This window comes from Streptococcus sp. W151, assembly GCF_053010205.1.
Genome location: NZ_JBRKNT010000005.1, coordinates 56,867 through 114,537, shown reverse-complemented (window position 1 = coordinate 114,537; position 57,671 = coordinate 56,867). Strand labels below are relative to the sequence as shown.

Genomic DNA, 57,671 nt, shown 5'->3' with positions numbered 1-57,671 from the left:
AGCCATTGACTTTTCAGTGATAACAGGTTTTTTGATAACATCATACAAATTCATTATGCAAGAACCTCCTCGATTTTAGAGATAGCTGCTTGAGTAACAAGAAGTTTGTCACTATTTGCGATGTCAAGAACACTTGCAGTTGTAGCAGTCGCAACTTTCACGTTTGGAAGGTTACGAGCTGAAAGAGCTGCGAATTCGTTTCCTTCTTCAAGAATAACAAGGACTTTAGAATCGATGCTCAAAGCTGCAAGAACTTTTGCAAATTCAGCAGTTTTTGGAGCTGTAAATTCAAGAGAATCAACGGCTACAAATTTGTTTTCAGCAACTTTTTCTGAGTAAACAGATTTAAGTGCAAGGCGACGAACTTTTTGAGGAAGTTTGTACGCATAGCTACGTGGAGTTGGTCCGAAGACGATTCCACCACCACGCCATTGTGGAGAGCGGATAGAACCTTGACGAGCACGTCCAGTTCCTTTTTGACGCCATGGTTTGCGTCCACCACCTGAAACGGCTGAGCGGTTTTTAACTGCGTGAGTTCCTTGACGAAGGCTAGCACGTTGGCTGATGATCACATCAAATACAACTGCTTGGTTTGGTTCGATACCAAAGATCGCATCGTTAAGAACAACTTCGCCCGCTTGTTTACCAGTTTGGTCGAATAATGTTACATTTGCCATTTTGACTGTATTCCCCTTTCCTTATTATTTACCAGCTTTAACTGCTGACTTGATAGTGATAAGAGATTTCTTAGCACCTGGTACGTTACCTTTGATAAGGATAACGTTCTTTTCTGGAACAACTTGTACAACTTCAAGGTTTTGAATAGTTACACGATCGCCACCCATGCGTCCTGCAAGGTTTTTACCTTTGAATACGCGGTTAGGTGCAACAGGTCCCATAGAACCTGGACGACGGTGGTAACGAGAACCGTGAGCCATAGGTCCACGTGATTGTCCGTGGCGTTTGATAACACCTTGGAAACCTTTACCTTTAGAAGTACCAGTTACATCAACAATGTCTCCAGCTTCGAAAGTGTCAACTGTGATTTCAGCACCAACTTCCAAGCCTTCAACGTTTTTGAATTCACGAATGAAGCGCTTAGGAGCCGTGTTAGCTTTTGCTACATGTCCTTTAGCAGGTTTGTTGCTCAATACTTCGCGTTTGTCATCGAAACCAACTTGGATAGCGTTGTAACCATCTGTTTCAACAGTTTTAACTTGAAGAACAACGTTTGGAGTTGCTTCGATAACTGTTACAGGGATCAATTCGCCAGCTTCAGTGAAGATTTGAGTCATTCCCACTTTTTTCCCTAAGATTCCTTTTGTCATGAGAAAATAGTTCCTTTTCTATAGTTTTTTATTCAAAAAGTTTTTAACGAGCGTTTTTCATGCTCTTGCTCAAGCTTTAGATTAAAGTTTGATTTCTACGTTTACACCACTTGGAAGATCCAATTTCATCAAAGCATCAACTGTTTTTTGAGTTGGGTTGATGATGTCGATCAAACGTTTGTGTGTACGCATTTCGAATTGTTCGCGAGAATCTTTGTATTTGTGAGTCGCACGAATAATTGTGTAGAGGCTACGCTCAGTTGGAAGTGGGATTGGACCCGCAACTTGTGCACCTGTACGAGTAGCTGATTCTACGATTTTTGCAGCCGCTGTGTCGAGTGTACGGTGTTCGTACGCTTTCAAACGGATGCGGATTTTTTTGTTTGCCATCTTTTTCTCCTTTTCGTCTATTTAAGATAATAGGCTAGCTCCACAAGAAAACCGACGCGCGTTGCGTGGCAATGCAACCGAGCGTGTCGCAACCTCTTGCATCAAAGCTAATAGCTGTTTTTCACAGCACCATAGTAGTTTAACACAAACAAAGGCCCAATGCAAGGGATTTGAGAAGTTTTTTTTCGTTTTTTTAATGAAAGTGTTTTCGAAAAATATAGAATGCTAAAATTGTTGCCATTATATAGAAAAAAGTTCTACTTTTCCGTAGAACTTTTTATTCTTTTTCAATACGAAACTGATCTTGTGATGTATTGACCAGGATATCTGCCTCATCTTCCATCGGTTGATAATACTGATGGTATTGTTCTCGTCTGATTTGGTGAGTTCGATAGATGAAGTCCATTTCTCGATTTCGTTGGGCGACGTCTCTGCTTAATCGTCTTTCTAGCTCCGTATGATCATCTGTGTAAAAACAAATGGTTTGATCAAACAAAGACTTGGGTAAAAAAGCCACTGACATCCCTTCTACGATGAGAATAGACTTGTTCCCAGATAATATGTGGCTTGGAGACCATGGCTGATCAATCGTTCGTATATCCATTCCCGCTTGAAGGGCTTGAATATCTCGTTCTAGACTAGCCAATTCGTGGGCACTCGACAGACATGCGGTCACTTTTTGACCTGGGGAGTCTTTTGGCACAACCAATCCTCTTGGTTTTCCAATAATATAGGGATCTGTTTCTAAAAGGTTAACTTTTGTGAGGTCCAATCGTTCACAGAGGGCTTTTGCAAAGATTGTTTTCCCTGACCCTCCATGACCATAGATTCCAAGTGTTCGTAATTCTCCCGATTGTATCTTTTTTACTATGGAGTCTAGTAGTCTTTCACGATCCATCCTAGAAATTCCGTCCTGACTTATTATAGCCATATTTTTCAATGAAATGCTCACGGAATTCCAAGAGATTGTCATCCATGATGGCTTGACGGACCTGCTTCATAAGGTTGATCAAGAAATAGAGGTTGTGGTAGCTTGTCAAGCGAATGCCGAAGGTCTCATCTGCCTTGAGGAGGTGGCGAAGATAAGCTCGGGTGTAATTCTTACAAGTGTAGCAATCACATTCAGGATCCAGCGGTGTAAAATCTTCTGCAAATTGCGCATTTTTCACTACCAGGCGTCCTTGACTAGTCATACAGGTACCGTTTCGAGCAATCCGCGTCGGCAAGACACAGTCAAACATATCCACTCCACGAATAACCCCATCGATCAGACTGTCTGGAGCTCCTACTCCCATGAGATAACGCGGCTTGTTCTCTGGTAAGAGCGGAGTTGTGAAATCAAGTACTGCATTCATCTCTTCATGGCTTTCCCCAACAGCTAACCCACCAATAGAATAACCTGGAAAGTCCATGCTGACCAGATCCTTGGCGGACTGACGGCGCAAGTCTTCAAATCCAGCCCCTTGGACAATCCCGAACAGACCTTGATCATGAGGGCGACGGTGAGCTTTTAGCCCACGTTCTGCCCAACGACTGGTCCGTTCGATTGATTTTTTCACATAATCATAGGGCTGATAGAACTGAGGACATTCATCAAAGGACATCATGATGTCACTGCCTAGATTGTTTTGGATGGAAATAGCCTTTTCTGGAGAAAGGAACATTTTCGAGCCGTTGAGGTGGTTTTTAAAGGTTACCCCTTCTTCAGTAATATTGCGGGTATCCGCTAGTGAATAGACTTGGAAGCCTCCACTATCTGTCAAAATTGGCTGATCCCAGTTCATGAACTGGTGCAGTCCACCTGCTTTTGCGACCAAGTCATCCCCTGGACGAAGCCAGAGATGATAAGTATTAGCCAAAATAATGCCTGAACCCATCTCCTTAAGTTCTTCTGGCGATTGGGTCTTAACGGTTGCCTGAGTTCCTACAGGCATAAACATTGGGGTTGGGAAGGTCCCGTGAGGGGTGATAATTTCTCCCAGACGAGCACCTGTATGCTTCTCTTTTTTGATTAATCGATATTGAATCGGTGAATCTGTCATGGTTACCTCCGTACTGGGAAAGACAGTCCCAGCCTTCTTATTCCTGTCACAGTTTTCCTGTGAGCACCTGTACGATTGTACCAAATTTTACCGGCTCTGTCACGGACTTATGTTATAATAAAAAGTACTACTATGAAGAGAGTGTCATCCATGAACCTTAAATTGATTCGCCTCCGGGCACGTACCATGCAAGTCCAGCAACCGGGCTTAGCTATCCTTTTTGCTCTTCCGGTCCTGTTGACCATTCTTGCTAACTTTCTCTTAAGCGGGCAAGATCTGATCGATCTACTACCGGATATGACCTTGCAGCAAGCAAGTGTCTACATGATCCAGCGGCAGCTCTTTCCTTCTGTTGTCTCCTTTGTCATCTCTATTTTAGTGGTCGGTGCGACTTTTAGCTATTTAGATACGATCAATCCCAAGATCGAACACCGAACACGCGTGTTAGATATCTTTAAACAAGATCGCTTTACCTCTGTATTTGCCACCTTGATCTTGAAGCAAGCCGTCCTCTTTTTATGGGGACTTGTCCTCTATGTAGGGAGTCTCATCAGCACCTACGCCAGCATTCGATTTTTGGCGATCTACGATAAGGTGAGCAATCCTAGCACTTTGAGTGCTTCCAGTCCAGAATTCCAATCTCTCATGCAACAAATGCCTCTGATGACAGCTGGTGTCGTACTGGGCCTTCTCGGCCTCCTCTTTTACCTGCCACAATACTACAGTCTCAGCCTGGTCGAATTGATCCTCTACGAACAACTACGAGACGGCGACTACAAGGGAGCCTTTGGAGTGCTTCGCCAAAGTCGTGAAACCATGAAAGGGTTCCGCAGCAATCGCTTGGTGCTCGATCTAACCTTGATTGGTTGGTACTTCTTGAATTACTTCACGCGCGATGTCATCGGCTTTTATACCATGCCATACTTTATCAACTGCCAAATTGCATTTTATGATCAAATCAAGCAGATCAAACAAGGGCCACGCCATTTTACAGGCCATCCAAGCCATGAAGCTAAATAAGAGTAATAAGAAAACCCCAGTTTCCTGCTGGGGTTTTCTTCTATAATTTTACTGTCAATTTCTTGTCAGTTATACTCCGTATAGGGAGTCCCCGAGGATCAGTCGGGTGTGTTCCCGTTTGATACAGCGGTTCATGACGATATCTTCTCGTCCAGCTCCACGAAGAATCTCTTCTGCTTCTTGATTTTCCAGCTCCAATTGTGCCCAAAAAATCTTCGCATCTGTCTCGATGAAGTCACGCGCCACATCTGGTAAAAATTCACTGCGACGGTATACATCGACGATATCTACTGGGAAAGGAATTTCCTGTAGGCTAGCGTACACCGTTTCTCCAAGGATCTGGCCACCAGCTGCACGAGGGTTAACGGGAATAATCCGATAGCCCCGCTCTTGCATCTCCTTGCTGACACGATGACTGGTCGTGTCTTCACGGTCAGATAATCCAACTACAGCAATGATTTTGCTTGTTTCTAAGTAATGTTTGATAACGCCATCACTAGGATTGCGAAATGAATAAGCCATATGAATCTCCTTTTGTATGCGTTTCCTTTCTTTAAATAGTATAATAATCCGGAGGGCATTGCAAGTGTTTGTCGTTAAAAGCGGTAGGAAACTAAAAAGTCTCCTACCGCTTTCTATTTTGAATAAACTCAATCTTATTTGGCTTCATACCATGTTTTGCCTGCATTCTCATCGGCTTCCAGTGGTACCGCAAGCTCGATAGCGGATTCCATGGTCTCTTTGACGAGTTCTTTGATCGCTGCCAGCTCATCACTTGGTACTTGCAGAACAATTTCATCGTGCACTTGAAGAAGCATCTTGGTCTTGTATGCACCTGCTTCCAAGGCTTGGTCCAAGTGGATCATGGCAATTTTCAAGATATCGGCTGCCGATCCTTGGATCGGTGAGTTGATTGCTGTCCGTTCCGCAAAGCCTCGAACATTGAAGTTGCGAGAATTGATATCTGGAATCTCCCGACGACGCTTGAAGAGAGTTTCTACATAGCCTTTGTCACGCGCTTCCCGTACCACTCTCTCCATATAGTCCTTGATGCCAGGGTAGCGTTCGAAGTAGGTCTCAATGTAGGCTTTGGCTTCTTTTCGACTGATCCCTAGGTTGTTAGACAATCCAAAATCGGAAATTCCATAAACCACGCCGAAGTTTACTGCCTTGGCATTGCGACGGTCATTTGCTGTCACATCTTCTGGTTTTTCAATATTGAAGACGCGCATAGCGGTTGATGTATGGATATCTGCCCCATGCTGAAAGGCATCAATCAAATGCTCATCTCCTGAAATATGGGCCAAGACGCGCAATTCGATTTGTGAATAGTCCGAACTCAGCAAGACACTGTTTTCCTCTTCTGGGACAAAGGCCTTACGAATGAGACGGCCTTGTTCCAAACGGACAGGAATGTTTTGTAGGTTGGGATCCACGCTGGACAAGCGACCTGTCTGCGTCAAATCCTGCACATAGCGGGTATGGATCTTCCCATCTTCCAAAATCCAGTCTTGAAGCCCGATGACATAGGTCGACTGAATCTTAGCAATCTGGCGGTATTCCAAAATCTTAGACACAATCGGTGCAATTGGAGCCAGGCGTTCTAAGACATCAACAGCCGTCGAATAGCCGGTTTTAGTCTTTTTGGTGTATTCAAGAGGGAGTTCCAATTTTTCAAAGAGGATGACCCCCAATTGTTTTGGAGAATTGATGTTGAACTCTTCTCCTGCTAACTCGTAGATTTCTTGGGTCAAGCGTTCCAAAACTGCTTCGTTTTCCACCTGCATGTCTTGGAGGGTCTGGCGCTCTACCTTAATCCCTGCGATTTCCATCTTGGCCAAAACAGCTGCTAGTGGTTGCTCCATATCATAGAGCAGATCTAGTTGGTCGTGAGCTTTTAGTTGCTCCGTCATAGGCACTTCAGTGTCTAGTAAAACAGCGACTTTTCGTGCCAAATGCTCTAATAGGACTGCTTTTTCTGGAATGGCTTTTTTGGCTCCCTTGCCATAAACGACTTCGTCCAGCGGCAGTGCAATCTGACTATAGAGACTCGCAATGGTTGAAATTTCATTGTCCTCTACGGTCGACAAGAGATACTTGGCCAATCGACTGTCAAACGCGGGATTTTGAAGGGTAATATCCAAGTGGCTGAGCAAGACCTTGGCTCGTTTGAAGTCATAGACCTTGAGGGGTGTTTTTTCGAGAAATTCTTTGAAAATCGGTGTTTGTAAAAGACCAGTATCTGTACTCGCGTAGAGCTGACCTTTGGTCCCCCATGCAAAACCGATGATGGGTTCCGTATGGTAATTGTCCCCAAACATCTCAAAATGGAAGAAACTATCTTCCGTGAGCATATCCGAGGTGACTTGCTCGACTTCTGTATAGTCAAGGGCTACAGGAGCCACTTCTTCTCCACTGAGATCCAAGGCTTGGCGGAGTTGCTTGAAGCCCATCTCCTCATAAAACTTGGCGAGATTTTCTAGATGAGGCCCCGTATAGGTGATATCGTCCAGCCCGATCTCAATGGGCGCATTGGTATCAATGGTCGCCAAAGTCTTAGACAGATAGGCCTGTTCCTTATCGTTGATGAGGTTTTCCTTCATCTTAGAAGCCTTCATTTCATCGATATGCTCGTAAATGCCATCGAGAGAGCCGTACTCCAGGAGTAGTTTGATCCCGGTCTTTTCTCCGATCTTAGTAACACCTGGGATATTATCCGACTTATCTCCCATCAAGGCCTTGAGGTCGATAAATTGCTCTGGTGTCAGCCCCATCTTCTCTTTCAGATAGGCTGGAGTGAATTCTTCAAACTCTGCCACTCCTTTTTTTGAGATTTCAACCACCGTATTGTCATCTGTCAGCTGGATCAAATCCTTATCCCCTGAAACAATGGTCACATCAAATGGCACCGAGGTAGTTTCTGCCATCTTATCTAGCGTTCCAATAATATCATCTGCTTCATACTGGGCCAGCTCATAATGGCGGATTCCTAGATGGTCTAATTGCTCGCGAATGAAAGGAAACTGCTCGCGGAACTCATCTGGTGTTTTTGCACGGCCCCCTTTGTAGTCGGCATACATCTCCGTCCGAAAAGTCGTCTTTCCTGCATCAAAAGCAACGAGAACATGGGTTGGTTGGATGCGCTCCAACAGATGGCTCAACATGAGATTAAAGCCATAGACCGCATTGGTATGCAGACCATTGGCATTTTTGAAGCGATCAATTTGATTATAGAGTGCGAAAAAGGCACGAAAAGCGACGGAAGAGCCGTCGATGAGTAACAATTTATTCTTTTTTTCCATAGGCCTATTATACCACGAATCACAAGGTCTCTGGTACATAAAAACTCTACCCTTTCGGGTAGAGCCTTCTTTAGGAGTTTCTTATGAAAAATGAAGAGAAGCGTTTATTCGCCGTAACAAGACCCTTGTTGTGGCAATTTCTTAAAGCGTTTTGGATAATTGACTGAGATTTTCATTTTCTGTACCTCATTTCTTATTGGATGAGTACAGTATACAAGAGAAACCTAAACCATTCCTTATAGAAAGCTTCAAGAAAACTAAAAACGGAGACGCAAAACACGCGGTTGTTTTTGGCTGCAAGCTGGTAATTGAAGATGGAGGCCTGCCTCATCTTGACTCCAAGAAAGGAGCTGGCTTTCTCCAAGGAGCTCTATCTGCCGAATACGCGCATGAAGGATTCTCGGTTGCTTGAGATCATAGGCGAGAGACGGCAAGGTCAGCTCTTCTGTCCGTCCACTTGGTTCTAGCTGGATAGCATAAAGAAGGCCTTCACGCATGGTATAGCGGAAATCTTGGTTGGTATAGAGTGGCACTTGCCCATCTGAGAAGGAACCTTCCTGGGCCTCGGTCGGTCCGTCCGATGACACCCGCCAAGGCCGGCTCTGATAAATGGCTTCTCCGTTTACCGCCAGCCAATCCCCGATCTCTGTAAGGATGTCTTGATCTTGCTCAGGGATGGTGCCATCTGCCTTGGGTCCAATATTGAGCAGAAGATTGCCATTTTTTGCCACAACATCAACTAAATTTTGCAACAATTCCTTGCTGGTCTTGTAGGCTAGATCCTGGGTATAGCACCAAGAATTACGAGCGATCGCGGTATCCATTTGCCACGGAAAGGCTTGCGTCTCCCCGTAGCCTCCCCGCTCCATCTCGACGATTCCTGAACCAAAAGGTAGGGCATCCTGTTTGTAACAAACGGCCACCTTGCGGTCTTCTTGCGCCGCTAGATTGTAATAATAAGCCAAAAAGCGCATCAAGTAAGGACGGAAGCTCTCATGCTGAATCCACCAATCGAAATAAAGGAGCTCTGGCGGATAATCCCGCACCAGTTCACAGGTTCGCAACAGCCAATCTTCCAAGAATTCTTTACTTGGATAAGGCTTAGAAGTGAGATTAAAATGATCCTTCGGTTCTGGCTCTGCTGGCCAATAAAGGCTGTCTCTTGGAACTTCTTGTGGAATATCACTAGGAAACTCCTTGCCATGCGAAAAGAAAAACTGGTGCTCTGCCCGGTGAGAGGACGTACAGAAGTGTAGACCACGTTTTTCTGCTTCCGCTCTCAGTTCTCCTAAGACATCTCGTCTCGGTCCCATTTCTAGGCTATTATAAGGCGAGAGATTAGAGGCATACATCTGAAAACCATCGTGGTGCTCCGCAACTGGGAAAAGATACTGAGCGCCTGCTTTTTGAAAGAGATCCAGCCAAGATGCCGGATCAAATCGATCCGCTGTAAAGAGAGGAATGAGATCCTTGTAACCCAAGCTAGCCTGATCTCCAAAATGCTCTCGATGGTAGTGATAGCAAGGATTCCCTTGGATATACATATTTCGTGAATACCACTCTGATCCAAAGGCAGGTACACTGTAGACGCCCCAGTGGATAAATATTCCAAATTTGGCATCCCGATACCAGTCTGGACAGACTTGATGGCTAAGAGAGCCCCAGCTTGGTTCATAAGGACCTGACTGGACAACTTGATCAATCTCTGCAAGGCTTATCATTCTCTTCTCCTCTTTTCTTGTTACTACCTCTATTGTAACGAGAAACCCTCGTTTGTAAAGATAAACGAGGGGAATGGTTAAAATAGTAGACAAAGAGCTTGATCTAGGAGAATCGAGCCAATTACAAGTAGAATAGACCTGCTAGCCCTTCACTGCTTGAGAAATAAAATGAGCGATGGCATCTGTCTCCCCTTTGTGGAGAGCCTTAACGATTTTGGACCCCACAATAACCCCATCTGATACCTGGTTAAAACGGTGAACATCCTCCATGCTGGAAACTCCAAAACCTGTCAAAACAGGGATCGAAGCTATTTCGTGTAATTGGACCAAGTGCTGGTCCAGATCTTCTCGATAGCTACCAGCTTTCCCCGTCACTCCATTCACCGCTACGGCATAGATAAAGCCTTCCGCATCTTGGATCAATTTCTTCTGACGATCGATTCCTGTCGTTAAACTCACCAGTGGAACCAAAGCGATGTCTGTATCTGCTAATAAAGGTTCTACCAGATCCGCATGCTCATGAGGAAGATCCGGAATAATCACGCCTTTAACAGCCGTTCCGTCTAAATCTCTAAAGAAGTTTTCGAGCCCATATTGGAACAAGGGGTTAAAATAGGTCATGATGACCAAAGGAACAGTTGTCTCTAAGCGCTGGATCGTTTGTACCAGACCTTCTGTCGTCGTCCCATGGGCTAAACTTCGTAACCCTGCCTCTTCAATCACAGGGCCATCTGCCACTGGATCTGAAAAAGGAATGCCAACTTCAATGGCTGAGACACCAAGATCTTCCAAAAATTGGATGGTTTCCTGCAAACCTGCTAAGCCTTTTTCATGATCTCCTGCCATGATATACGGAACAAAGATCCCTCGTTGCTGGTCTTTCAGCTTTTGTAAATGCTCTGTTAAGGTCTTTCCCATCTTACTCCCCTCTCTCTTGTTCTAGGCGGTCTTTGACTTGTACCACATCTTTGTCCCCACGACCTGACAAGCAAACGATCATGGATTTTTCAGGTCCCATCTCCTTGGCCAATTTCACCGCATAGGCGATAGCATGGCTCGATTCCAGGGCTGGAATGATTCCCTCTACTTTTGAAAGCAATTGAAAAGCTTCTAGGGCTTCTTGGTCTGTCACAGGCACATAGGTTGCCCGCTTGATTTCATGGAAATAAGAATGCTCTGGCCCAATTCCTGGGTAATCGAGACCTGCTGAAATCGAGAAGGCTTCTAATATCTGTCCATGGGCATCCTGTAAAACATCCATCAAGGCTCCGTGAAGGACTCCCGGGCGCCCCTTGGTCAAGGTTGCTGCATGCTGGTCTGTATCTACTCCAAGTCCGGCAGCTTCCGCACCATACATGGCAACAGATGTATCCTCTACAAAAGGATAGAAGAGACCAATGGCGTTCGATCCACCTCCTACACAAGCTAGGACGGCATCTGGCAGAGCCCCGTCATTTTGCTCTGCAAATTGGCGTTTAGCTTCCCTGCCAATGACACTCTGAAAATCACGGACAATCTCTGGGAATGGATGAGGTCCTAGAGCAGATCCCATGATATAGTGGGTATCTTCCACGTTTGCTACCCAGGCTCTAAGGGCAGCATTGACTGCATCCTTGAGGACACGCGACCCATCTGTTACCGATTGAACCTTTGCCCCCAACAACTCCATCCGAAAGACATTAAGGGCTTGGCGTTTGACATCTTCTTCCCCCATGTAGATGATACATTCCATATCAAATAAAGCAGCAGCCGTTGCCGTTGCAACACCATGCTGTCCGGCCCCTGTTTCTGCGATGATCTTCTTTTTACCCATTCGGTGTGCCAGCAAAACCTGTCCTAGAGCATTATTAATTTTATGAGCCCCCGTATGGTTGAGATCTTCTCTTTTTAGAAAAATCTTGGCTCCGCCGACATACTTGGTTAGATTCTTGGCGTAATAGAGCGGTGTTTCCCGACCGACATATTGTTTCAGAAGCTGATCCAATTCTTCTTGAAAAGAAGGATCTGCTTGACTTTCTCTGTAGGCTTCTTCTAATTCTAAAACTGCTGTCATCAAGGTTTCAGGGACAAATCGTCCCCCGAACCGTCCGTAAAATCCGTTTTGATCTGGTTGTTTATATGCCATACTTGACCCTTTCTATAAATCGTTTTATCTTTTCTTTATCTTTTTTTCCATTTGTCTCGACCCCACTGGATACATCCACCGCATAAGGATGAAAGAAGCAAATAGCATCTGCTACATTATCTTCCGTCAAGCCTCCTGCAATAAAGAAGGGCTTTGTGACGTTTTGACTTTCGAGCTCTTGCCAGTTAAAAGTCTCTCCGCTTCCTGCTACAGGAGCATCAAAGAGCAGATAATCGGCACCGGTCTCAGGTAGAGCGATGTCTTTTCCCACTTGAACAGCGCGAATCGTTTGTTGGGGAAGCTCTTGCAATATGGTATCATCCATCGGTCCATGCACTTGTATCAGGTCCAAGCCCACAACTTGGCAAGCTTTCTCCACTTCTTCTCTTTGCGGGGATACAAAAACTCCGACTTTTTGAACTCTCTCTGGAATCCCTGTAGCCAACTGCCGGGCTTGCTCTAGTGTCACTTGCCGTTTGCTTGGTGCAAAGACAAAACCAATGTAATCCGCACCTGCCTCAACAGCCGTCTGGACAGCTTCTGGGGTGGATAATCCGCAAATTTTAACCTTTGTCAATCTGCAACTCCTTTACTTTTTCAGCCACATTGTCTGCCTTCATGAGGGCTGTCCCAACAAGAATGCCATTAAAATAAGGAGCGAGCATGCGCGCATCTGCTGCTGTAAAAATAGCAGACTCCGAGATGTAAACCGGTTCTTGTTCAAAGCTTGTCGCCAATTCAAGGCTAGTATGAAGATCTGTCTCAAAGGTCACCAAGTTGCGGTTATTGACCCCTATGATCTGAGCCCCAATCCGGTGAGCCACCTCTAGTTCTGTCAGATTATGGGTCTCCACCAAGACCTCCAGGCCAAGATGGGTCGCAAACTCATAGAGCTCTTTCAGACGAGCCTCTGATAAGGCTGCAACAATCAACAAGATTACGGTCGCCCCTGCGTTTCGCGCCCGAATCACTTGCTTTTCATCCACAATAAAATCTTTATTGAGGGTGGGGATACGTACTTGACTAGATATTTCCCGGAGATACTCGATACTGCCCTTGAAAAAAACTTGATCGGTCAAGACAGAAATCATCACGGCCCCATTTTCTTCGTAAGTCTTAGCCTGCGCAACGATATCCACATCCACATGAATATCCCCCAAACTCGGGCTAGCCTTTTTCACCTCAGCAATGACCTGAAGCTTTTCTGGATGACTCTTTAGATAATCATACAAGCGGTAAGTTTGTCGCAAAGGTTGGAGTTTCTCTTCTTTCATCCTAGCCACTTCACGCGCTTTTTCCTTTAGAATCTTTGGCAAGAATTCTTGACTCATTTTTGATACTCCTGTAATAATCTCAATTTCTCAAGGGCAGCCCCACTGGCAATCACCTCACGTGCCAAGGCAATCCCCTCCTTGATAGAATCCACCTTGCCATTGGCATAAAAACCAAGGCCAGCATTTAAGACCGTCACCTCTAAGAAGGGACTCGCTTCATTCTTCAAGACACTGAGCAAAATTTCCGCATTCCGTTTGGCATCCCCACCACGTACTTGATCAATTTCGATGCGCTCCATTCCCAAATCTTCTGGTTGAAAGCTGGATAAGGTCACCTGTCCATTTTCCAGAATAGCAAGCTGGGTTTCTCCATCGAGGCCTGCCTCGTCCAAACCTTGTGGTCCACTCACTACCACTGCGCGTTTTCGACCCAAATTTTTTAATATCTCCGCTGTACTTTCCAGCATATCCGGACGACTGGTTCCCAATAGTTGGGTTTCTAAAGGAATCGGATTAATGAGGGGACCGGTCAAATTCATCACCGTCGGAACTCCTAGTGCCAAGCGAGCTGGCATAATATAGCGCATGCCTGGATGCAGATTTTTGGCAAATAGAAAGACAATGCCAGCCTTTTCAAAAACTTGTCCCAAATCTTCTGGACCCAAATCAAGGTTAATCCCTAGAGCTTCTAAGACATCTGCCGAACCTGATTTAGAAGAGATCGAGCGATTCCCATGTTTTGCCATCTTGACACCACCACCAGCGAGGACGAAGGCAGCTGTGGTTGAAATATTGAAACTATAGGAACGATCGCCCCCCGTCCCACAATTGTCCATGGCTTCTTGAACTCCTGTGGGAATAGCGACCGCATGGGCCTGCATCACTTTTGCAATAGCCGTCCGCTCTTCAATCGTTTCCCCCTTCATTTTGAGACCTAGCAGAAGGGCCGTCACCTGCGCCTCTGAAGCACGACCAGCGACGACTTCTTCCATGGCCGCTTCTAATTCTGCAGCGGTTAGATCTTTTCCTTCCGCTACCTTTGCAAGCACTTGTTTCATCTTCCGCTCCTTGACAAGTTTGACAAAATTTTCGATGGTCTTGAGCCCATCAGGCGTCCCGATACTTTCTGGATGGTATTGAAACCCATAGATCGGTAGGCTACGATGCTGAATCCCCATAATCGCTTGATCATCCGTCGTCCGAGAGGTAATGACAAAATCCTCTGGCATATCTTCAATTGTAAGCGAATGGTAGCGCATGACTGGAACTTCTTTTGCGACATCAGCATAGAGCGGAGAGGGAGCTTCTAGCCGGATCTGGCTTTGTTTGCCATGCATGACCTGAGGGGCCAATCCCAAGCGTCCTCCAAAAACTTCTGCAATCGCTTGATGTCCCAAGCAGATCCCCAAGATTGGTTTAACCCCCGCGAAATCTCGGATCATCTCCTCCATCTTGCCCGCATCCTTTGGCCACCCCGGACCTGGAGAAAAGACCAAGGCATCTGCTTCTTGGGCGACTTGGTACAAGTTCGCATCATCATTTCGAAGCACCTGAACCTCATCAAATTTTCCGATATACTGCGCTAAATTGTAGGTAAATGAATCGTAATTATCAACTAATAAAATCATCCTTCTTCTCCAATCCTTGTCATCGATTTTGCCTTATTGATGGTTTCTTGGTATTCATTTTCAGCAATCGAATCATAAACGATTCCTGCTCCGGCCTGCACATAAGCCTTCTTATTTTTGAGGATCATGGTTCGAATGGCAATAGCAAAATCAAGATCCCCCGTCACAGAGAGATAGCCAATAGCCCCCGCGTAGACGCCTCTTTTCTCTTTCTCTGCTTCATAGATCCGCTTCATGGCTCGGATTTTCGGAGCACCCGAAACGGTCCCAGCAGGAAGAGTTGCCTTCAGAGCCTCAATAGAGGCTAGCCCCGGAAGTAATTGCCCCTTGACCACACTGGTCAGGTGCATGACATAACGAAAGAATTCCACTTCCATATATTTGGTCACTTCAACTGACCCATTTTGAGCGATACGACCAATATCATTTCGCCCTAGATCCACCAACATGCGGTGTTCTGCGACTTCTTTAGGATCTCCTGTCAAATCAGCTGCCAACTGCCGATCAGCCTCTTCATCGATCCCTCTGGGACGCGTGCCGGCAATAGGGTTAGTCGTCACCACTCGATCCTTGACCGATACCAGACTTTCTGGACTAGCACCGATAATTTGGTACTCCCCAAAATCATAAAAGTAGAGATAGTTCAAAGGATTAGTCACACGCAAATTGCGGTAATAATCTAGCGGTTTCCCCGAAAAATCAGCTGAAAAACGTTGACTGAGCACACATTGGAACATATCTCCTTTTCGAATATAATCCCGCGCTAGGGCCACCATTTCCTCAAACTCTTTTTGTTCCAAATGATTGTGGAAATGAAGAGCATGCAAATCCTTGTTCTGAAACTCTTCCTTTGCGGGCCTTGCCAACTGCTCTAACACTTGCTCCAGACTCGACGCTTGCTCTGCTTCACTTCGCCCACTATACAGGTTCTCTTCCACCACATAGACTTTTTCCTTTTTGTGGTCAAAAATCACATAGCTTTCATATAAGAAAAAGTGGAGATCTGGAGTGCCGATCGTATCTTCAGGAATAGAGCCAATATTCTCATAGAGGCCAATCAAGTCATAGCCGACAAATCCAATCGCCCCACCGTTAAAGGGAAGCTCTTCTGAAGTTTTCGTTTTGACTGTGATGCGATTCAAAAAGTTCAAAGGATCCTCTTCGACAATCTGATCATTGTAATAGAGAATGCCATGTTCAAACTTGACTTCACTGACTGGCCGATAGGCTACAATTGAAAAACGCGCATTCTCTTTTTCACGAGGGATCGACTCCAAAATCATTTTATGGGGCGCATCCAAACGCATATAAGCCAAAATTGGACTCAAAACATCAGCAGATAAAACTTTTTTCATATTAGAAACCTCTCTTCTAAAACCCTTCTGTTCTAATGAATTCAACTGAGCCCTGCTTCGCTTGCTAAGGCTATCAAGGATATCCCACGCTCAATTTTCGCTTTGGGATCAATGTGCCTAAGCTCGCTGCGCTTGCTAAGGCTTTCAAGGGTATCCCACGCTCAAATGTCGCTTTGGGATCAATGTGCCTAAGCTCGCTGCGCTTGCTAAGGCACATAGAAAAGCCCTCACACAAAAACTGTGTGAGGGCGTAGTGTCCGCGGTGCCACCTCTTTTATAGGGAAAAATAGCTGGTCTTTCCCCATATCTCTATCTCCTCTAACAAGGAGTTGCACGGTAAGGGGTGCCAACCGAATTCACATGGGTTAGAATTCATTGATCATAACAGTCCAATTTTCATCAGTCGCTATTGCTTGTTCGCAATTCCCACAAGCTCCCTGAAAATAGCCGACTCATTACTTTTCTGTTGCTACCATTATAACCCTTTTTCTTCGAAAGTCAATAAAATTTTTAGTCTTTTTTTATACTTTTTTCTACACTTATTTAATAAAATCAGCCAAAAGATCCCTAGCGAAACGTCTTTTTTATCCCAAAAATAGGATACTCAACAAAGTCAAAATTGCAGGACCGCCTTGAGTCAAGATAATCTTTTTATTGGCTATCATCGCACCGTAAGCCGCTGCTCCAATAATAAAGAGCACAAAAATCGTAACGACTTCAATATTTTTGGACACAAACAATCCATACAAGAGGAAGACACCGATCAAGGCATTGTATATCCCTTGATTTTTAAATAAAGAGGTCACAGATGGACGAGCGAGTTCTTCTTTCTCCATGTTGAAAACCCGACTGGTGGTATCAGATGTGGTTCGGATACTCTCCAAATAAAATATGTATAAATGCTCCAGTGCAGCAAGACTTGCTAAAACAATTGTTAGTAATGACATCGTAGATTCTCCTTTTTATTCAATAGTTATTTGTTCAATACCAGATACTAATTTATCCAGCAAGTATGAAAATTGCTCTTGTTCTTGAGCAGTCAAAATGCGGCTCATCTGATCTTTCACTGCCACATGATAGCGAGGGGGATGTTTGACCAACCGATTATAGGCCATATCCGTCAAATGAATTACAATTTCCCGCTGGTTTTTTGGATTTCGACTCCGATGGACAAACCCTCCCCTTTCCAATATTTTGAAATGCCGGGTTAAAGCCGCTGGATCAATCTGTAAGCGTTCCTGAACCGCGATCTGATTGCAAGGTGCTTGTTCTAATAAATACTGCAAAATTTGATAACGTGTTAAGCTAATCCCTAGTCGCTTTTCAAATAGCTGTGTAGTCGATTGATCTGCCAAACGTAGTTGGTAGAGCAAATCATTTATTTCTGCCATATTCCTTCTCCAAATTATTTTTGATGTATCAATAATTGATTAGTCAATCATATGCTTTTTCTTGTATTCTGGCAAGAAAAAGAGCTTGCACTTTTTTTCACACAAAAAAAGCCGCCTGATTGGGCGACTCTTAGGGAGATTATTATGAAAAAGAAAAGTTTTAGGATTTTTCTAAACAAAGTTAGGAGGTCTTTGTTTATGGTTCTATTATAGCGGACATTTCTTAAAGAAAGCTTACGACTTTGTTTCAAAATGAAAACAATCTCTTTACAGATTCTTTTCAAGGCTTAAAACGCTTGGGATATCCCGTAAAGTTTTCATCTGGTGATTACCTTCATAGTCAGACGTCAAGAAATTGATACTCTGAATCTGGCTATTTCTTGCAAAGTCAATATCCAGGCTCCGATCCCCAATATAGTAGATCTTTTCCGGATGCAACCCGTACTTCTTCATCAGATAAATGGCTGCTTCTGGGTTAGGCTTGCGGGCAAAACCACTTTGACTGGTCAAAATCTCTGTAAAAAAGAATTCCAAACCCAAGTCCCGTAGGATGACCAAGGCATTCTCTCCCTTATGGGTATAGACAAATTGTTCTATCCCAGCATCCTTTGCCCAGGACAGGACATCACGCGCTCCCTCCATCAGAAGGACCTGGGCATTTTTCTCTGCTAGACTTTCTGCTCGGCGAAGATTTAAGTCAGTCACATCCAGTTGATGCTCTGCTGCCACCGCTGCTAAAAGATCTTGAACCGAGTGCTTTAAGATGTAGTCTTTAATGCTGGCTCGGTCAAACGGAAGCTGATAAGATGCATAGGTCTCCTCAAGACCCGCCAGAATAGCATCATAGGAATCCAGCAAGGTGCCATCCAAATCCCAAATAAAAGCTCGTTTTGTCATTTTCTCTCTCCTACTTTTCGTCTATAAAGCTGACTCAAAAATAGCCAGCGAAAGCCATTGTCCAGCAAGGTCCCCGTCCAGACCCCTGGAAGACCCAAGCCAAGGGTTACTCCAAGCAGATAACCAGCTCCAATTCGAATGACCCACATGCCAATGGTCGTTGCATAAAATGGAAGTTTCCCATTTCCTAAGCCTTGCCAAACAGCAGTATAGATGACCGTTCCTGCTGTAAAGGGTGTTCCTAACAAAGAAAAGAGGACAACCGATAGGCTAGCTTCTACCGCTTTCGCATCTTGTGTGTAGAGATGGGTCAGAAAGGTGCCCCCGAAAAAGATACCCAGAGCAATGGGCAACATCAATACAAAGGACAGCCAGTAAGACTGCTTTCGAAGGCGGTCAATCTGCTCAAAATCCCCTTCACCGAGGCTTCGTGCTACGAGCATGACCGTCGCTGTAGCCACTCCAAACACCGGCATGTAGTTAAACTGGGTCAAGGTTTCCCCGATGGCATTTCCGGCGACTGCCTCAGTCCCAAAAGCAACCACGATCGCAATGATCACCACATCTCCAGCTCGCATCATCAGCCGCTCTCCAGCTGCTGGAAGTGCTAGGTTCAAGAGCTTACGATCCAATCCCCAACGAAGGGGAGCAAAGGGTAACTGGACCTTTTGCCACAAGAGGATAACGCCAACCAGACGAGCTAGCACAGTCCCCAAAGCTGCTCCGACAATGCCCCAGCCAAAAAGGAAAATGGCCACAGAGGAGAATAAAGCATTTAAAACATTGGTCAACAAGCTGACATACATGGGAATACGTGGATTGTTGGCTACCCGAACCAGCGAGCCCAGGGTCGTCATCAAGCCTAAGAGAACAATGGTCCCGCCGACCAAGGAAAGGTAAATCCCCCCACTTTCGGCGACTGCAGCTTCCGTTCCCAACAGCGAAATCATCTGGCGTCCAAATAACAGCGAAGCCCCTCCTAAGAGAGCACTCAACAACAAGGTCACCTTTAGGGACTCTGTCGCATGGTAGGCAATGTGGTCTTGATTTTTTTCACCCAAGCTTTTAGACATGACACTGGCAACTGCCGCACCCAGTGCCAAAAAGATGGCCTGATAGATGGTGATGATGTTTCCTGCGACGGAAACACCTGAAATGGCAATCAAGCCCAGGTGAGCCACTAAATAAGAGTCCACCATGCCCATCAGCATTTGTAAGAAATTTTCACCCATGGCAGGAAGGGCAATGTTTAAGATTTTTTTGTATGAATTCATGAGTATATAAAAGAGCCAAACGGCTCTTTTGATCTTTCTAATAGGGAAAATTACAGTCCCAAGTAGTCTTCTACGGCTGCTTGCATGTCTTTAGCAGCTACGCTTGTACGATGGCGAACCGGCGCAGTTTCAAGACCGTCTACAGCCGGTGGCACAGGAACACCTGAGAGGGTGTGTAATTTGGCTAAGGCTTCGAAATCGCCTAGACCTGTCTCGCCCGTCACCGCTTCTACTGCCACAACTGGGAATTTATAAGGACTTGCTGTAGAGGCAATGACTGTTTTAGCAGCATCCCCTGTTTGGGTCCGATATTTTTGATAAACGGCTGATGCTACAGCTGTATGAGGGTCTTCGATGTAATCAGACGCTTCATAGACCCGCTTGATCTCTGCAGCAGTTTCTGCTTCATCTGCATATGCAGCCGCAAACAAATCTAAGATTTCTTCATCAAAGTTGGACAATTGGTATTGACCTGTTGCAACGAGGCTTTCCATCAACTCTTTGGTCTTTGTGGCATCATTGCCTACCAAGTGGAAAATCAAGCGTTCCAAGTTTGAAGACACTAAGATATCCATCGATGGACTAGTGGTTACTTTGAAGCTGCGTTTCTTATCATAGACGCGTGTTTTGAAGAAGTCTGTCAAGACATTGTTCTCGTTTGATGCACAGATCAATTTCCCAACTGGAAGACCGATTTTTTTGGCATAGAAAGCTGCCAAGATATTTCCAAAGTTCCCTGTTGGAACGGTGAAGTTGACTTTTTCTCCCACTGTGATTTGACTTGTTTTGACCAATTGCGCGTAGGCATATACGTAATAAACAATTTGAGGCACCAAACGGCCGATATTCATGGAGTTGGCTGATGAGAATTGCATCTTGTTGGCTGCCAATTTTTCACGTAGTTCAACATCGTTGAACATATGTTTGACATTCGTTTGAGCATCGTCAAAGTTTCCATCAATAGCGATCACATGAGTATTGTCCCCAGTCTGAGTGGTCATTTGCAACTCTTGTACCTTGCTGACACCGTCTTTTGGATAAAAGACAATAATTTCAGTACCTGGAACATCGGCAAAACCTGCCATGGCAGCTTTCCCAGTATCTCCAGAAGTTGCAGTCAAGATGACGATTTTATTTTCCAGACCGTGCTTTTTTGCTGCTGTTGTCATGAAGTAAGGCAAGATCGACAAAGCCATATCTTTAAAGGCTATGGTTGAACCGTGGAAAAGTTCCAAGTTGTATTGGCCATCGAGTTTGACAAGCGGAGCAATGGCTGGCGTATCAAACTTGCTGTCATAGGCATGAGAAATACAGTAGTCCAATTCTTCTGTCGTAAAGTCGTCCAAAAAGGCTGACAATACAAGCTTAGCCACTTCTTGGTAAGAAGCGTCTTTGAGGGTGTTAAAATCTAGCTCCACTTGAGGATAAGAGACCGGAGTAAACAAGCCGCCATCTGTTGCCAAACCTTGAAGGATGGCTTGACTAGCTGTTACGGTATTTTTTTCATCTCGTGTTGATTGGTAAACTAATGTCATGACTGTTTCATTCCTTTACTAGTAGTCTTCTCATTATATCATAAATGTCAGAAAATTTAACGGCTTTTCGCCAAATCTTGGCAAAGGTCGGCAAACAGAATCAAAATAAAAGAGAGCAGGAGCAACCATTTTGCCCCTACTCCCAGATAAATCTTGTCTACCCTTGTCTTTCCCGTTCGATCAAGCCAATCCCAACTCTGCTAAAACAGATGGGAAGTCTTTCTTCAAGCTTTCAAGAGCTACCGTTACTTCTTGACGAGTTTGGTTGTTTTTCACAGTGACTTGACCACTTTCAACCTCACTGCTTCCTAAGGTAATCAAGGTTTTGGCCGCAAAGACATCTGCTGACTTAAATTGTGCCTTGAGCTTACGTCCAAGATAGTCACGTTCTGCCTTGAAACCTTGGATTCGAAGGGCTTGAACCAAGCTAAGCGCTGCTTCATTGGCCTCATCTCCTAGGACGGCAATATAAGCATCTAATCCTGTTTCGATCGGTAATTCAATGCCTTTCTTTTCAAGAACGAGAAGGATCCGTTCCACACCGATACCAAATCCAAAACCAGCTGTCGCAGGGCCACCGAAGTATTCCACCAAACCATCATAGCGACCACCCGCACAGACTGTCAATTCATTGCCTTCAATTTCTGTAATGAACTCAAAAATCGTGTGGTTGTAGTAATCCAAGCCACGCACCATGTTGGTATCGATGACATAGGATACTCCCAAGTCTTCCAACATCCGACGAACCGCATCAAAATGCGCTTGGCTTTCTTCATCTAGATAGTCTAGGATGGAAGGAGCCTGTTCAACCGCCGCCTTGTCTTCTTTTTCTTTTGAATCCAAGACACGAAGCGGATTTTCTTCTAAGCGACGTTGGCTGTCCTTAGACAATTGATCCTTCATTGGCAAGAGATAATCAATCAAGGCTTGACGATAAGCCTGACGACTGGCAGGGCTTCCCAAGGTGTTCAAGTGCAAGGTCACATTGTCAATCCCTAATTCTTTCAGGAATTGCGCTGCCATGGCAATGGTTTCGACATCTGTTGCAGGATTGCTCGATCCAAAGCATTCTACCCCAATTTGGTGGAATTGACGCAAACGACCTGCTTGAGGACGTTCATAGCGGAACATTGGGCCTATGTAATAGAACTTACTTGGTTTTTGTACCTCAGGTGCAAAGAGTTTATTTTCTACATACGAGCGGACAACAGGAGCTGTTCCTTCTGGACGAAGCGTGATATGACGGTCTCCCTTGTCATAGAAGTCATACATTTCTTTGGTAACGATATCCGTCGTATCCCCTACTGAACGGCTGATGACTTCATAATGTTCGAAGATCGGTGTGCGGATTTCATCATAATTGTATCGCGCAAAGACCTTGCGTGCAAAGCCTTCTACATATTGCCATTTTGCTGAATCGCCAGGAAGGATATCCTGGGTCCCTTTTGGTTTTTGTAATTTCATAGCCTTCATCCTTTGTCTTACTTTTGCCTCTATTTTACCACAAATTCGAAGAGAAATGGAGGCTGGACCGCATTTCCTTTGTCCCACACGTTCAAATCATCTTTCTCTTCTTGCCTTATCGGCCGAATTATGAGAAAATGGAAGCCATACTACACTGAAAGGATCTTGCGATGAGAGAGGATATCAAAATCAATGACCGCGCCCTCGCACTAGAAAAGCCGTTAATCGAAAAATTGGAGCTTGTATTTGATACCGATGTTGAGTTAGATGTCTACAACCTAGGACTGATCTACGATATCCATCTAGATGAAGCAGGCACTTGCAAGGTGGTCATGACCTTTACCGATACGGCTTGTAGCTGTGCTGAGAGCCTTCCGATTGAAATCGTCGCTCGCCTAAAAGAAATTGAGGGGATCGAAGATGTCAAGGTTGAAGTAACTTGGTCACCCGCTTGGAAAATTACACGAATCAGCCGATACGGGCGCATCGCCCTTGGCCTTCCACCACGATAATAAGCATTACCTTTTAAAAAATGCATTCAACTAATGAAGGAATGCCTCTTCGGAAATCCGATCCACAATAAAAAACGAGGAACACCAGCTCTACCATCAGAGCCTGTTCCTCGTTTTTTATGATGATTGAATCCATTAAAACTTTTTCAACACCAGAACAAACTAAGCCTCGTCAGCTTTTGGTTCTGGAAGGATTTGATACAGCACAATCCCAAGAATGGTTGATGTTGCAACACCAGTGATTTGAAGGCCCCCGATTTGGAATACCAGACCACCGATTCCTGATACCAGGATCACACTTGCAATCAAGAGATTCTTTTTATTGTCAAAATTAATCTTGTTTTCAACTAAGATTTTCAAACCGCTGGCCGCAATTACTCCAAAGAGGGCGATCGAAATACCTCCCAAGACAGCGGTCGGAATCGAATTCAACAGAGCTGATACTTTACCAATAAAGCTCATGACAACCGCAATCACTGCTGCACCTGCGATGACATATACTGAATAGATCTTATTCAAGGCCATCACCCCGATATTTTCACCATAAGATGTTACCGGAGGAGCTCCGAAAAATCCTGCGATGATTTGTGCCAAACCGTCCCCTGTAAGAGTATGGTCCAAACCAGGATCTTGGAAGAAATCTCGACCTGTCAGACTATTCAAGACCATCACGTGACCAAAGTGCTCTGTCATCGTCACAAAAGCAATTGGAGCCATGGTCAAAATAGCACTTGGGTACAATTTAAAATCATAATTTACAAATGGGATATCAAAACTTGGAATTTGGAACCACTTAGCTGAAGCAACGGATGCAAAGTGGACAATCTCTTGGCCGGTAACCAGACCTAAGACAAGAGAAAAGAGATAACCCACGATCAACCCTAGCAAAATAGGAATCACTCCGATAATTTTCTTACCATACATATTAAAGAGAATAACAGCAAAAAGAGTAACCATTGAAATAAGCAGGCTCGTACCGCTGTATTTTCCATCGATCATGGTTGCATCGCTCACAGCTGTTGAGGCAAGGCTCAAACCGATCACAATGATAATTGGGCCCACTACAATCGGTGGAAGCACTTTATCAATCCAGGCATTCCCAGCAAACTTGACAATCAAGGCCACCAAGAGGTAGACCAAACCACCTGCCATGGCACCTTGGGCAACTGCTGCGATTCCATCTGTTTTCATCAACATCTGCATAGCAGCAATATAAGCAAAACTAGATCCCATGTAGGCCGGAATCTTATATTTGGTCACCGTCAAGTGAGCCAAGGTTCCCAAACCAGATGAGAAGAGGGCAATGGCAGGATCAATTCCAACCAAAATCGGTACCAGTACTGTCGCCCCAAACATGGCAAACAAATGCTGGAATGACAAACCAACCAGCAAGCCTGGTTTTGGCATATCAGATACATCATATTTTACATTATTCACGATCGTAAAAACCTCCTAAAATTCAGATGCAACAGCTTGTAGCTGGACAAAAACATCTACCTTCGATGAGCAAATTGTAAGCGAGCGCTTCATGCTCCATCATCGGCGATTTCTTTTTTATCAAACCACTTTTCAATATACAAAAAAATCCCCCACAACAAGGAGATACACAAAATATAGGCTGGTCTTCCCAGGCCTTTCATTTCCATAGCTCCTTGCCTGCCTCTCTGGACAGTATTAAAGGATTGATTCGATTAGTCACAATTATAGCAAATTATAGACTGATTTACAAGAAAAAATGACAGATGATACACTCAAATCCACCAAAAAGTAATATTCATACGTTTCAGAGACAGGGTCGAAAATAGCCACTTTGAGACAAAAAAAGAGGCTGGGACAAAAGTCCTAGCCTCTCAATTGTTTTTGGATTGTCGAGCAAGACGCAGTGGTTGAGTGCTCAAAGCACTGCTTTGAGGTGACGGATAGAACTTGCGAAGCAAGTATCCTAAGTCTTTGTTCGCTTTTTAAGCTTCAAAGATGCCCTATGTTTCCTTTATCTGCAACCTTCAACAGTCTCCCAGACTGTTGAAGCTGTGCGGAGGTGGGACGACGAAATCGAATTCTAACGAATGACCGATTTCTGTCCCACTCTCTCTTTGGACAAAGTCGTCCTTGCAATTATTGTTTACCAGACTGTTCCATATTCCAGAAGTCGGTAACTGCCCCACGTGATGCTGAAGACACGATATGAGCGTATTTACCCAGAACCCCACGGCTATAAAGTGGTGGCAAGGTTGTTTCAGCCTTGCGTTTTGCTAACTCTTCGTCTGAGACATGCATGGTGATTTCTTTGGTATCTTGGTCAACTGTCACCATGTCCCCTGTGTGGAGGTAGGCGATTGGGCCACCGACCTGAGCTTCAGGTGCGATGTGTCCGACAACGAGACCGTAAGTCCCACCTGAGAAGCGTCCGTCTGTCAAGAGGGCCACCTTGTCCCCTTGGCCTTTCCCAACGATCATAGATGACAAGGACAGCATTTCCGGCATACCAGGACCACCCTTAGGACCCACGAAACGAACGACAACAACGTCGCCATCCACGATTTCATCCGAAAGAACCGCTTCAATGGCAGCTTCTTCCGAGTCAAAGACCTTAGCAGGACCCGTGATGTTGCGAACTTTCACACCTGATACTTTGGCAACCGCCCCTTCTGGTGCCAAGTTCCCTTTCAAGATGATCAATGGACCATCCGCACGTTTCGGATTTTCAAGTGGCATGATGACTTTTTGACCTGGTGTCAAATCAGCGAAGGCTTCCAAGTTCTCAGCTACTGTTTTACCAGTACAGGTGATACGATCCCCGTGAAGGAAACCATTCTTCAGAAGGTATTTCATGACAGCTGGCACGCCACCGACATTGTAAAGGTCTTGGAAGACATATTTCCCTGAAGGTTTCAAGTCTGCCAAGTGAGGTACGCGCTCTTGGAAATCGTTGAAGTCTTCAAGCGTCAAGTCAACGTTAGCTGCGTGAGCGATCGCGAGCAAGTGAAGGGTGGCATTGGTGGAACCACCCAGCGCCATGGTTACTGTAATGGCATCTTCAAAGGCTTCACGGGTCAAGATGTCAGAAGGTTTCAGTCCCATCTCTAGCATCTTCACAACTGCACGACCTGCTTCTTCGATATCAGCCTTTTTATCAGCTGATTCAGCAGGGTGAGAAGAGGAACCGGGCAAGCTTAGCCCAAGGACCTCAATCGCTGTCGCCATGGTGTTAGCTGTATACATCCCACCACAGCCACCAGGGCCGGGGCAGGCATTACATTCAAGATCTTTCACTTCTTCAGCGGTCATATCACCATGGTTCCATTTCCCGATCCCTTCGAAAACAGAAACCAAGTCGATATCCTTGCCGTTCAGATTACCCGGTGCAATGGTACCACCATAGGCAAAGATCGCTGGGATATCCATATTGGCAATGGCAATCATGGAACCAGGCATGTTCTTATCACAGCCCCCGATAGCTACAAAGGCATCCACATTGTGCCCCCCCATAGCCGCTTCGATAGAGTCAGCGATGATATCACGTGACGTTAGGGAGAAGCGCATTCCTGGAGTTCCCATGGCGATCCCGTCCGCAACCGTAATGGTGCCAAATTGGACTGGCCAAGCACCTGCATCTTTCACACCTTCTTTGGCCAATTTTCCAAAATCATGAAGGTGGATGTTACAAGGGGTATTTTCCGCCCATGTCGAAATCACTCCGACAATCGGTTTTTCAAAGCTTTCATCGGTCATTCCCGTCGCGCGAAGCATGGCACGGTTGGGAGATTTTACCATGCTATCGTAGACACTACTACGATGGCGTTTGTCTAATTCTGTCATGTCATTCCTTTCGTTACATTTTTTACCATTATAGCATAAAAGAAGGCCCAAAGACAGATCCAAACTTTGAGATCAACTAGGGAGAAGAAACTTTTCCCAAAAATTTCAATTTTTTTGTCAAGTAACTTTACTTTACAAAAAAGTTTTGTTATACTGTTACAGTTGATGAAAATCAAACCTAATTGAATTTATATCTTAAAAGGAGAAAAACGAAATGGCAGTACCTGCACGTCGCACATCAAAAGCGAAGAAAAACAAACGTCGTACGCACTACAAAGTAACAGCTCCATCTGTAAACTTTGACGAAGCAACTGGAGATTACTCACGTTCACACCGTGTATCACTTAAAGGATACTACAAAGGACGTAAGATCGCTAAAGCAGCATCAGCTGAATAATAGAAGGGAGATACCATGCGCGTAAATATTACACTTGAACACAAAGAGTCTGGTGAACGCTTGTACCTTACTTCTAAAAACAAACGTAACACTCCAGACCGTCTTCAATTGAAGAAATACTCACCAAAACTTCGCAAACACGTTGTGTTTACAGAGGTGAAATAGTGGGTCATTACGTTTCAGTAGAAACGAAAAAACCTTGATTTAACGCGATTCTTGAGTTTTCAAAATTCAATGTATTGCAATAAAAATCAACCGAATGACTACATTTTTGACTACATTTTTTGTGAAATAAATTAGATGTTCGGATATATAAAAGAGACAACAGGGTCAAATCTGTTGTCTTTTTTGTTATATCAATGTTTAGATTTCGGATACCTGTTTCTAAGGGACCTAGGTAGTAGCTGCTCTGCTTCTCCCTCATTAAATGTTTGCTCTTCTTCAACTTGTAAAGCTTTTTGAGCTTGTCTATAAGCACGTAGACTTGTTTTAGGTCTATTTTTATAAACATTGGCAGTCTCTTTAATCAGCTCATCTCTTCTATCTCTAATTTCCTCTATCGTAAAATTATCAAAGTCAACTAATAATGAGATATATTTTTCTCTAATTTCCCATAAAGTGTCAGCTGACTTCTTTAAAGCACTTATCTTACCGTTATCATCTGTTTTAAGATTGTAAGTAGATAAGCATAATAAAACGATACCCGCTATTGAAGAAAAAAACTTCCACCACACATTATGACCAAACAAAGATGAAAAAGCGGGGCTAACTGTTATTGCAGACAAAATAATAGATGTTACTTGTCGAATTTTTGCCCACCATAATATACGAGCTATTTCTTTTTCATCTGTAGTAAAACTGTATACTAACTTGGCGTGTTGTTCAACGATTTGCTGCCATAACTTTTGCTGCATAATATTTTCACTCATAAAAAATCCTCCAAAGGCACATCTATTTTCCCATAAATTTTCACTCTGCCTTGATGTACCCCGTATACTTCTACATAATGATTGCCTTTGAAATTAATAGGTTCAACGATCTTATATGTTCTTTTTACAATTTGACCTCTGATTGCATTTCTACTATTTGCTATCGCTCCAACATTTCTAACCTTCCAATACCAATAAATACCGGGAGCATCTTTAACTGAAAAGATTATTTTTGAGTTAGGTTTTATTGGGATTCTAAATTTATGTGAAATGCTACCTTTCCTAAAACCATTGATCTCTAAACTTGATTGGATTTCAATAGTCTTTTCTATAGCAATATCCCATCCCATTTCATCTGCAAATTGCTCAGTATCTATAGCAGTGCCGATTGGTTCTCTAGTGCTACGGTTTGAGATTGAAACTCTGTCAGTTTGGAAATTTTTTCCAGATAACAGTTTTGGAAATTTTTTTCCAAAGACTTTACTCCAATACTCTTCTGATTTCTGATTATCCCTACAGAAAACAATGGCTGCTTCGCAATTCCTTAGAGCACTCTCTGCCTTACGTTTTATAGCAGTATCAACCTCAATGCTGTAGCTTCCATCTAGTGAGAGTAGAATATTATTATTTTCGATAAATTTTATTACATACCTGAAAAAATCGCGCGACATCCGATCAAAATATACATACCCTGTCTTAGACTCATCCCAAGTTTCAAAAAATTTATAGCTTAATGAATCTATGGCAATTCCATGCAATCTAACATCGTTTGCATCGTTCCATGCACGTAACATACGACAAAATTTTTTTACAGCATAATTATATTGTTTATTCTGGTCCGTTAGTTTATATTGTTCTAGTTTAGGGTCTGTCTCTTCCCAACTACCACCGTCATTAGCATTGGGATATTCATACTTATCTGTACCAGATATTTTAAAAGCTGGTAATACCTCAAAGCGAATACCGTCAGAAAATTCAATACTAACAATCTGTCCATCTCCCTTAACAATCGAATTTGAATAGTGCTTCAATAATTTGCTTTTCAGTTCCTGAAGCAAGGCACTCTGACCGTTTCCGCTATACTTACCAAATCGATCTTTTTGATTTTCTGGAAGCTCTACAAGTAAGTCTATATCACTCAAGTGTATCGCCGTTCCCCGTCCATATGAACCTACCAATATACTATGTGAAACTTCAGAATCCATATTCCAATAAGCTTTGTTAATTATTTTGGTAATTACTTTTACTCTCTCACTTATAGTCTTTACATCATCATCAGAAGTCCTCAAGTTTTTTTCAAACGTTTTAAAGTGTTCAATTACATCAAATTCTATCATCTGTACCTCTGTTTTAATTTTTTATCATGGCTTTACTTTTAAAAGTTTTTTATCTAGCAACTTATATAAGATGATTATACTACTAAATATTAGTTTTTGTCAATATGTTGTGTACTGATATTTAAAGAACACAATATATTGTGTTCTTTAAACGTACAACACTCTAATTTGAATGTAATGATCTGCATACAAAAAGTTAGACAGAAAAAATCTAGCTTTTGGGCTATTTTATTATGAAATCAACTTATGAAGGAATTGAGAAAGCTTTAGACGGCTTTCAAATCAATTTGAGATAAACATTTCTAATCTTCAGTACATGATTAAATTGATTGATAGTTACGGAATTCGTTAAAAAAGGGAAGAATCGTTACTATTCTCCTGAATTAAAGGAAGAAATAAATAGAAAAGGTAGTCTTATAAATACAAAATACTCTGATTTTATATAAAATGTAATTTTTAGAGAAACTTACAGTTTTTAGTTGACATTTCAGTTCTTGTTTGGTAATATATATGTATCAAATACGAATCGAGGTGGTTTAAATGGCTACAAATCCGATGAAAGATAAAACACTTATACTAAAAATTTCTGAAACTCAAGATTTATCTTTGGATGATCTCTTGACCAGAGCAAAGGGGGAGTGGAAAATCGCACCAGATTACAGTGAGGACGTCCAGCGAGTCCTAATCGTATCTACTGGGGAGGATTCTGGGAAAATCATAGCAACGGCTAAGCTATGGACTGATGATTATCGTCGAAGTTACACTGTTAAGTATTACCGAACTCTAACTCAGACTCCTGATGGGGAAAATGTTAGAACTACAAGAAAAATAACGTTTGATACCATGACTCTAGCAGAAGATACTGAACAACTTGTTGGGAAATCAATTCACCCTTTAGGTGGACGGGCAACTGCTTTCTGTAAGCCATTTGAGGAAGTTCAAAAATACCTACATTAAGAGGCTGGGACAAAACGATTTTGATTTTAGGAAATCTTTATTATAAATTTTTAAAATCGATAGATTAGACAAAAAAGCGAACAAAACGATTTTTCTGACACTCAGAATACTCGTTTTGTTCGCCTTTTATATTTAAGGTTAGACTTTTGTCCCAGCCTCTTACATTTAAATCACGCCATTTGATAAACATAATATTTTATTTATTAAATTTTAATATCTGTGCTCCCCGTATGACGTAGACAGGAATCAAATACTTCGTGTGCTAAACTATCGTAAGAATTGATATTACTTGACTCAGGATAATTTATATCAATAGTTAATGTTTTATTGTCTTTAATATAACGTAATTCCCTGGAACAATATGGACAAGGAGCTTGTGTAACAATTATATAGACATATTTATCTGCTGGTTTATCTGTTCTTAGCTTTGCGAATATTTTCCTCTCACAACAAGTAAACATCCGGTTAAATTTTCCAACTGGTTTATCTGGGAAGTTTTGGAATTCTCCGTAATTTATAAAATTTTTTTCATCAGGTAAAAAATATCTAACTTGATCTGTCAATCGTGCAGCGGGAATATTTTTTAGAAAGTTGCTAAATATATCATGAAGATTTTGTCGATCCTTTCCATCCATGTGATTTATTGCATAGTAATAGAAGTCATCACCATAGGCAATCGCATAACAATTTAACTTTTCCCGATTGTTTCTCGATAGTTTATCTATTTCAGTTGAAAAATTTTTGTCGGAGATCATTTCCCCAAACCAATCGTTGGTAGCTGTTGACACTAGACAAAGCTTATCACTAGAAAGATGACTACTTAATGAGGATTGGAATAATCTAGTTAAATGACTTATTTTTTTTGAAAAAGATTCAAAAAGTTCCTCTATGTTTAGGAAGCGAATACGGATTACCGCTTCGTTGGTTATTAATAATTCTAAAATGATAGCTAATAAAATTAATTTTTTAAAAGTGTGTAACTCACCAAAAGATTTTTTAATAAAATAGGATAAAATTTTATTTTTTTCCTCAAAATTTGATTTAACATCAATAGACAAATAAACATCATTATCGTCTTTATCTAAATAGGGGGGCCAATTGATTTTTACATACGAATATGAGGCGTTAAATAACTCTCTATATGTGTGAGAGTACATATGATATCGAAATCTCGCATCACCATGAATTTCATTAAGGCAACTTTCAAGTTCTGAATAGTAGAATTTAATCAATGATAATAGTTTATAGTATGATTCATTACTATTAGAGAATTCTTGGAAGAAGTCAACGGGTTCAGCTTTTTCATGTTTTTTTGATTTTTGATAAACAGATTGAACGTAATAAAAATCTGATAAGTAGTCTATAAACGATGTTCCATCATCATAATCAGACAATAATGTATCTAAATTAATCTCCACTTTATTATCTCCATAATTGAAGGTAAAACTTTGCTCCTGTAGAGTTCCTAATAATTTTTCTAAATTTTCCACTTTAATCCTCCTAAAAAACAAGATAGTGGTGTCGGGTATTAGTTAAATAAATTATCGATTAGCTTCCAATTTTCGTTCCCCATTTCATCGCACCATTCCCCATCATTGAGATACCAAAGTTTCTCATCATAGTCACGAATAAATGCCCATTTCACACCATGGCGTTTTGCATAGTTTTTTAGTGCTTCATACTTAGCTGGTGCGTAGGGGTCAATATTTTTATCCTGACCGGAGTGTGTTTCACCACCTTTGGTTTCAATAATATAAATATCCTCATTTTTCATTTTAACGATAAAGTCTGGATAAAAATGACTTCGTCCACCATTGGTACCGTAGGCTAGAGAGAAGTACTGAGGTCCTTTGTCACCGTTTTTATAAACAAAATCAACATCGTCACGATTTTCTAAATAACGTTCTAAAAGACGTTCTGCTAGACTAGGTCGAACAGCGATGGATGCTGTAGAGTAGCCATCGTAAGCACTACTATAAACAGGCTCAGCTTCTATCTTAGGATTATAGGTGTATCGCTCCTCCAATGGAAGTGAAAAATCATTTTGTTGAATGTTTTCTAGTTCTAGAACCATTGCTTTTTCGACATCAATTTTTCTAAATTCCTCTCGAAGAGCTCTCCAATGATTAAGTATAAATGCTGTCCATTCTTGTGCATCTAATTGTAGAAGGGTTTCTTTCTTTGGTCTTCCATCTTTTAGGAAAAAACGTTTTAAAATTGCTTCGACTTTTGAAATCGGGAGATGGATTACACGATCAAGTTCGTGGAAGGCGTGAAGTAGATCAAGACGGTTACCTCTATAGTCAACTTCTACTTGACGATTAAGGTCTTGTAACCGATCAGTATGTTTTAGTGTATCAAAGCGACCTTGTTTATAGGTTGTTTTGATTGTACGTCCAATGTTTAATCCAATATTTTCGACAGTATTTCGGTTTGCTTCGAAATTATCAGTGAGTCCCCAATCTCTTTTCAATCCTTCATAGAGGTTTAGAAGAATGACTTTTTCGCTTTTCTCTTCTGATTCATTGATAATACGCTCACTTACTAGTTTTAAACCTCTCGCTTTATCCTTTAATCGAAGAAGTGGGGTAGGAACAACAGCTCCACCTTGGGCAAAAGCACCATTCAAGAAATCACTATCAAACGTGTATAGATAAGCGTTATCTAAAACATCGACCTCATAATGACCTTGTTGAGGCTGTGGCATACGACGGATACGTCCGATAGTTTGTATAGTGAAGGCTTCACCCATTTTTTCACGAATCTTAATAAGAATTTTTGCTCTGGGAGCATCCCATCCTGTGGCGATAGCTTGCTTAATAATAAGATATTCGACTTCATTATTAAGATTAGTTACATCAAGATGGTTTCGTTTCTTATCAGCTAGCCAAATGCCGAGTGTCCCGTCTTCATAGTTTTTTCCGAGTTTTTTATTGAGATAGTCTTCAACTCGTGTTACAAGTTCGATTTCTGAATCGGATTTATCAGGGAGTTGAACGATAACAAGAGGATTCACTCCTTGCACTTCATTATCAGAGTATGCTTGGACAATCTCTCTTCGTTTCTGTTCTGCTGCTTCGAAGAGAATTTCAAACTCATCTTTAACTTCAAGATTGATATTTATCCCTTCATTCACAACAACTGATTTTGTGATGAGGCCAGATGATATAACGGACTCTTCTGACACCTCATAAAATTCAGATAAATCAGGTGTTTTAGGGTCATCAATTGTAGCCGATACTCTAACTGTTTTTGAAGCTTTAAATCGTGAGATAATATCCCGAGCTTTCTTTGTATCATTTCTATGCGCTTCGTCGATTACAAGGATAAAATGTCTGTCTTGTTGAAATGCTTTTTCAATCTTATCATCGAGATTATCTCGTTCACTATCCGTTAGCATCGCCTTAGATTTTTTCCCGACAACACGCTCATAGTTAATAAAAGTTACCGTTCCATTATCAAATCCATGAAGCAGAGCATCGTCGACAGATTGAGGTTTGATACTTGAAAAGTTTTTAGCTTTATCTTGACTTTGTTCTTCTAGTTCACCGGCTCCGGGAGTAAACCAGACAAAAGCCACGTTATCATGTGTAGTTGAAATATAATCGTTAATCCAGGATAAAAGACAGATTGTTTTTCCGGAACCCGTAGGGGCCTTAATAACGAGCTCATTTACTCGGTATTCAGGAGCAATAAAACTGAGTAATTTATCGACTATATCTTTTTGAAATTCTTTTAAAGTTATCATGACCAAAGTTCCTTTCCAAAGAAGTAATCAGGTATTTCTTGTAGAGTGATATTTAGCTGATTGAGTTTTTCTTCTTCAGTGCTATCAAGAAAAACATCAGGATGAATAAAGAGAGTTGCCTCTCGAACAAGTTTTTCATTTTTCAAAAGATCTTCCAAATGTCCCTCAGTTAGAATAATTTGAACAGAAGGGTCAGAGATGTCAACACCAAATTCCAGTTCAACAAGGGGAGTTATATATTTAAGTAATTCTTCTTCAAGTGTAATATCAGGGAATTGGCTTTTATCAACAAAGTCTGTTTTAAAATATTTTAAGTTAAAATTTTGAGGAACATAAAAATCTGTTCCCTCAGACAATTTTAATAATCTAGCATGAGTTATTTCACTTGCAATGTTATTTTCATTATTGGTAGCTAGAATAAATTTTCTATTGCCTCCAGCTTCAATGACAGCTTGGGCAGTTGTTCCTGAACCAGCAAAAAAATCCAAAATAATAGAATTCTCCGGGACTGTGACTTCAATCAAATATTTCATCAATTCTAATGGTTTAGGATTATTAAATTGAACAGATGGTAATAATTTTTTTAAAAACATTGTTGTTTTTTGATTATCAAAAACTCCCCAATTTGATTTTAATGCTTTTGTTGGATTTCTCATATTGTTCAAAAATTCTTTCTGTTTAGGAAGGTTTTCTTTCCAAATGATTCTATCCTCTGCTATCATTCTTTCTAATGACTCTTTTGAGAACGCCCATGTATTCGTATATTCTTTTCCTGTGTTAGGATCTATTATTGTAAAGGCATCTTCAATAGGTTTAGTCGTGCTTTTTATATTGGATTCTCTCCAAGGTCCTCTTGGATCATTATCTGGATTCTTAAATCCTGATTCATCTCTTTTTTCTCCCAAGAATCTGAATTTATCCGATATTTGATAAGCTAAAATATACTCATGTACACCGACCATCATATTCCTTGGCGGCACACCCTTTGCAGATGATTTTTTATCCCAAACAATAGACTCTACAAAATTATTTTCACCAAAAATTTCGTCCATTAACAATTTGAGCTGACAGTGTTCGTTTTCGTCCATACTAACTAAAATGACTCCGGTATCAGTCAATAAATTTTTAGCTATTCTCAATCTCTTGCTCATAAATGATAACCATTTAGAGTGTTTAAAAGAATCCTCTTTTTCAACAAAGTTATCATTATATTTGAAATCTTTGTTTCCGGTATTATATGGCGGATCAATATAGATAACATCTATTCTACCAGTGTGTGTTTTTTCAAGTAAATGAAGGCTGTGTAGATTATCTCCCTCTAGCAAAAAATTATAGTCAGTTGAGTTAGGATTGCCTGTAATTTTTTTATTTCGGTCCTCTACAAAGACTGGAATTTTTGTTTTCATCTCTTCTTCAACAAATTCAGCATGTTCTTCCCAAACTAAACCATATTTTTTGGTGTGTAGTAATCGAATTAGTTCTTCTAATTTTTCTATATCCTTATTTTGATTATCTTCGCGAGCTTTTGCAAGCAGACTTTTAACGTATTGAATTGCTTCATCTTTTTCATTTTTTCGTGGACGTTCATTGAATTGTTCGAGCATCATAAAATCTCCCTCTATAACTTTATGGAAATAGTGATCAATACCTAATATCTAGGATCTATTATCTCTAAATAAAAATAATTGCTACTGTTATTATACCACGGACCATAGGCTTTTAATGGAGGTAGGTGTAGATTTGTTAATTATAATTAAAAATTTTTTGGGAAGTTCAAATGGCATTATACATTTTTGTGCTATTGGAAATTAATTTGTCATTCGCACATAAATTAACTTACTAAATAAAGTTTTAACGTCATTGTCTATAAATCATCTTTCATTTACTCTTGCAATAATTCTTTTCTGGACATATTTATATAAGCATGCGAAAGCTTACTTTTTTGTTTTAACTTTTATGGCATACTAAAAGTGTAAGATTTAATTAATTAAGAATAGCTAGAGCCATCAACGCAAGTTGGTGGCTTTTTTGCGTTCCGAAAAATTGAAGATTGCAAATAAACAAAACAAAAGGAGTCAGAAAATGACTAGTAAAGTTGAAGAACGCAGGAACCGTAGAATTGAAGAAGCCGCAAGACAAGAAGAATGGGGTCTTGTTGATCATCTTCTAAATCAAGAATACGAAAATATTGAACGCAAAGATAGAAGATATGGCTTGTTAAGCTTAAATGCAATCAGTAAAAATGATGGAGGACAAGATTCTGAAATCATTGATTTATATTGTGCACATAATTATAACGGGTTAGAACAACTTATCAACAAAGAGCAAAAGTTAGTTCTTAATGAAGCGCTTCAGAAGTTATCTAGAGACGATCTGCATATTCTCTTAGGTATTGCTCTTGAAGGAAAATCTGCTTTACAGCTGACTAAAGAAACATCTTTCAAGAGTCACAAAACAGTTAAAAATCATTATGAAGCTACTTGTAAACTTTTGAAGGAGGAGCTAGGAAAATATTTATAAAAAATTATTTGCAGGAATTACCAATTTCCTGCTTTTTTTCTCCTAATAGATAGGAGGTAAGAGATTATGATTTAGCGTAAACCCATATCAGGACTATAAATGAGAATATTATTTCAAATAAAAAAAGAAAGATAAATGGTGAAATCTATGAAAACACGTAACCGTAAAAATGGCTATTCAGCAAATACAGCTAAACAATATGTTGATCAGAAGCAAGCTATTCATTGCTTGAGTACTGAATTTGAAGCTCAAATCAAGTTTGAAGATGGTCAGCCAACAGGTGAGATTATCGGTCACAAAGCCTGGTTCTCTCAAAAAGGTTTGCCACCGTTTCAAGTGAAGTTTGAATCTGAAGTTACTCTACCAGCATATTTAGCGATGGTTGATTTTGATGGATTGGAAGCCTGTGAAGTTGGCTATAATGTCTATTTCCGTGCCAATAACATCAAAGAGGTCAAATAATGACTGATAAAGAACTTGCCCAATACTTACTCCAAGCCTTGAACATGGGGCTTGGGAGTATCATGCAAGGAGAAAGCAGCTACACCAATAGTTTCAATATTAATATAATAAACGATGGTTTCCTATTTATTCCAAGACTACCAGCAGGCTACATTATTGATGATGAACTTTATCAGAAGATTTTTCTGATTGCTAATGCAGCTCTTTATCCTCGTTTTACTCTCCTTAAACAAAATTCAGCATATTTTGTGGCATTAGATACAGATGACATTCATGTCCAGCGTGGGCTCTTCTTTCCTTGGAAAAACGGTATATCTGAACGCCTAGTAATTTCTGATTTAGAAGAATTCGTAGGTAATCAAAAAGGGAATTTTATTCCAATCATGAAAAATCTTACTCTTGACTACAACAAAGTAACTTCGATGGCTATTGCAGGAAACAGCGGTTCTGGTAAGTCTTATGCTCTGACCTATTTTATGACTATGCTCAAAAATATTTCTGACTTGATTATTGTAGATCCAAAGTTTGATACTCCCAGTCGTTGGGCCCGCGAAAATGGATTTCCTGTTCTCCATCCTCAACGAAATCGTTCTAAATCAGATTTTGTTTCAGAAATCAATGAACATCTTAGTTCTTGCTTAAATCTTATCCACCAAAGACAAGAAATCCTCTATGATAATCCAGACCATAAATTTAGGCATTTTACAGTTGTAATAGATGAAATGCTTGCATTATCTGAAGGAGTCAATAAAACTATAAGGGATTCATTTTTTTCACTAATTTCAGAAATCGCTTTGCTCTCGAGATCGTCAAATGTACATCTTTGTATGGTAGGACAACGTTTTGACCATACTTCTATACCGGTTTCTGTTCGAGAGCAATTAAATGTTTTAATTCAGATAGGCAATATCAACAAGAAAACAACGCAGTTCCTATTTCCAGATTTAGATCCAGAAGGGATTGTGATTCCTATTGGAAAAGGGACAGGATTGATTCAAATCATAGATAATGAGCATCCTTATCAGGTGCTACCTTTACTGTGCCCAACGTATTTTACTAAAAAAGGAATTTTATAATGCAAAAGGCTTTTTATCAAAAGACATTTAACATAATACGATATTTGTCTATTTATGCAATTCTCAGTATCGTCTTAAGTTTCACTTTCCACATCTTGATTTTTTTGCTTAACAATGAAATTTTTTCCAAAAGAGTTACTATAATCCAAAGTAAGCTACATTTGATTTCTATGCTATTATTATTAATCGGTATTTTACTGTTTATTCTACTTTCAACTTTATTAATAATTGAGCTGATAGATAGGTATAAAACAGACAAAATATCTAATTATATTGAATCAGTGAAACAAACTATGAGATTACGTTATTTTTTAATACAACACGAAGCTTCATCACCTTCTGCAAATAGTTTTCAAAGAAATCAAATTTTACGAGATTTCAATAAATCACTCTCAAATTGTATTGTTGATGTACGAAATGAGAGTGTCATAGTTGCTCTAAAATATCCTGCATCTCAGCAATCACAGCAAATTTTTAGAAATATGGAATCACATGTTAAGGAAGAAATCTCGAATTACAATCCTAAATTCTATTTTTCATCTCCAGAGAGAATTGGAAATAGACTGTTTTACAAAGGTTCAAAAAGATAAGGAAAATGGAGTGTTTGACTCACGGAGTGAAAGTCAAATACACTCTATTTTCCAAAAATTTTTATTCCTATTGGGGCTACCTACTACGACGCCCCAATACGGTAGTAATCAATAATCAAAAGGTTTGGTTGTTGCATTTAAATATTAGCAATAGGAAAAAATGATGTTAAGCTACAAATCATCTAACAAATATTCCTCACTATTGAATAAAGGGAGTCCACATATACCGAAAATCATCTATCGAAAATTTTTAAATTAGTAATTTAAGAGGTAAAAAATCATGGTGAAAAATCGACGTTCAAATAAATGGACGTTCATAATGTATCGAGATAGTGCTCCATCAGATTATTTGGATATTCTTGATGGTACACAAGTTCCTTATGCTCTAAGTCCATGGCATGATAAAGATGTTAACAAAGAAACAGGAGAACTGAAAAAGCCTCACAAACATGGTGTTTTATTCTTTGATTCTCTAAAAAGTTACTCACAAGTTTCTGAATTGTTGACTGAAAAACTACATACTCCTTCACATGTTGAAATTGTCATGTCTGCTTCAGGATTGTATAATTACTTCACTCACGCTGAGAATCCAGAAAAAACTAAGTATGATCCGAATGATATTGAATCTGGTTGTGGATTTGATCGCAAAAAATTTCTACTAGAAAATGATTATGAGTCTCTATTAGCCTACGCCCTTGACATTATCGATACAATGGGATTCACTGAATTTGGTAGTTTAGTGAGTTATGCTCGTAAAAATGACCCTGATCTACTTCGTCTGCTTATACAAAAAACTTACTTCTTCTCGAGACTTCTTGATTCTATGCGATATAGCAAGAGAGAAGAACAATTTAAAGATCTGGAAAAAAGTAAGTTGCTCATGCAGCCTAAGAAAAATAATAAAAAAAGAGATGGAGATCTGGATCGATGACTTCTAGTGAATTAACGAAATTAATTCAGATTGAGAGATTATTAATTTCTTTGACAATGTTGGCTCAGAATCATAATCATGAAAATAAGCATTACAATATTCTCACTCAAAAAGAATTACTTTCGCTTTTTAAGATTTCTCCAAACACTTTAAAATCTTGGGAAAATACAGGACTCAAAAGACTTGAGCCACCCATTGAAGGAACTCGAACAGTCTATTATAAGATGAATGATGTAATAGATTATTTGACTCCATAATATTTAAAATGTGCTAAAATAGTAATATCACATAGAATAATGTGAGGTTGTTATTTTAGCCTTTTATATATCCGAACGTGAAAGGCTACTATGCAGAAAGAAACTATCATTCACAACAATCGAAAAGTCATTAAAACTATCAAGAATAATGGAACTATTAGCTATACGCAACGTGGTGTGTATATTGGTGTAGATGTTAAGACTGGAAAAAAAGTTACATCATCTATTACTGCTAAAACTCTAAAAAGTCTGGATAGGAAAATCATTCAAGCTCGGATTGATTTTGAAGCGAAGGGATCAACTCTAAAAGAGACCTTGTCGATTAATAACTTCGAGGAATTAGCAGAAGCGTGGTTTGTAAGTTTTGTAACTTGGGTGACTTCTCAGAATACGATCAACCGAGTTCGAAGCTATCTTGATACCTATCTTATCCCTAAGTTTGGAGAATATAAGCCTGAAGAGATTAAATCTGCTGATATTCAGATTTGGGTTAACGAGCTAGCTCTACAATCTAAAAAGTCTGTTGAATCGGGTGTTAAAAAATCCAAAAAGGGACACGCCAAAGATTTCGGTGCAGTTATCTATAAGCTTAGTGATATTTTCGATTATGGGATTACAAATTTCGAACTTTCTCAGAATCCAGCTAGGACAGTAAAAATCCCTCCAAAACCGAAGGTGGTGAAGGAGAGAATCATGGTATTGCATGGAGATGACTTGGCTATTTGGCTGAACTATCTTGGTACTCTTCCTGATACTCGAGCAAATCGAAGATTTAAGGTTATATGCGACACACTATTAGCTTCTGCACTTCGAATCAACGAGCTTCTAGCTTTGACGATCAATGATTTAGATTTTGATGCTAATGAAATTATCGTCAATAAAACGCTAATGTGGAAAGCTGGAAATAAGAAACTTGGGATTAAGGGCGAGATTGTTTGTAAGAACAGTACCAAAACGGATGCTGGTAACAGAAGAGTTGCAGTCCCAAGACAAGTCTTAGATGACTTGAAAGCTTTTCATGCTGAGATGAGTGATTATTTTGTGAGTCACGATTTACCAACTGTAGACTTAATTTTCCCTACAATTTACGGGAACTATATGTGTGACAGAAATGAACGTGCAACGCTTAAAAAGCGTTTGACCGAGTTAAGACTACCAAACTATGGTTTTCACCTTTTCCGCCATACACATGCTTCTTTAATGCTGAATGCTGGTGCAAACTGGAAAGAGCTCCAGATAAGAATGGGCCATAAGTCGATTAAAACGACAATGGATACTTATGCTGAATTGGCACCGAAAAAGAAGGCAGAAGCAGTTGAAATCTATCTCAAAGAAATTGCAAAATTGACAGCATAGCAAAATGACTATATTTATGACTACATTTTCTAAAGAACAATCTAAAAACGTTGATATGACGGCGTTTAAAGAGTGCTAAAATACCATTAACAACCTTTACAGAAGTTAAATAATTAAGTAGGAAAAAGCCTTTGAAACGTTGATTTCAAAGGCTTTTTTCTTTTTGCAAAATGCAGTATATTGCACTATATTTCAATTCAAACTCTACCTTTTTCTCTACCTTTTTTGGACAAATTTCAATGAATAAATGAATAGTAATAAAAATCAACTGAATGACTACATTTTTTTGTGAAAAAAATTAGATGTTAGTTTTAGATAACTACATATCTTAGAGTTTTTTAAAATAGTTATTTCCACCAAGTATTAAAGAGGAGTATTGTCATGGAACTTTATATTTTTTAACATAAAATCATGAAAGTTTATTTCACTTTTGGTATACTAGTAGAAAATATTGTCAGTATCTTTTAAATATGTTAGAATTTATGATTTAATCTAAATTTAATAAATTAATTTATGAAGCTTTAACAATAGTTAATATATAACTTAGATTTTTCGTTGTAATTAAATGAATAAAAGGATTTGAAATGAGATTAGAAATTAATAATGTTGCTGAGTTAGAACATGTAGATTTAAAAATAGATGGACTAACAATTATAGCTGGTGAGAATAATACTGGAAAAAGTACAATAAATAAGTGTCTCTATGCGGCATTTAATTCATTAAACAGTTTGTCCGAACATGTCTTCATGGATAAAATCAACTCATTTTTAACTGATTTAAAGCAAGAACTTATTTCTAATACAGACGGAGATGATTTTAGAGAGAGATATTTGATATCAAAGATAATCGATAAAAGGTCTTTTGTTGATGAAATAAAACGTCTTTCTTTAGTAGCTGAAGTCAATGATATAAATAATTTTATCAAGAATCATTTAAGTGAAGAATTTAAAAAAATAAAATTTACTACATCGATAGATAATTTAAATAAAGAGGTTTTAAATATTGAACCCTATCTTGAAATAGATAATAATGAGATAAAGAAAAAAATAACTACGAAAATGTTTCAATCAGAATTTAGTGGAACAATTAATAATATTCATGATGATACTGCTATTGCTGAAATTAAATTAGAGATAAAAGATTATATTACAAACTATAAAATTCAATCAAACTGTGTTACTGAGATTAAGAATAATCTATCACTAGAATTACAGGCTGTTTATGTCGATAATTTGTATTCACTTGATAATGTTATGGATGTTTCACATAAAAAGTTATTTGAAAAGGGGCATCGTACGGCTTTAATTGATAGTTTTTTTAATTTTTATGATAGTAATATTACTTCAGAAATTTTGAAAGAAAATCGATTAAAAAAAATTTTTTCAATCATTGATGATATAGCAGAAGGATATATCATATTTGATGCTATATACGGAATCAGATATAGAGAATCAGAAACAGACAGGATGGAAAACACTTTATCTTTCTCAAACATTTCTGATGGACTAAAAACGTTTATATTATTGAAAGAATTAATTTTAAATAGGACATTAAAGGATAATGGAACTATTATTTTTGATGAACCAGAAATCCATCTTCATCCAGAATGGCAAATTAAATTAGCAGAATTAATTGTATTAATTCAGAAAGAATATGGTATGCACATCGTATTAACTACTCACAGCCCATATTTTTTATATGCATTAGAAGTGTTTAGTACAAAATATGGAATTTCAGAAAAGACAAATTATTATTATACCCAAAGAACACAAGGAAAGGTTACGGTAGAAAATATAGGGAAGAATTTGGAAATTATTTATGGTGTATTAAATAAGCCATTCCAGACTATAGAGGACTTGACAAGTGATTTGTATTGATGATTTTAAGAAAACAACTCTGAAGGAAACATCTTTTGATCGACAAAATAATGAATATATGACGCAATCTACTTTAGAGGTTATAAATTTTGATAAACTTAAAGAAGAATTTTTTCAAAAAATAGACAATGTTACTGAAAGAATGTTTTGTTCTAATGATGCATTATTCCTTTGTAATAACAATGAAATCTATATGATTGAATTTAAAAATGGTAAAATAGATCAAAGTACTATTTATAATTTGTTTTGGAAAAATTTTGATTCGATATTAATTTATATGCATTATGACATACGGGATATTGAAAAAATTAAAAATAGCTTAAATTATATCCTTGTATATAATAAGGAAAAAAATCCGAACTTACCAGGAACGGATCAAAGTATTTCTCGATCCAATAGCCGAAATCAGTTTGGGAAAAGTCTAGCTCAAAAAGCAAAAAAAGAATTTATTCAATTTGGTTTAGGGTATTTCAAAGACTACATTTTCAAAGATGTCTATACATTGGATGAAAGTCAATTTGAAGATCGTTTTTTGAAAATATGGGAATTACAGTAGATGTAAATTAGTCTATATAGAATTTCAAGATTGATTGTATTATTTCTTTTTTCCTCAATCGTAGTAAAATTATTTTTTTATTAAGATCATATTCAATCCTTAAAGCCATTACGATTGAACAAGCAAAAACAACCGGAAAAGAAACAGTTCCCAACTAGTTCTTCTCTGGTTGTTTTTCATACTAACGATTTTTCCGACTTAATTGATAAGAGTACATCACAGGGATAAGGACAATAGCGAGGATGACCAGCACCAGTACATAAGAAAGCGCGAATTGAAGTCCTGCTTCAAGAAGAAGGATCAAACCTCCGAGGACCCACAACTTCCCTGCCAAGCGATGGGTTTTGTGCCAGTTATCTTCACTCTGTAAGGTCCAAGGCAGACGGATTCCAACCGTGTGATTCACTTTTAGCTTAGGCATGTAATTGCCCATGATTACAAAGATGAGCCCTAGCAGAACCGAAACAAAAACTGATGGATTGGTAGTAGATCCTAGCGCCTTGCTATAGATGAGATAGGAGGTACTTAAGGAAACGATTGGGGTCAACCAGTAAATCGCTCTGATCATTTTTTCATTCATAGCGCTATTCTTAGGATCACGTCCGATCATAAAGATCATAAACAGATGCACCATGAGATCGAAAATAGGAAGACCAAACACAACCAGGGGTTTCGATTGGAAGTTATTGGCCTGGCCAGCAAAATTGAAGTGAATCGGGATTTGGTTAGGCAATTGCGACCAAATCATCAGCCCCCAAAGCATGGGGAAAAGGATCACCATAGAAGTTAATAGCAATAGTTTTTTATTCGTTTTCATCAGTAGAGTCTCCTTTCAAATCAACGAGCCAGACCATTAAATCCTCCAAGACAGAAGTATTGAGTTCATAGTAGATAAAATTCTTCTCTTTTTCCTCTCGAATTAAATCTGCCTGCTTGAGGAGGCTTAAATGATGGGAAATGGTCGCTCCTGCCACATCAAAGTGACCAGCGATATCTCCAGCAGATAATTTCCCCGCCTTTAGCAGTTCTAAGATACTTCTTCTTATCGGATTCGATAAAGCTTTAAATGTTTGCGCAAAATTCATTCTCTATCTCCTCTAATCTATTTAGATTTCTTTCCAAATAGATTCTAGTACTTTCGGATGGGTTTGTCAACTCTATTTAGAAAAAAATCTAAATAGTTTCTGTTGTAAAAAAATATCAGACCTAAGACCGATTCTTATAAGCAGCGTCTTTTCTTAAGTTTTCTTTAAGAAACCAGCCTTATAATAAAACCATCAAATGAAGACCTCCTAACTTTGTTTGATAGAAAATCCTAAACTTTTTCATAATAATCTCCCTATAAGAGCCACCAAAACCGGTGGCTTTTTCTACGTACCTTTACGAGCATCAGCGAGTTTAGGTACGTTGACGCAGTTCGAACGACAGTGAGAACTACGGTCCTTATTCTCTTTACGAACGTTTATGAACTTAGGTACATTGATGCAGTTCGAACGACAGTGAGAACTACGATCTTTAGAATGGAATAAGTAATTTTACTGTTTGGAATGATGATTAGTGCATTTTGTCAGACTTAAGACCTATTTTTTAAACACAACCTTTTCTTAAGTTTTCTTTAAGCAAACCACCTTATAATAAAACCATCAAATAAAGACCTCCTAACTTTGTTTGATAGAAAATCCTAAACTTTTTCATAATAATCTCCCTATAAGAGCCACCAAAACCGGTGGCTTTTTCTACGTACCTTAGCAAACGTTAGTGAGCTTAGGTACGTTGACGCAGTTCGAACGACAGTGAGAACTACGATCCTTATTTTTTAGTGAGTCAAGTCCACCCGGGACGCAAACGAACTTAGGTACGTTGATGCAGTTCGAACAACAGTGAGAACTGCGGTCACGGTCCTTCTCCTTCAGTTGTATCAATACTCCAATTTATGCTCGATCTATGTTATAATGAAGAGAATTTTTGTCAGAGGAGGATTTATGAAAAAAACACATTCTATATTATTCGTCCCGGGCATCATTATGCTTGGGATTGTTTTACGAACACCATTTACTACGCTTCCGACGGTCTTGTCTGACATCGCAGCTGGTTTGGGGGTTGATGTGAGCTCCCTGGGACTATTGACTAGCTTGCCACTTCTTACCTTTGCCATTTTCTCACCTTTTGCGATTCAATTTGCCAAAAAGTTGGGGATTGAGCGCCTCTTCTTTCTTGTCTTGATCGCGATTACGATCGGATCTGCTATTCGGATTATCAATCTCCCCTTTCTCTATCTGGGAACCATCTTGATTGGAGCTGGCATCGCCTTTGTCAATGTACTGCTTCCAAGCCTGATTCAGGCGAACAGACCTCACCAACTAGGCATTCTGACCACCTTGTACATCACTTCTATGGGGATGTCCACAGCGATCGCCTCTTCTGTCGCCGTTCCGATCACCAAAGCCACTTCTTGGCAAGGTCTAGTGACTCTTTTGACTGCCTTGTGCGCTCTTGCTTTGGTCATCTGGATTCCTAATCTCCGCTATAACCACCGACTCAAAAAGGCTGCTACTACGGAATCTAGTAGCAAGTGGTATACCAACAAATATGTCTGGGCTATCATGATTTTTGGAGGCTTGCAGTCATTACTTTTCTACACAAGTATGACTTGGCTTCCGACCATGGCTGTTCAAGCTGGCCTTTCAAAGGTTGAATCTGGACTACTTGCCTCCGTGTTCACCTTGATCAGTCTCCCATTCTCCTTGACAATCCCAAGTTTAACCACACGGTTATCCGATCGTAATCGACGCTTGATGCTTGCCATTGTTGTCGGAGCAGGAATTTTAGGGGTAGCCATGCTCTTAATCCCAACCAGCAACTTCTTCTACTGGCTCGTCATCAATGCCTTGATAGGAAGTTCCGTTAGTTCGCTCTTTCCTTACCTCATGGTCGCTTTCTCCATGAAATCCAGTACACCTGAAAAGACAGCTCAACTTTCTGGTCTTGCCCAAGCAGGAGGCTACGTCTTTGCTGCTTTTGGTCCCATCCTCTTCGGCTACAGCAAATCTCTCTTCCACTCTTGGACACCAGCTATCCTCATGCTACTGGTCTTAACCATTATCATGGCGATTGCCCTTTATCAGGTGGAAAAAGTCGATCATATTTTATAACCTGGAAGATTCGTCTTCCGGCTTTTTTTTGTGTGCACAAAAAAAGAACTAAGCTCTAGGCCTAGTTCAATAGTTTTATTATCCGTTAAATGAGATATGTACGTGGTCGTTGTGGTTTGCTGTATCTCCACCACGGTCTGGCATTTGGTTCCATGTATTAGCTGGTCCGTAAATGTTATTTACTGGCATGTAGAATTGTTGTTTCCAAATAATATATGAGATACCTGCACGGTCCATGTTATCAATCGCATACTGTGCGACTTGATCTCCAAGCTCTGAATTTGTTGGAACCATCACGTCTACTGCAAGCCCTTTACCATGGTCTTCTGGATCCCCTTCACGATATCCTCCGATATTGGTGATACCGAATTTCGCTGCAATTTCTTGACGGAAAGCTTCTGCTTGTGGTTGAAGATTTGGATCAGTTGGAATAGCATTTGCAGATGTAGGAGTTGATGCTACTGGTTGTACTTCAGGTGCAGCTGCAGTTTCTACTGCTGCTGGTTGTGCTGGAGCTTCTTCTGCTGGAGCAGCTGGTGTTTCTGCAGGAGCTTCGGTTGCTGGAGCAGATTGAGGAGCAGCAGCTGGGGCTGCTTCTTGTTTTTGAACTTCAACATTTACAGCTGGAGCACCGTAGTTTGGTGTTTCTGGAACAGCTGGTTGTGCTGGTGTTTCTGCTGCTGGTACTTCAACTACAGGAGCTTCCGCTGGGGCTTCTTGAGTTTCCGCTGCTGGAGCAACTGGAACAGCTTTGTTATCGTCATTGACTGGTTTTGACAAGTCGTTCACAGCGACTGTTTGGTCGTCAACTGTCACTTGGTTCGTTGTCAAATCAGCACTTGCAACAGTTGCATCTGTTGCACCTGCTTGAGGAGTTTGGATTTCAACTGAAGTTACTTCTTTTTGATCATTTACTGTTGTTTTCAAAACAGTACCTGGGTAGATCAAGTCCATGTTGCTGATGTTGTTCAAGTTTGCCAACACATGAACATCGATGCCAAGCGCTTCTGCGATCGAACTCAATGTATCACCATATTTGATGGTATACGTTTGTTGGTTGTCACCACTTTGTTGAATGTCGTGTTTGATTTCATCTACTGAGCGAGCCACCCAATCTTCAAGTGTTTCTGCAGTGGCTTTTGTAAATGGAATCACTGCAAGAGCTACTGTTGAAGCGATCAAGGCTTTCGTATTAACTTTTAATTTCATCTTTTATCCTCTTTTTTCTTTGTTTTTTGCTCAAGATTTTCTTGAACAAATGAACTACTATACTATCTTATCACAATTTAAAAATAATAAAAGGTCTTTTTGGCTATTTAACAAAACTGTATTTTTCTTGTAACATTTCGTCTTTCTTGTCACATTGTTACAAATTAGTAACATAAAAATAGGGTAGTGGAAGAAGAGTGAGAGGGTGCAAAAAAACCTCATCTAGGAATGGTTTCTTGATGAGGTTCTTGTCTTTATAAAGCAACTGAACACGCCCTAAATGCTGTGTGAAAAACGCAAACTGTAATAGTACTAACTTCAAAGGCACAGTAGCTGATTGGATTTTTCTCTCGCTTTAAGAGCTCGGAAAAATCCTAATCAGCCTTGTGGGGGCAGGACAACGAAGCATTCTATACAACAGTTCTTCTGTCCTGCTCCCTATTTTCACTTTGCATTTTACGGGCTTTGTATCTTGATCTATCTTATTTTACCTTCATGATTCTGACGAGGTTGGCGCGTTCGGCTTCTTCGAGTTTCATTTCGATATAGTAGATAGTCTCTTTGAGGTCTGGGATAGTCGCATACTCCAGTCCATTTACTCGACGGCGGGTTTTCTCAATTTCGTCTGCCATGAGTTGGCAACTTTTTTCGATTTCCGCTAATTTGAGCAAATCTGGGAGGAGATCTCCCATTTCTTGAATGGTGCTGTCCATTTGACTGTTAGAGGCGAGATAGCTATAAACCACGTCCCCTTCATCATCTCCGTATGGATTATCGATACGGGCATGGAGCTTGGGCACGCGCACACTCATGATATTTTCTTCCTCAATATGCAGCATCACTTCTCGCGTAGGTACAGCAAAGATTTCTTCCACCATGAGGTCGCTCTCTAGTGACTTAGCCATCACGAAATCTTGCATATTGTCCACAAGCGCCGCCTCTACCTTTTGGCGCAGGCGATTATTCTCACGTACAGCTTCAATAAAGCGGCGCATGAGTTCATCCCGCTTGTCCTTGAGCAACTTGTGCCCCCGGGTTGCTGTCTTGAGGCGCTCTTTGAGAATATTGAGCTCCATCCGAGTTGGTTTTACATTTAATCGTGCCATAGGCTAATCCTCTTTGTTTGGCAGATACTTGTCAATCATCTCATCCTTGATCCGTTTGAGCTCTGTTCGTGGAAGGATGGATAAGAGTTCCCAACCGAGATCCAAACTTTCATCAATCGTCCGATTGGTGGTAAAGCCTTGGTTGATGTATTCTTGCTCAAAGCGATCGGTAAATTTGACATAGAGCTTGTCTGTATCGGACAAGGCAGACTCCCCAAGCACTACAGCCAGTTCTTTGGCTTGTTTTCCTTGGGCATAGGCCGCAAAGAGCTGGTTCATGGTCGCCGCATGGTCTTCTCGAGTTTTACCCTCACCAGAACCCTTGTCCTTCAAACGAGAAAGGGATGGAAGAACATTGATCGGTGGGCGGTAACCACTATTGTAGAGATCGCGGGACAAGATAATTTGTCCTTCCGTGATGTAGCCTGTCAAGTCAGGGATGGGGTGGGTGATGTCATCTTCTGGCATGGAGAGGATCGGAATTTGAGTCACAGATCCCTTTTTCCCAACCAAACGTCCTGCACGTTCGTAGAGGGTTGAGAGGTTAGTATAAAGATAACCTGGATAGCCACGGCGTCCTGGAACCTCCCGGCGGGCAGCGGATACTTCCCGAAGAGCTTCACAGTAGTTGGTCATGTCGGTCATAATGACCAAGACGTGCATATCTTTTTCATAGGCCAAATACTCTGCTGCGGTCAAGGCGATCCGAGGAGTCGCAATCCGCTCGATAGCTGGGTCATTAGCTAGGTTGATAAAGAGGACAGAGCGGTCAATAGCTCCTGTTTCCCGAAGGTCGTTCATAAAGAACTCGGCTTCTTCAAAGGTAATCCCCATAGCCGCAAAGACCACGGCGAAGTTCTCTTCAGAATTAAGAACCGTCGCTTGACGGGCAATCTGAGCTGCCAACTCCTTGTGAGGAAGACCAGAACCTGAGAATACGGGGAGTTTTTGGCCCCGAACCAAGGTGTTCAAGTGGTCAATGGCCGAGATCCCTGTCTGGATAAATTCATCCGGATAGTCCCGCGAAACAGGATTGATGGCTTGTCCATCAATGTCCAAGTACTTCTCTGGAATAATTTCTGGACCACCGTCGATGGGTTTGCCCATCCCGTTAAAGATGCGGCCCACCATGTCTTCAGACACAGGGAGTTCTAGGGGACGTCCGGTAAAGCGAACCTTGGCTTTTTCCAAGTTGATCCCGCTAGATCCTTCAAAGAGCTGGACCATGGCCTTGTCTTCTTGGACTTCTAGGACTTGTCCCTGACGGGTTGTTCCGTCATGGAGTTTGATTTCTACGAGTTCATTGTAGTGAACCCCCTCGACCTGATCGACAATCATCAAGGGACCAACAACTTCGCTGACAGTACGGTATTCTTTAATCACGCTCATTGTCTACTCCTCCTTTTGCGACGATTTGGTGTAGGGTTTCTACGATTTCTTCTTTCAAGGCTTGAATGGTTGCCAACTGATCCTCATGGATGAACTTGCTACGGGCAATGCGGTCTCGAAGAGTTACGGTTCCTTCCATAATTTCTGTGAAGTAAGCCCCTAATTCTAGTGCTTTTTGACTTTCTTGGTCAAAGGTCAAAATGTTGGTCAACAAGGCCACCTGCTTGCTGAAAGAGGTATAGGTATCGACCTCATCAAAGGCATTTTGTTGCAGGTAGTCTTCGCGGATCATCTTGGCCGCATTCATGGTCAAGCGGTCCTTTTCAGACAAGGAATCTAGACCAACCAGGCGAACGATTTCTTGCAATTCACTTTCCTTTTGAAGCAAGTTCATGGCACGGGTCACTTTTTCAGACCAGCTGATTTGTTCATGTAGATCGATATAGCGACCGACTTCATCTTGGTAAAGGGAATAAGAACTCAACCAGTTGATGGCTGGGAAATGGCGGCGTTGGGCCAATTGAGCATCTAGTCCCCAGAAAACCTTAACGATCCGCAAGGTATTTTGCGTTACCGGCTCTGAAATATCTCCACCTGGAGGGGAAACGGCACCGATGGCAGTAATAGAGCCTTCACGCGCAGTGGTTCCTAGTGTCTTGACCCGGCCGGCACGTTCGTAGTATTCGGCGATCCGGCTACCAAGGTAGGCTGGATACCCTTCATCCCCTGGCATTTCTTCTAGACGACCAGACATTTCACGGAGAGCTTCAGCCCAGCGCGATGTCGAATCGGCCATGATGGCAACAGAATAGCCCATATCACGGAAGTATTCCGCAATGGTGATCCCTGTGTAGATAGAAGCTTCCCGCGCTGCTACTGGCATGTTCGAAGTATTGGCGATCAGAACAGTCCGTTGCATGATGGATTGGCCAGTTGTTGGATCGATCAATTCTGGAAATTCATTCAGAACGTCTGTCATTTCATTTCCACGTTCCCCACAACCTACGTAGATCACGATGTCTACGTTGGCAAACTTGGCCACCTGGTGTTGCACGACGGTTTTTCCAGCTCCGAAAGGACCAGGAACAGCTGCAGCTCCACCTTTCGTAACAGGGAAGAAAGTATCGATGACCCGTTGACCTGTGACCAAAGGCTCTACTGGAATCAGTTTTTGTGCAAAGGGACGGCCTCGACGAACCGGCCATTTTTGCATCAGACTTCCAGTAAAGAGGCTACCATCTGCTTGCTCGATCTCATAAACTGGTTCTTCTACTGTGTAAGAACCTGCTGCGATCTTGGTCACACGTCCACTCACACCAAACGGTACCATGATGCGGTGTTCCACCATATTGGTCTCTTGAACGGTACCAACGATGTCTCCAGCAACCACCTCTGTCCCTTCTGCCACACTTGGTTCGAAGGCCCATTTGGTGTCACGATCGAGATTGGGAACTTGCACCCCACGAACGAGGAAGTCACTGGCGGTGACTTCTTGGAAACGTTCCAAGGGGCGTTGGATCCCGTCAAACATCTGAGAGATCAAGCCTGGTCCCAACTCAACCGAAAGGGGAGCTCCAGTTGTTACTACTGGTTCTCCTGGACCGACTCCAGACGTTTCTTCGTATACTTGGATAGAGGCTTCATCCCGACGCATCTCAATAATTTCGCCAATCAAACCAAGATCGCCGACCCGGCAGATGTCTTGGATATTGGCCTCCTGCATCCCTGATGCGACCACCAAGGGACCGGAAACTTTAATAATTTTTCCTTGAGTCATGTATTCCTCCTGGGAATCCTTTGTTTCTTTGTTTTACTTTTGTGCTATCTCTCTTAGAGATTGCTTTTGTTGACCATTGACATCGAAATTGCTTGGATCCAACCAAGCTTCAAAACGCTCTTTGATTGCTGGCCATTCTTGGTCAATGATAGACAGCCAGTCTGTATCGCGGGTACGACCTTTATAAACAACAGCCTGACGGAAACAGCCTTCATAGGTGAATCCTAAGCGCTCAGCTGCTTTGCGAGAAGCTTGGTTTAAGGCATCGCATTTCCACTCATAGCGGCGGTATCCTAAATCTTCAAACACGTAGCGCGCTAACAGATACTGGGCTTCTGTAGCCATGCGAGTCTTTTGGAGCGCTGGTGAGTAGGTCACTGCTCCGACTTCGATCACCCGGTTGGCTTGATCGATCCGCATGAGAGAGAATGTCCCCAAAGCCTTGCCTGAATCTTTGTCTACAATCGCATAGTAAAAGCGACCTTGGGCTGTCATGAGATCATCTAATAAGCGGTCCCACTCCTCTTCATTGCGGGCAGGACCTTTAAACAGAAAGGTCCACATAGCTGCTGGAGAGTCCGGCCCGTAAACCTGATAAAGATCTGCTCCATGTTTTTCTTTTGAGAGGCGCTCGATCACAGTATAGCGACCTTCGATCCGCTCAATAGCTGGCAGACGCCCCGGTGTAAACTCCGGCAGTGCATCCCCAATCGCTTGACCAAATTCATTTGTTCTCATAAAATATCCTGTCCTACTGCTTTTTCGACATTATCACGAATCCGCTGTTGGCCCAGTCCTGTAGTCCCTCTATGGGTCGGGATAAGAATCAAGGCCGGGGTCAGCTGCTGGTCGTAAAAAGCCACTGTTTCTGGAATAGCTTGAGCCATATCTTCTGTCAGGTAGATAATCCCGAAGTTTTCCCGACTGAGTTTTCGCAAGGTATTGATCGCTTCTTGCGGCTCTGTGACCGGATAGGTTTGAAAGCCAATCAGGCGAAAAGGAAGGATGGCGTCCCGATTGCCCACAACGGCGATCTTATAGGTCTGTTTGTCCATAAATCGGTCTCATCCTTTCTTTGATTTCTGCTAGCGGAAAACCATTGTCCAAACCAGAGAGGACCAAACGAAGGTTGGTCACCTCCAACTCTTTTCCGTAAAGATAACGGACAAGGGGGAGTGGCCCATCGACTTCAAAACGGCCAGCGTCTAAAAGACTGAATTTCACCAAGCTTTCTAGATACTCCAACTCTGTTGTCTTAAGTTGACCGGTGCGCATCTTTTCTTCATAAGTCTCTAAGGCGAGATCGTACTCCAGCGGATTGACTTGATAAAACCAGGTCAACCACTGACCCGATTCTAGCAGGTCGATCACCTGATGGGCACTGAGGCTTCCTTCATCCGAGAGCAATTGGTGCATAAAACTATGCGGTTTTTGCTGATCCAAGGCCCGCTTGACCGTAATCGCATTGTAAAAGTCAATGGTCACGTCTACCAACTGCTTCAAAATCGGATGATCTAGGCTGTCTCCTAAGTATCTCAGGTGTTTAAAATAAGCCAAGTCCATCCCGATTTCGAGGACCCGCAAGTCCTGATAGTCTTGGAATTCTTGCCAGGTTGCAGCCACTTCTTGAGCCATAAAGGCTGGACAATGCTCTGCAGAAAAGGTCGCCACCAAATGCTCGAGCACATCAAGAGAATAAGGTCCGATAGGGATCAATAAATGTCCCAACTTGCGCTCTGTCGCCTTGTGTTTTAGATAAACCTTGAGATTATGATAGGTGTACTTCAAGGTAAACAGGCTAACCAGGTCTGACTGAGGGGCCACTTCAAAAGCCCATTGGTATTCTGCCAACAAGGTTGCCATCAGGCACTTTTCAAGGGCTGCTAAATCCTTGATCTCCTGGCTGTCTAAAGCATAAGGTGTCCCTTGTAGCAAGCCTTCTCGGCTCTCACTGGAGGGACTTGCAAGCAACTGCTCGAACTGACTGGGACTGACAAAACTAGCCTCACGTACGCTGATTCCTGTATTAACTTGAGAATAGGTCCGTTCGCTCATTGCAACCTCCTAGTTCTCTTCATCGGTGAAAATGCTGGCTGCCATCTGGTAGCTTTCTTGCTCCCAAATGGAATCCACCAAATCACGGTAGAGATAGTTGTCATCAATCTTCCCAACCGACAAGACAAAGCCTGCCTGAGCTGGGATCGTCGCATCTGCGACTGTCACATTCTGATGAGTTTGCTTCAATCTCTCGAGAGCTGCTGAATCAAATTTGCTAGCACTCACCGCCCCAAAGGTCAGAGTCACAACTTGCCCTTGATAGCGGTCTAAAATCGCATCTACAAACTGCATTTCCTTGTCAAGGGGCCAAGCCGCCATTGCTTCATAAGCATCTGCAAAGAGATCCTTTAAGACTCGTTGCTTGGTGACAAGGGTTGATTGGCGTTTTTTATTTTCGATTTGTTGGGTTTCACGTTGCAATTGACGTTGAATCCGCTTGAGCTGCTCGGAGCGTTGATTGAGTTTATCCTGGATCAAACGCTCTTCTTGCGCAGTCTCTTCTTTTAGGATGGTTTCCTTGGCCTCTTCTAAGAGTTTACGCCCTTTTTCGTGGGCTTGGGCCAAGATCGAATCCTTTAATTGGGTTTGTTCATCCATATCGTTTTTTCTCCTATTGCATGCGTCTTGTGTTTTTCGCCTCGCGAGGCAAATCCATCAAAGCTAGCTCTTAGCCGACGCGTAGGGTCAATAGGAAGGACACAACGAAGGCCAAGATGGCATAGGTTTCAACCATGGCCGCAAGGATAACCCCTTTCATCATGTCCTCAGGACGTTTTGCCAAGATTTGCATCCCTGCTGTCGCAACATTTCCTTGGTGTTTCGCTGAGAAATAACCAACGATCGCAACTGGAAGAGCTGTAAAGAAGTAAGCAACTCCTGTTTCAAGTGGCATATCTGGCTTAATTTGCAACCAGATCAAGATCCCGATAACAAAACCGTACAAACCTTGTGTACCTGGCAACAATTGCAAAATCAGGGCTTGGGCAAATTTTTCGGGTTGTTCTTTCAAGAGCGCTGCTGCTGCTTGACCCGTTTTACCAACCCCAAGGGCAGATCCCATTCCACTAAGTGCGACGGCGATCGCGACACCAAATGCTGCAAAGAAGGCGCCCCCATGGGCTGAAAAATATGATGCTAAAGATTCCATGAATATACTCCTATTTATTAAAGATAATACTTATTTTTTTGTTTTAATATAGCGTTCAGAAGGTTTAAGAGGACGAAATGGCTTGCCTCCTCCTTCATAGAACTTACCGAAGAACTCCACAAAGATCAAACGAGCTCCATGCACATATCCTGACAAGAAGGACAGGAACATATTAATAGCATGTAGGATGATAAAGAGCAGAAGCCCTACCGTAAACCGTCCAAGCGGTGGGAAGAGATTGACAATAAGGTTAAAGGCTGAACCGATACTAGCTCCAGACAAGCCCAGGGCCATCAAACGGGTGAAGCTGACCAAGTCTCCGACGTACCCACTGACATTGTAGAGGTTAAAGAGACCGGATGCTAGACCGGATAACTTCTTGGCACTGACAATGGAAACAATCAAGATCCCAATGGCATTCAAAATAGCTAGCCACTTACCAATCGGAACTAGGACGCTCATCCCTGGCAAGATATTGCCTACTGCTAGTAGCATTAAGCCAAGTAGGATCAAAACCCAAGCAAAGCCAGCATTATAGGCTTCCGTGTAGTCTTTGAGGCGGACATTTTTCATCCCCCCTAGGAACAGTCCCACTAAGACAGTGACAAAACCAAAGACCACTGAGAGGATCAGGATGGTCATAGCGTTGCTGGTCGTACTGATCAGGGCAAAAGGCATCTCAAACCCAAAGAAAGAGCCATAGACCACACCCCAGAGGGCCACTGAAATTCCGAGGAGACTGAAGAAACGAAGGTTCTTCGCTGTCCCAGGCTTGAGCTTAAAGGCTTTAAGGGCAAACCCTGTCGCTACCGTTAGCAAGAGTCCATAACCGATATCTGCGACCATCATGCCAAAGAAAACAAAGTAGAAGAGAGAAACGATCGGAGTCGGATCTTTCTCGTAATACTTAGGCAGGGCGTACATCTCTGTGACTAATTCAAAGGGCTCTACCAAGGCACTATTTCGCAACTGGATCGGAACGTCATCCCAATCTTTTTCCGTTACATCGCGCATCTCTAGTAGGATCCGAGATCCAAAACCTTCTTGCAAGAAATCTCGTAATGAGGCCACTTGGGATGTTTCAATCCAACCCTCTAGGGCTACCAAGCTTTGTGTGCTGGCAAGAAGCGACTTGGCTTCCTCACGAGCTCCCAAACTCAGCAAGTAATCCATCTGATACTTGAGCTGGTCCAACTCCTTCTGCGAGTTTTGTAACTCTGCTAGGGTTGCTGCAACGACAGCTTCCTGCTCTTTGATTTCCCCTTCTAGGCGATCCAAGTAAACGGCTGGAACTTGCTCTTCTTCATAGTCCAATTCTTTGAACCCATGTTCTTCCAGAAGCTCCTGAACAGCTACGCGGTCTCCCGAACGATACAAGATGACATAGCCATGTTCGGTTTCAGACGTAAAGACTTCTTCCAACTCCAGCTCAGGATGAGCTTTTAAGGAAGAACGAACAGCGTCTGTATCGCTATTCGGGATGGTCCCAATCAAGCCATGCACGTAGTGAAAGGTAGCAAGGGCTGTTGGTGTTACCTCTAATGGTCGCCATTTCTCTAAGCGCTCGATCTCTCCCTTTGCATCTGCAATCTTCTGGCGAGCCTTGTCTAACACGCGCAATTGGCGTTTCAACTTGGTCAATAGAAGATCCTCATCTCGAATCATCCCGTGGGCCTGCAGATCATCAAAAGACAAACTTAAAGGTTCTTCCTTCAGAGCTTGCAGAGCCTTCTTCTCAGGCATATAGGGCTCCAGAGTCTGAA

Annotated in this window: 55 protein-coding genes and 2 pseudogenes (2 of these 57 running past the window's edge); 16 read left to right on the top strand and 41 right to left on the bottom strand. The window is 41.5% G+C overall.

The features are described from left to right. The 6 genes from ACVC7Q_RS08290 to tgt all read right to left on the bottom strand — a co-directional run. Positions 1 to 54: the beginning of a 50S ribosomal protein L23 gene (locus ACVC7Q_RS08290; RefSeq protein WP_003009593.1), read on the bottom strand. It extends 243 nt beyond the left edge of the window; 54 of the gene's 297 nt are visible here — the first part of the coding sequence; its start codon is at positions 52 to 54; its stop codon lies off the left edge, out of view. Further along, positions 54 to 677 (bottom strand): 50S ribosomal protein L4, encoded by a 624-nt coding sequence (rplD, locus tag ACVC7Q_RS08285; RefSeq protein ID WP_003009591.1) that lies wholly within the window; start codon positions 675 to 677, stop codon positions 54 to 56. Before rplD ends, ACVC7Q_RS08290 begins: the two co-directional genes overlap by 1 nt. A gap of 24 nt (positions 678 to 701) precedes the next feature. Next, positions 702 to 1,328, bottom strand: a complete 627-nt coding sequence (gene rplC / locus ACVC7Q_RS08280) for a 50S ribosomal protein L3 (protein WP_003010846.1) — start codon at positions 1,326 to 1,328, stop codon at positions 702 to 704. 81 nt (positions 1,329 to 1,409) lie between these two features. Continuing rightward, positions 1,410 to 1,718, bottom strand: coding sequence for a 30S ribosomal protein S10 (rpsJ, locus tag ACVC7Q_RS08275; RefSeq protein WP_003009585.1), 309 nt, complete (start codon positions 1,716 to 1,718; stop codon positions 1,410 to 1,412). 277 nt (positions 1,719 to 1,995) lie between these two features. Beyond that, positions 1,996 to 2,616 carry a uridine kinase family protein gene (locus tag ACVC7Q_RS08270; RefSeq protein WP_447265525.1) on the bottom strand — a complete coding sequence of 207 codons (621 nt, stop codon included), beginning with the start codon at positions 2,614 to 2,616 and terminating at the stop codon, positions 1,996 to 1,998. Position 2,617: 1 nt separating this feature from the next. After that, entirely contained in the window at positions 2,618 to 3,760 is a 1,143-nt protein-coding gene (gene tgt / locus ACVC7Q_RS08265; protein WP_447265524.1) for a tRNA guanosine(34) transglycosylase Tgt, read from the bottom strand. A 150-nt stretch (positions 3,761 to 3,910) separates the two neighbouring features. On the opposite strand from tgt, the gene ACVC7Q_RS08260 reads away from it, so the two are divergent. After that, positions 3,911 to 4,780, top strand: coding sequence for a DUF975 family protein (locus ACVC7Q_RS08260; RefSeq protein WP_447265523.1), 870 nt, complete (start codon positions 3,911 to 3,913; stop codon positions 4,778 to 4,780). A 69-nt stretch (positions 4,781 to 4,849) separates the two neighbouring features. Here ACVC7Q_RS08260 and ACVC7Q_RS08255 read toward each other — a convergent pair whose 3' ends face one another. The 16 genes and pseudogenes from ACVC7Q_RS08255 to hisS all read right to left on the bottom strand — a co-directional run bounded on the left by ACVC7Q_RS08255 (position 4,850) and on the right by hisS (position 22,746). Continuing rightward, positions 4,850 to 5,302 carry a CoA-binding protein gene (locus ACVC7Q_RS08255; RefSeq protein WP_447265522.1) on the bottom strand — a complete coding sequence of 151 codons (453 nt, stop codon included), beginning with the start codon at positions 5,300 to 5,302 and terminating at the stop codon, positions 4,850 to 4,852. Between the two features lie 134 nt (positions 5,303 to 5,436). Continuing rightward, entirely contained in the window at positions 5,437 to 8,082 is a 2,646-nt protein-coding gene (gene polA / locus ACVC7Q_RS08250; RefSeq protein WP_447265521.1) for a DNA polymerase I, read from the bottom strand. Between the two features lie 257 nt (positions 8,083 to 8,339). Further along, the gene (locus ACVC7Q_RS08245; protein ID WP_447265520.1) at positions 8,340 to 9,803 is read right to left on the bottom strand and encodes an alpha-L-fucosidase; all 1,464 of its coding nucleotides are present in this window, start codon (positions 9,801 to 9,803) and stop codon (positions 8,340 to 8,342) included. A 141-nt stretch (positions 9,804 to 9,944) separates the two neighbouring features. Continuing rightward, complete coding sequence (gene trpA / locus ACVC7Q_RS08240; protein WP_447265519.1) at positions 9,945 to 10,721, bottom strand: tryptophan synthase subunit alpha; 777 nt, start codon at positions 10,719 to 10,721, stop codon at positions 9,945 to 9,947. A 1-nt stretch (position 10,722) separates the two neighbouring features. Further along, positions 10,723 to 11,928 (bottom strand): tryptophan synthase subunit beta, encoded by a 1,206-nt coding sequence (gene trpB, locus ACVC7Q_RS08235; RefSeq protein ID WP_447265518.1) that lies wholly within the window; start codon positions 11,926 to 11,928, stop codon positions 10,723 to 10,725. After that, positions 11,918 to 12,505, bottom strand: a complete 588-nt coding sequence (locus ACVC7Q_RS08230) for a phosphoribosylanthranilate isomerase (protein WP_447265517.1) — start codon at positions 12,503 to 12,505, stop codon at positions 11,918 to 11,920. The genes trpB and ACVC7Q_RS08230 overlap by 11 nt, the downstream gene beginning before the upstream one ends. After that, positions 12,492 to 13,259, bottom strand: coding sequence for an indole-3-glycerol phosphate synthase TrpC (gene trpC / locus ACVC7Q_RS08225; RefSeq protein ID WP_447265516.1), 768 nt, complete (start codon positions 13,257 to 13,259; stop codon positions 12,492 to 12,494). Before trpC ends, ACVC7Q_RS08230 begins: the two co-directional genes overlap by 14 nt. Continuing rightward, the gene (gene trpD / locus ACVC7Q_RS08220; RefSeq protein ID WP_447265529.1) at positions 13,256 to 14,260 is read right to left on the bottom strand and encodes an anthranilate phosphoribosyltransferase; all 1,005 of its coding nucleotides are present in this window, start codon (positions 14,258 to 14,260) and stop codon (positions 13,256 to 13,258) included. Before trpD ends, trpC begins: the two co-directional genes overlap by 4 nt. A gap of 9 nt (positions 14,261 to 14,269) precedes the next feature. Next, positions 14,270 to 14,830, bottom strand: a pseudogene (locus ACVC7Q_RS08215) (aminodeoxychorismate/anthranilate synthase component II); the annotation flags it as partial. Next, complete coding sequence (gene trpE, locus ACVC7Q_RS08210) at positions 14,827 to 16,185, bottom strand: anthranilate synthase component I (protein ID WP_447265515.1); 1,359 nt, start codon at positions 16,183 to 16,185, stop codon at positions 14,827 to 14,829. The pseudogene ACVC7Q_RS08215 and the gene trpE, both read right to left, overlap by 4 nt. Positions 16,186 to 16,769: 584 nt before the next feature. Then, positions 16,770 to 17,132, bottom strand: coding sequence for a DUF1304 domain-containing protein (locus ACVC7Q_RS08205; protein ID WP_447265514.1), 363 nt, complete (start codon positions 17,130 to 17,132; stop codon positions 16,770 to 16,772). 15 nt (positions 17,133 to 17,147) lie between these two features. Next, positions 17,148 to 17,576, bottom strand: coding sequence for a MarR family winged helix-turn-helix transcriptional regulator (locus ACVC7Q_RS08200; RefSeq protein ID WP_447265513.1), 429 nt, complete (start codon positions 17,574 to 17,576; stop codon positions 17,148 to 17,150). 267 nt (positions 17,577 to 17,843) lie between these two features. Then, entirely contained in the window at positions 17,844 to 18,473 is a 630-nt protein-coding gene (locus ACVC7Q_RS08195; protein ID WP_447265512.1) for an HAD-IA family hydrolase, read from the bottom strand. Next, entirely contained in the window at positions 18,470 to 19,747 is a 1,278-nt protein-coding gene (locus ACVC7Q_RS08190; RefSeq protein ID WP_447265511.1) for an MATE family efflux transporter, read from the bottom strand. The genes ACVC7Q_RS08195 and ACVC7Q_RS08190 overlap by 4 nt, the downstream gene beginning before the upstream one ends. 50 nt (positions 19,748 to 19,797) lie before the next feature. Beyond that, complete coding sequence (gene thrC, locus ACVC7Q_RS08185) at positions 19,798 to 21,282, bottom strand: threonine synthase (RefSeq protein WP_447265510.1); 1,485 nt, start codon at positions 21,280 to 21,282, stop codon at positions 19,798 to 19,800. Positions 21,283 to 21,462: 180 nt separating this feature from the next. Further along, positions 21,463 to 22,746, bottom strand: coding sequence for a histidine--tRNA ligase (gene hisS / locus ACVC7Q_RS08180; protein WP_447265509.1), 1,284 nt, complete (start codon positions 22,744 to 22,746; stop codon positions 21,463 to 21,465). A 170-nt stretch (positions 22,747 to 22,916) separates the two neighbouring features. On the opposite strand from hisS, the gene ACVC7Q_RS08175 reads away from it, so the two are divergent. Next, on the top strand, positions 22,917 to 23,258 hold the full coding sequence (locus ACVC7Q_RS08175) for a metal-sulfur cluster assembly factor (RefSeq protein WP_447265508.1): 342 nt from the start codon (positions 22,917 to 22,919) through the stop codon (positions 23,256 to 23,258). 162 nt (positions 23,259 to 23,420) lie between these two features. On the opposite strand, the gene ACVC7Q_RS08170 is transcribed toward ACVC7Q_RS08175, so the two are convergent. Both ACVC7Q_RS08170 and ilvD read right to left on the bottom strand, forming a co-directional pair. Beyond that, a complete protein-coding gene (locus tag ACVC7Q_RS08170) occupies positions 23,421 to 24,695 on the bottom strand; it encodes a uracil-xanthine permease family protein (protein ID WP_156671956.1) in 1,275 nt (424 codons plus the stop codon). Between the two features lie 678 nt (positions 24,696 to 25,373). Continuing rightward, positions 25,374 to 27,077, bottom strand: coding sequence for a dihydroxy-acid dehydratase (ilvD, locus tag ACVC7Q_RS08165; RefSeq protein ID WP_049472637.1), 1,704 nt, complete (start codon positions 27,075 to 27,077; stop codon positions 25,374 to 25,376). Positions 27,078 to 27,291: 214 nt separating this feature from the next. Here ilvD and rpmF point away from each other — a divergent pair, with 214 nt between their 5' ends. Together rpmF and rpmG are read left to right on the top strand one after the other, a co-directional pair. Beyond that, positions 27,292 to 27,474: a 50S ribosomal protein L32 gene (gene rpmF / locus ACVC7Q_RS08160; RefSeq protein WP_003009516.1), complete on the top strand. Its 183-nt coding sequence runs from the start codon at positions 27,292 to 27,294 to the stop codon at positions 27,472 to 27,474. Positions 27,475 to 27,489: 15 nt separating this feature from the next. Beyond that, positions 27,490 to 27,639, top strand: coding sequence for a 50S ribosomal protein L33 (gene rpmG / locus ACVC7Q_RS08155; protein WP_001265622.1), 150 nt, complete (start codon positions 27,490 to 27,492; stop codon positions 27,637 to 27,639). Between the two features lie 191 nt (positions 27,640 to 27,830). On the opposite strand, the gene ACVC7Q_RS08150 is transcribed toward rpmG, so the two are convergent. Together ACVC7Q_RS08150 and ACVC7Q_RS08145 are read right to left on the bottom strand one after the other, a co-directional pair. Next, a complete protein-coding gene (locus tag ACVC7Q_RS08150; RefSeq protein WP_447265507.1) occupies positions 27,831 to 28,403 on the bottom strand; it encodes an SLATT domain-containing protein in 573 nt (190 codons plus the stop codon). Then, positions 28,400 to 29,740 (bottom strand): SMODS domain-containing nucleotidyltransferase, encoded by a 1,341-nt coding sequence (locus tag ACVC7Q_RS08145; protein WP_447265506.1) that lies wholly within the window; start codon positions 29,738 to 29,740, stop codon positions 28,400 to 28,402. The genes ACVC7Q_RS08150 and ACVC7Q_RS08145 overlap by 4 nt, the downstream gene beginning before the upstream one ends. A 262-nt stretch (positions 29,741 to 30,002) precedes the next feature. On the opposite strand from ACVC7Q_RS08145, the pseudogene ACVC7Q_RS08140 reads away from it, so the two are divergent. Next, positions 30,003 to 30,138 (top strand): annotated as a pseudogene (locus ACVC7Q_RS08140) (IS3 family transposase); the annotation flags it as partial. 142 nt (positions 30,139 to 30,280) lie between these two features. Then, positions 30,281 to 30,697, top strand: coding sequence for a hypothetical protein (locus tag ACVC7Q_RS08135; RefSeq protein ID WP_049475253.1), 417 nt, complete (start codon positions 30,281 to 30,283; stop codon positions 30,695 to 30,697). A 203-nt stretch (positions 30,698 to 30,900) separates the two neighbouring features. Here ACVC7Q_RS08135 and ACVC7Q_RS08130 read toward each other — a convergent pair whose 3' ends face one another. Genes ACVC7Q_RS08130 through ACVC7Q_RS08120 form a run of 3 tightly spaced genes read right to left on the bottom strand, consistent with a single transcriptional unit; the run spans position 30,901 to position 36,049 of the window. Then, positions 30,901 to 32,187 (bottom strand): hypothetical protein, encoded by a 1,287-nt coding sequence (locus ACVC7Q_RS08130; protein WP_447265505.1) that lies wholly within the window; start codon positions 32,185 to 32,187, stop codon positions 30,901 to 30,903. A gap of 38 nt (positions 32,188 to 32,225) precedes the next feature. Next, the gene (locus tag ACVC7Q_RS08125; protein ID WP_447265504.1) at positions 32,226 to 34,445 is read right to left on the bottom strand and encodes a DEAD/DEAH box helicase; all 2,220 of its coding nucleotides are present in this window, start codon (positions 34,443 to 34,445) and stop codon (positions 32,226 to 32,228) included. Next, positions 34,442 to 36,049, bottom strand: a complete 1,608-nt coding sequence (locus ACVC7Q_RS08120; RefSeq protein WP_447265528.1) for a site-specific DNA-methyltransferase — start codon at positions 36,047 to 36,049, stop codon at positions 34,442 to 34,444. The genes ACVC7Q_RS08125 and ACVC7Q_RS08120 overlap by 4 nt, the downstream gene beginning before the upstream one ends. A 478-nt stretch (positions 36,050 to 36,527) precedes the next feature. Between ACVC7Q_RS08120 and ACVC7Q_RS08115 the strand changes: the two genes are divergently transcribed. From ACVC7Q_RS08115 to ACVC7Q_RS08075, 9 genes are all read left to right on the top strand, one after another. After that, positions 36,528 to 36,965 carry a sigma-70 family RNA polymerase sigma factor gene (locus tag ACVC7Q_RS08115; protein WP_447265503.1) on the top strand — a complete coding sequence of 146 codons (438 nt, stop codon included), beginning with the start codon at positions 36,528 to 36,530 and terminating at the stop codon, positions 36,963 to 36,965. Between the two features lie 147 nt (positions 36,966 to 37,112). Beyond that, positions 37,113 to 37,427 carry a hypothetical protein gene (locus tag ACVC7Q_RS08110; protein ID WP_447265502.1) on the top strand — a complete coding sequence of 105 codons (315 nt, stop codon included), beginning with the start codon at positions 37,113 to 37,115 and terminating at the stop codon, positions 37,425 to 37,427. Continuing rightward, complete coding sequence (locus tag ACVC7Q_RS08105; protein ID WP_447265501.1) at positions 37,427 to 38,503, top strand: cell division protein FtsK; 1,077 nt, start codon at positions 37,427 to 37,429, stop codon at positions 38,501 to 38,503. Before ACVC7Q_RS08110 ends, ACVC7Q_RS08105 begins: the two co-directional genes overlap by 1 nt. Continuing rightward, positions 38,503 to 39,093: a hypothetical protein gene (locus ACVC7Q_RS08100; RefSeq protein WP_447265500.1), complete on the top strand. Its 591-nt coding sequence runs from the start codon at positions 38,503 to 38,505 to the stop codon at positions 39,091 to 39,093. The genes ACVC7Q_RS08105 and ACVC7Q_RS08100 overlap by 1 nt, the downstream gene beginning before the upstream one ends. A 280-nt stretch (positions 39,094 to 39,373) precedes the next feature. Next, complete coding sequence (locus ACVC7Q_RS08095; RefSeq protein ID WP_148888773.1) at positions 39,374 to 40,024, top strand: replication protein; 651 nt, start codon at positions 39,374 to 39,376, stop codon at positions 40,022 to 40,024. Then, complete coding sequence (locus ACVC7Q_RS08090) at positions 40,021 to 40,281, top strand: hypothetical protein (RefSeq protein ID WP_049475247.1); 261 nt, start codon at positions 40,021 to 40,023, stop codon at positions 40,279 to 40,281. Before ACVC7Q_RS08095 ends, ACVC7Q_RS08090 begins: the two co-directional genes overlap by 4 nt. Positions 40,282 to 40,371: 90 nt before the next feature. Then, positions 40,372 to 41,637, top strand: coding sequence for a tyrosine-type recombinase/integrase (locus ACVC7Q_RS08085; protein WP_447265499.1), 1,266 nt, complete (start codon positions 40,372 to 40,374; stop codon positions 41,635 to 41,637). A gap of 584 nt (positions 41,638 to 42,221) precedes the next feature. Continuing rightward, positions 42,222 to 43,514, top strand: coding sequence for an AAA family ATPase (locus tag ACVC7Q_RS08080; RefSeq protein WP_447265498.1), 1,293 nt, complete (start codon positions 42,222 to 42,224; stop codon positions 43,512 to 43,514). Next, entirely contained in the window at positions 43,501 to 44,070 is a 570-nt protein-coding gene (locus ACVC7Q_RS08075; RefSeq protein WP_447265497.1) for a hypothetical protein, read from the top strand. Before ACVC7Q_RS08080 ends, ACVC7Q_RS08075 begins: the two co-directional genes overlap by 14 nt. A 181-nt stretch (positions 44,071 to 44,251) precedes the next feature. Here the strand turns inward: ACVC7Q_RS08075 and ACVC7Q_RS08070 are convergent, their stop codons facing one another. Both ACVC7Q_RS08070 and ACVC7Q_RS08065 read right to left on the bottom strand, forming a co-directional pair. Then, a complete protein-coding gene (locus ACVC7Q_RS08070; RefSeq protein ID WP_447265496.1) occupies positions 44,252 to 44,887 on the bottom strand; it encodes an SdpI family protein in 636 nt (211 codons plus the stop codon). After that, positions 44,874 to 45,155, bottom strand: coding sequence for an autorepressor SdpR family transcription factor (locus ACVC7Q_RS08065; RefSeq protein ID WP_003009465.1), 282 nt, complete (start codon positions 45,153 to 45,155; stop codon positions 44,874 to 44,876). The genes ACVC7Q_RS08070 and ACVC7Q_RS08065 overlap by 14 nt, the downstream gene beginning before the upstream one ends. Positions 45,156 to 46,052: 897 nt before the next feature. Between ACVC7Q_RS08065 and ACVC7Q_RS08060 the strand changes: the two genes are divergently transcribed. Continuing rightward, positions 46,053 to 47,222, top strand: a complete 1,170-nt coding sequence (locus ACVC7Q_RS08060) for a CynX/NimT family MFS transporter (RefSeq protein ID WP_447265495.1) — start codon at positions 46,053 to 46,055, stop codon at positions 47,220 to 47,222. 78 nt (positions 47,223 to 47,300) lie between these two features. Here the strand turns inward: ACVC7Q_RS08060 and ACVC7Q_RS08055 are convergent, their stop codons facing one another. From ACVC7Q_RS08055 to ACVC7Q_RS08010, 10 genes are all read right to left on the bottom strand, one after another. After that, the gene (locus ACVC7Q_RS08055; RefSeq protein ID WP_447265494.1) at positions 47,301 to 48,431 is read right to left on the bottom strand and encodes a LysM peptidoglycan-binding domain-containing protein; all 1,131 of its coding nucleotides are present in this window, start codon (positions 48,429 to 48,431) and stop codon (positions 47,301 to 47,303) included. Between the two features lie 482 nt (positions 48,432 to 48,913). Beyond that, positions 48,914 to 49,537 (bottom strand): V-type ATP synthase subunit D, encoded by a 624-nt coding sequence (locus tag ACVC7Q_RS08050; RefSeq protein ID WP_447265493.1) that lies wholly within the window; start codon positions 49,535 to 49,537, stop codon positions 48,914 to 48,916. Between the two features lie 3 nt (positions 49,538 to 49,540). After that, positions 49,541 to 50,926 (bottom strand): V-type ATP synthase subunit B, encoded by a 1,386-nt coding sequence (locus tag ACVC7Q_RS08045; RefSeq protein ID WP_447265492.1) that lies wholly within the window; start codon positions 50,924 to 50,926, stop codon positions 49,541 to 49,543. Continuing rightward, positions 50,913 to 52,703, bottom strand: a complete 1,791-nt coding sequence (locus tag ACVC7Q_RS08040; RefSeq protein WP_447265491.1) for a V-type ATP synthase subunit A — start codon at positions 52,701 to 52,703, stop codon at positions 50,913 to 50,915. Before ACVC7Q_RS08040 ends, ACVC7Q_RS08045 begins: the two co-directional genes overlap by 14 nt. A gap of 33 nt (positions 52,704 to 52,736) precedes the next feature. Continuing rightward, the gene (locus ACVC7Q_RS08035; protein ID WP_447265490.1) at positions 52,737 to 53,441 is read right to left on the bottom strand and encodes a GNAT family N-acetyltransferase; all 705 of its coding nucleotides are present in this window, start codon (positions 53,439 to 53,441) and stop codon (positions 52,737 to 52,739) included. Next, on the bottom strand, positions 53,438 to 53,758 hold the full coding sequence (locus ACVC7Q_RS08030) for a V-type ATP synthase subunit F (protein ID WP_447265489.1): 321 nt from the start codon (positions 53,756 to 53,758) through the stop codon (positions 53,438 to 53,440). Before ACVC7Q_RS08030 ends, ACVC7Q_RS08035 begins: the two co-directional genes overlap by 4 nt. Beyond that, positions 53,739 to 54,758, bottom strand: a complete 1,020-nt coding sequence (locus ACVC7Q_RS08025; protein WP_447265488.1) for a V-type ATPase subunit — start codon at positions 54,756 to 54,758, stop codon at positions 53,739 to 53,741. The genes ACVC7Q_RS08030 and ACVC7Q_RS08025 overlap by 20 nt, the downstream gene beginning before the upstream one ends. Before the next feature lie 9 nt (positions 54,759 to 54,767). Then, positions 54,768 to 55,358, bottom strand: a complete 591-nt coding sequence (locus ACVC7Q_RS08020; RefSeq protein WP_447265487.1) for a hypothetical protein — start codon at positions 55,356 to 55,358, stop codon at positions 54,768 to 54,770. A gap of 70 nt (positions 55,359 to 55,428) precedes the next feature. Beyond that, positions 55,429 to 55,908: a V-type ATP synthase subunit K gene (locus ACVC7Q_RS08015; protein WP_003009435.1), complete on the bottom strand. Its 480-nt coding sequence runs from the start codon at positions 55,906 to 55,908 to the stop codon at positions 55,429 to 55,431. 30 nt (positions 55,909 to 55,938) lie between these two features. Next, positions 55,939 to 57,671 carry the 3' portion of a V-type ATP synthase subunit I gene (locus ACVC7Q_RS08010; protein WP_447265486.1) on the bottom strand. It continues 229 nt past the right edge of the window, so only the last 1,733 of its 1,962 coding nucleotides appear in the window; the start codon falls outside the window, past its right edge; the stop codon is at positions 55,939 to 55,941.

Bases quoted from the DNA above. Each gene is read 5' to 3' on its own strand.
- rplD (WP_003009591.1), bottom strand. From the start codon at position 677: ATGGCAAATGTAACATTATTCGACCAAACTGGTAAACAAGCGGGCGAA.
- rplC (WP_003010846.1), bottom strand. From the start codon at position 1,328: ATGACAAAAGGAATCTTAGGGAAAAAAGTGGGAATGACTCAAATCTTC.
- rpsJ (WP_003009585.1), bottom strand. From the start codon at position 1,718: ATGGCAAACAAAAAAATCCGCATCCGTTTGAAAGCGTACGAACACCGT.
- ACVC7Q_RS08270 (WP_447265525.1), bottom strand. From the start codon at position 2,616: ATGGATCGTGAAAGACTACTAGACTCCATAGTAAAAAAGATACAATCG.
- tgt (WP_447265524.1), bottom strand. From the start codon at position 3,760: ATGACAGATTCACCGATTCAATATCGATTAATCAAAAAAGAGAAGCAT.
- ACVC7Q_RS08260 (WP_447265523.1), top strand. From the start codon at position 3,911: ATGAACCTTAAATTGATTCGCCTCCGGGCACGTACCATGCAAGTCCAG.
- ACVC7Q_RS08255 (WP_447265522.1), bottom strand. From the start codon at position 5,302: ATGGCTTATTCATTTCGCAATCCTAGTGATGGCGTTATCAAACATTAC.
- polA (WP_447265521.1), bottom strand. From the start codon at position 8,082: ATGGAAAAAAAGAATAAATTGTTACTCATCGACGGCTCTTCCGTCGCT.
- ACVC7Q_RS08245 (WP_447265520.1), bottom strand. From the start codon at position 9,803: ATGATAAGCCTTGCAGAGATTGATCAAGTTGTCCAGTCAGGTCCTTAT.
- trpA (WP_447265519.1), bottom strand. From the start codon at position 10,721: ATGGGAAAGACCTTAACAGAGCATTTACAAAAGCTGAAAGACCAGCAA.
- trpB (WP_447265518.1), bottom strand. From the start codon at position 11,928: ATGGCATATAAACAACCAGATCAAAACGGATTTTACGGACGGTTCGGG.
- trpC (WP_447265516.1), bottom strand. From the start codon at position 13,259: ATGAGTCAAGAATTCTTGCCAAAGATTCTAAAGGAAAAAGCGCGTGAA.
- trpD (WP_447265529.1), bottom strand. From the start codon at position 14,260: ATGAAACAAGTGCTTGCAAAGGTAGCGGAAGGAAAAGATCTAACCGCT.
- trpE (WP_447265515.1), bottom strand. From the start codon at position 16,185: ATGAAAAAAGTTTTATCTGCTGATGTTTTGAGTCCAATTTTGGCTTAT.
- ACVC7Q_RS08205 (WP_447265514.1), bottom strand. From the start codon at position 17,132: ATGTCATTACTAACAATTGTTTTAGCAAGTCTTGCTGCACTGGAGCAT.
- ACVC7Q_RS08200 (WP_447265513.1), bottom strand. From the start codon at position 17,576: ATGGCAGAAATAAATGATTTGCTCTACCAACTACGTTTGGCAGATCAA.
- ACVC7Q_RS08195 (WP_447265512.1), bottom strand. From the start codon at position 18,473: ATGACAAAACGAGCTTTTATTTGGGATTTGGATGGCACCTTGCTGGAT.
- ACVC7Q_RS08190 (WP_447265511.1), bottom strand. From the start codon at position 19,747: ATGAATTCATACAAAAAAATCTTAAACATTGCCCTTCCTGCCATGGGT.
- thrC (WP_447265510.1), bottom strand. From the start codon at position 21,282: ATGACATTAGTTTACCAATCAACACGAGATGAAAAAAATACCGTAACA.
- hisS (WP_447265509.1), bottom strand. From the start codon at position 22,746: ATGAAATTACAAAAACCAAAAGGGACCCAGGATATCCTTCCTGGCGAT.
- ACVC7Q_RS08175 (WP_447265508.1), top strand. From the start codon at position 22,917: ATGAGAGAGGATATCAAAATCAATGACCGCGCCCTCGCACTAGAAAAG.
- ilvD (WP_049472637.1), bottom strand. From the start codon at position 27,077: ATGACAGAATTAGACAAACGCCATCGTAGTAGTGTCTACGATAGCATG.
- rpmF (WP_003009516.1), top strand. From the start codon at position 27,292: ATGGCAGTACCTGCACGTCGCACATCAAAAGCGAAGAAAAACAAACGT.
- rpmG (WP_001265622.1), top strand. From the start codon at position 27,490: ATGCGCGTAAATATTACACTTGAACACAAAGAGTCTGGTGAACGCTTG.
- ACVC7Q_RS08150 (WP_447265507.1), bottom strand. From the start codon at position 28,403: ATGAGTGAAAATATTATGCAGCAAAAGTTATGGCAGCAAATCGTTGAA.
- ACVC7Q_RS08145 (WP_447265506.1), bottom strand. From the start codon at position 29,740: ATGATAGAATTTGATGTAATTGAACACTTTAAAACGTTTGAAAAAAAC.
- ACVC7Q_RS08135 (WP_049475253.1), top strand. From the start codon at position 30,281: ATGGCTACAAATCCGATGAAAGATAAAACACTTATACTAAAAATTTCT.
- ACVC7Q_RS08125 (WP_447265504.1), bottom strand. From the start codon at position 34,445: ATGATAACTTTAAAAGAATTTCAAAAAGATATAGTCGATAAATTACTC.
- ACVC7Q_RS08120 (WP_447265528.1), bottom strand. From the start codon at position 36,049: ATGCTCGAACAATTCAATGAACGTCCACGAAAAAATGAAAAAGATGAA.
- ACVC7Q_RS08115 (WP_447265503.1), top strand. From the start codon at position 36,528: ATGACTAGTAAAGTTGAAGAACGCAGGAACCGTAGAATTGAAGAAGCC.
- ACVC7Q_RS08110 (WP_447265502.1), top strand. From the start codon at position 37,113: ATGAAAACACGTAACCGTAAAAATGGCTATTCAGCAAATACAGCTAAA.
- ACVC7Q_RS08105 (WP_447265501.1), top strand. From the start codon at position 37,427: ATGACTGATAAAGAACTTGCCCAATACTTACTCCAAGCCTTGAACATG.
- ACVC7Q_RS08100 (WP_447265500.1), top strand. From the start codon at position 38,503: ATGCAAAAGGCTTTTTATCAAAAGACATTTAACATAATACGATATTTG.
- ACVC7Q_RS08095 (WP_148888773.1), top strand. From the start codon at position 39,374: ATGGTGAAAAATCGACGTTCAAATAAATGGACGTTCATAATGTATCGA.
- ACVC7Q_RS08090 (WP_049475247.1), top strand. From the start codon at position 40,021: ATGACTTCTAGTGAATTAACGAAATTAATTCAGATTGAGAGATTATTA.
- ACVC7Q_RS08085 (WP_447265499.1), top strand. From the start codon at position 40,372: ATGCAGAAAGAAACTATCATTCACAACAATCGAAAAGTCATTAAAACT.
- ACVC7Q_RS08080 (WP_447265498.1), top strand. From the start codon at position 42,222: ATGAGATTAGAAATTAATAATGTTGCTGAGTTAGAACATGTAGATTTA.
- ACVC7Q_RS08070 (WP_447265496.1), bottom strand. From the start codon at position 44,887: ATGAAAACGAATAAAAAACTATTGCTATTAACTTCTATGGTGATCCTT.
- ACVC7Q_RS08065 (WP_003009465.1), bottom strand. From the start codon at position 45,155: ATGAATTTTGCGCAAACATTTAAAGCTTTATCGAATCCGATAAGAAGA.
- ACVC7Q_RS08060 (WP_447265495.1), top strand. From the start codon at position 46,053: ATGAAAAAAACACATTCTATATTATTCGTCCCGGGCATCATTATGCTT.
- ACVC7Q_RS08055 (WP_447265494.1), bottom strand. From the start codon at position 48,431: ATGAAATTAAAAGTTAATACGAAAGCCTTGATCGCTTCAACAGTAGCT.
- ACVC7Q_RS08050 (WP_447265493.1), bottom strand. From the start codon at position 49,537: ATGGCACGATTAAATGTAAAACCAACTCGGATGGAGCTCAATATTCTC.
- ACVC7Q_RS08045 (WP_447265492.1), bottom strand. From the start codon at position 50,926: ATGAGCGTGATTAAAGAATACCGTACTGTCAGCGAAGTTGTTGGTCCC.
- ACVC7Q_RS08040 (WP_447265491.1), bottom strand. From the start codon at position 52,703: ATGACTCAAGGAAAAATTATTAAAGTTTCCGGTCCCTTGGTGGTCGCA.
- ACVC7Q_RS08035 (WP_447265490.1), bottom strand. From the start codon at position 53,441: ATGAGAACAAATGAATTTGGTCAAGCGATTGGGGATGCACTGCCGGAG.
- ACVC7Q_RS08030 (WP_447265489.1), bottom strand. From the start codon at position 53,758: ATGGACAAACAGACCTATAAGATCGCCGTTGTGGGCAATCGGGACGCC.
- ACVC7Q_RS08025 (WP_447265488.1), bottom strand. From the start codon at position 54,758: ATGAGCGAACGGACCTATTCTCAAGTTAATACAGGAATCAGCGTACGT.
- ACVC7Q_RS08020 (WP_447265487.1), bottom strand. From the start codon at position 55,358: ATGGATGAACAAACCCAATTAAAGGATTCGATCTTGGCCCAAGCCCAC.
- ACVC7Q_RS08015 (WP_003009435.1), bottom strand. From the start codon at position 55,908: ATGGAATCTTTAGCATCATATTTTTCAGCCCATGGGGGCGCCTTCTTT.